Origin of the sequence: Streptomyces sp. NPDC018031 (assembly GCF_044327625.1) — a bacterium.
Taxonomy (GTDB): Bacteria; Actinomycetota; Actinomycetes; order Streptomycetales; family Streptomycetaceae; genus Streptomyces.
Genome location: NZ_JBIRFT010000019.1, coordinates 54,566 through 109,472, shown reverse-complemented (window position 1 = coordinate 109,472; position 54,907 = coordinate 54,566). Strand labels below are relative to the sequence as shown.

The following is a 54,907-nucleotide window of genomic DNA, read 5'->3' as shown; positions in this document are numbered from 1 at the left end:
GGCCCGCAGGCCGGGGCCCAGCGCGCCGTCCGGGCCGGCTCGCCGGGGCGCCAGGCCGGTCACCGGGAGGTCGGCGGCACCGACCGCCGGACGGCGGCGGCGTCCGGGCCCGCTCCCGGAGCCGGGGTCAGCCCACGACGGAGAAGCTCCGCCACGGCTGGTCGCGGAAGGCGGGATTGTCCGTCAGGGTGGTGGGGAGATAGGTCCGCTCGATGTTCGTCCGCCCCTGGCAGTCCGGGCTGAAGTAGAGCCACAGGTCGGCGGTGGTGTTGTTCTCCACCTCCTCGGCGCCCTCGCCTCTGAGCCGGTGGCAGCCGCTCGAACCGGGGTTGGTGAGCTGGTGCCGCTCCTCGTCCGGGGTGGTGTAACTGACCGTCCCGACCGCGCTGTCGGTGGCGTCGGTGCACCCCGTGGCGGCGTACGCCACCAGCAGCAGGGCTGCCGCGCCCAGGGCGCGGCGTGGAGCTGTGTTCATGGCGGCGACCCTCGTCTGTGCGTGGCGATAGCGATGGCTCCGTCGGTCCGGTGCCCGCCGGGGCGGTCCGGACGCCACCACCATGCCGCGGACCGGCGCGGCGGGCATCCGCGGTGCGGCCGGTTGGAGCAACCGCCGCCGGAGCCTGACCGGGCCGCGGGGAGCGGCCCCGAGCGGCGCCCGGGAGCGTTGTCGGTACCCCTCGCTACCGTCCCCGCATGGCGAATTTCGTACTGGTGGCAGGGGCGTGGCTCGGTGCGTGGGCATGGGACGAGGTGGTGCCGGAGCTGCGTGCCGCCGGGCACGGCACCCACCCGTTGACGCTGTCCGGCCTCGCCGAGAAGCGGGGTGTGCCCGCCGGGCAGCAGACCCATGTCGGGGACATCGTGGACGAGGTGGAACGGCTTGATCTGCGGCAGGTGGTGCTGGTCGGGCACAGCTACTCCGGCATTCCGGTCGGACAGGCGGCCGCGCGGATCGGTGACCGGCTGGCCCGCGTGGTCTTCGTGGACTCCGACGTCCCGGTCGCCGGCGAGTCCTTCGCCTCCGGCTGGTGGGAGGGTCGGGAGCGGTTCGAGGCCGGACTGGCCGAGAACGGCGGCTGCTGGCCACCGCTGACCGCCCGCGACTGCGCCGGGCAGGGGCTCGGAGCCGAGCAGACCGCCCGCCTCGTGGGCGGCGCGACGCCTCACCCGGGGCCCGCGCTGACCGAGCCGGCCGTGCTGACCCGCCCGCTGGACGAGCTTCCGGCGACCTATGTCAAGTGCCTGCTCGACGGCGAGAAGCCCCCCGGCGAGGCGGCCCGGCTCCTGACCGGCGAGCGGTGGCGGCTGGTCCGGATGGACACCGGCCACTGGCCGATGTTCTCCCGGCCGCGGGAACTGGCACGCGTCCTGCTGGCGGCGGCCGCGGAGTGACCGGGGCCGGGGCCCGGCACGCGACGGCCGGAGCCGTCCGGACACCGCGCCGCCGGCCGGGCCCGTCGCCCGGGTGCCGGGGCGGCGCGTCCCCTCGGCGGCCGCACTCCGGTGCCGCTGCCGGCCGCCGGTCCCGGCGGCCGCCGGGACCTGTCGCGGCCCGGACCGGTGCTCTCCCGGGCCGTAGGATCGGCGCATGTCCAAACACCCGGGAAACTCCTCCTTGTCCCGCTGCTCGCGGGACTCCGTGCTGTCGATCGGCTCCGTGGGTTCGGTGCTCTCGATCGGCTCGGTCGGGTCGGTCCTGTCCATCGGGTCGGTCGGCAGTGCGCTGTCGGTCGGCTCGATCGGTTCCGCCCTCTCCGTCATCTCCGCCGGCTCCTGGCTGAGCACCGGGTCCGTGCTGTCCGCCCAGTCGAAGTGGTCCGTGCTGTCGTGGCGGTCCGGCGGGGGCCTCCTGGCGGCCGGGGTGGTCGCGGCGGTGGCCTGTGCGGCGCTCGGCGGTGACCGGCGACGCAACGCCTGCTGACGGCCGGGCGGTGCCCTGCGGGTGCCGGCCACCGGCGCCCGGCTGGACCGGTAGGCAGGGGCACGGACGGGGCCGGCGGAACGCACCGAGCGGCTCGCGGGCCGCGCGTTGACGCGGGGCGGCCGCAGTGGCGCCCGACCGTGGCCGGCCGGCGGTCACCGGCGCGGCTCGGCCTCCAGGAACCACTGGCGCCGCGGGCCCCGGTACCGCAGGGCCGGCCATCCCATGGCCCCGAGCGCTTCGGCGCAGCGGCGCAGTGCGTCCTGCTGCTGGTGGACGGCGCCACTGCCGGCGGGCCCCAGCCACTCCACCCGTACCACCGGCGGCCGTTCGGCCGCGGTGACGCGGTACCCGGTCGCCACCCGGCGGCCCTGGGCGTCGACTGCCGAGGGCGGGATGCCGGCGGCCTCCAGGACCAGGGCGACGGCCCGGACCGGCTGCAGCCGCTCCCAATCGGCGGGCACCGCCAGCGGGTCGGCGGCCCCGGTGTTCATCACGCGCCGGATCTGGCGGAGCCCGTCGAGTGCCGCCCGGACGGCCGCCTCGCGCTCCCCGGTGCCCGCTTCGGGGAGGTGTTCGGCCCCGGTGGCGGCGCGGAATCCCCTGGCGTCGTCCGCCACGCGGCCCCCTCCCGTCGACTGGTCCGGTCCAGGTGGTCGAGTATGTCGTGTCACGGCGATCCGGACACCCGGCCGCCGGGGCCGTCACCGCGGCCGTGCGGCCTCCCGGCCGCCGTTCGGGGTTCGGGACGGGCGCGCACGGTCGCCAGGCCCGCGGGGGGACGCGCAGCCGGTCCGGCGCGCCCCCGGCAGCCGGGCCAGGGCGTCCCGGCCGCGGCTCAGGGGTGTGCCGCGCCGGCCGCGAAGGCGAGTATGCCGGGGACGGCCTCGGCCAGAGTGCCGAAGTGCCGGTGCACACCGTCCACCGCGACGGACGAGTTGACCCCCCACACCGTCATGCCGGCCCGCAGTCCGGCCTCGACGCCGGTGGGCGCGTCCTCGACGACCAGGCAGTCCCGCGGGTCGGCGCCGAGCCGCTCGGCGGCCAGCAGGTACGGGACCGGCGACGGCTTGCCCTCCGCGACCGAGGCGGCGTCCACCAGCACGCCCGGGACCGGCAGTCCGGTGCGGGCGAACCGGCCGCGCACCCGGTGCTCGTAGTTGGAGGTCACCAGCGCCCAGCGCTCCGCGGGCAGCTCGGCCAGCAGCCGCGAGGCACCCTCGAAGGCGCCGTAGACACCGGACCGGACGTCCTCGTCCTCCAGTTCGTGCAACGCGGCCAGGCAGTCCCGCGGGTCCCGGTCCGGGACGAGCGCCGCGAAGGTCTCCACCGGCCGGGTCCGCAGCGCCACCCGGTAGGTCTCGTCGGGATCCTGTCCGTACCGGACGGCCCAGCTCCGCCAGACCCGGCGCTGGTTGTCCACCGCGTCGATCAATGTGCCGTCGACGTCGAACAGGACGTATTTCCGGGTACCGGGCCGGGTGGGTTCACTGGTCATGGCTTGATCATGTCATCGGCGCCGCGGGGTGCGCGCTGGTGCCTGCCGCTTCACCGGGGCAGACGCTGGTCCAGGACCGTCCACTCGTCGCCCAGTTCGCGGCGGAGCGAGGCCAGGGCCGCGTCCGCCTGCCGGTCGAACCGTTCCCGCTGCTCTCCGCTCCACGGTGAGGGCCCCGGCGGGTACGTCCAGTCCACGGAGCTCTGGAACCATGCGCACAGCCGGGCCGGTTCCTCCCGGAGGGCCGGACCGATCGGCAGTCGGGTCAGTTCGCAGGGGTAGCCGTACGGGCTGTCGACGCCGGTGGGCCACAACGGGGTGTCGCGGATGCCGGGCTCGGAGAAGAAGCGGAGGCGGTCGGGCACACCGCGGCTTCCCACAGGGGCGAGCGGCGAACGGCCACCCCCCGGGAGATGGCAGCCCCCTTCCGGGTACGGAGTTGGTCCACACCATTGACAGGTCCATACCAATCCGGTGGAGTGAGGAGCACACGCCCCCGTCACCTGGAGTGAAGGAGCACGACGTGCCACGACGCCTCGGTTCCGTACTGGTCGCGCTTGCCATGGCGGCCGGACTCAGCGCACTGCTGCCCGCCGCCCCTGCGGCCGCCGCCGAGTGCGCCGCCCCGTGGACCGGCTCCGCGGTCTACCAGGGCGGCAACATCGCCTCGCACAACGGACACAACTGGCGGGCGCAGTGGTGGACGCAGGGCGAGGCGCCCGGCGCCGCGGCCGTCTGGACCGACCAGGGCGGCTGCGGCACCGGGACACCGCCGGACCCGTCCCCGTCCGGGTTCGTCGTGTCGGAGGCGCAGTTCCGGCAGATGTTCCCGAACCGGAACCCCTTCTACACCTACAGCGGCCTCAAGGCGGCGCTCGGCGCCTACCCCGCGTTCGCCAACACCGGGAGCGACACGGTGAAGAAGCAGGAGGCGGCGGCCTTCCTGGCGAACGTCAACCACGAGACGGGCGGCCTGGTGCACATCGTGGAACAGAACACCGCCAACTACCCGCACTACTGCGACCGGAACCAGCCCTACGGCTGCCCGGCCGGCCAGGCGGCGTACTACGGCCGGGGTCCGATCCAGCTCAGCTGGAACTTCAACTACAAGGCGGCGGGCGACGCCCTGGGCATCGACCTGCTCAACGACCCGTGGCGCGTCGAGCGGGACGCGGCGGTCGCCTGGAAGACGGCCCTGTGGTACTGGAACACCCAGCGCGGCCCGGGCACCATGACCCCGCACCACGCGATGGTCACCGGCGCGGGCTTCGGCCAGACGATCCGGTCGATCAACGGCGCCCTGGAGTGCGACGGGAAGAACCCGGCGCAGGTCCAGAGCCGGGTCACCGCGTACCAGCAGTTCACCCGGATCCTCGGCGTCCCGGTCGGCGGCGCCCTGTACTGCTGAACCGGAGAGCGCGGGGGCGGGGGTGGTCCACGACGGTGGGCCGCCCCCGCTCCCGTCCCACACACCGTCCCGCGCCGCATCCGCCCCGCCCCGCACCACCTCCGCACCGTCCCGCGCAGCCCCGCCTCGCACCACCTCCGCACCGTCCCGCGCCGCCCCGCCTCGCCTCCACCCGGGGGCAGGGTCCGGCGGACAACCCTGGGGACCGTGCGCCGGCCGGTCATGCGTCGCCGGGCGCCCGCCGTCCCCACCGCCGCCCCCCGAGGGCCCGCACGCCCCCACCACCGGCGGCCCGGCACGGCGGGCGGTCCTTTACGGCCACCACCGCCGGGAGTAACCTATAACCAAATGGTTGTACATCGTTTGCCGGACGAGGCGTCCGTGGACCGCCTGTTCCACGCGCTGGCCGACGCCACGCGCCGTGACATCCTCCGCCGCTGCCTCCGGGAGAGACTGTCGGTGTCGCGGCTGGCCGAGCTGTATCCGATGAGCTTCGCCGCGGTGCACAAACACGTCGCGGTGCTGGCACGGGCCGGTCTGGTCACCAAGCAGCGCCAGGGCCGGGAGCAGCTCGTGGGCACCGACCCGGACGCCGTGGACCGGGCGCGCCGGGCGCTCGACGCGTTGGAGACGACCTGGCGCGGACGGGTGGACCGGATGTCCGGGCTGCTCACGCGGGAACCCGGCGCCGCGCGGAACGATCCGATGGAAGGACAGGACGAATGAGCGTCACCAGTGTCGACAAGAACCTCGACGAGCTGACCCTGACCCTGACCGCCGACTTCGCCGCCCCGGTCGAACGGGTGTGGCAGCTGTGGGCCGACCCGCGCCGGCTGGAGCGCTGGTGGGGGCCGCCGACCTACCCGGCCACCGTAGAGCGACACGACCTGACCCCCGGCGGTGAGGTCACCTACTTCATGACCGGCCCGGAGGGCGACCGGCACCGCGGCTGGTGGCGCGTCACCTCGGTCGAGCCGCCGACGTCCCTGGAGTTCACCGACGGGTTCGCCGACCAGGACGGGAAGCCGGACCCCGACCTGCCGTCCAGCACGGTACGGATGCGGCTCACCGAGCACGACGGCGGCACCCGGATGGAGGTGCGCTCGGTCTTCGAGTCCCGGGAGCAGATGGAGCAGCTGGTGAAGATGGGCATGGTGGAGGGCCTGACGGAGGCGGTCGGCCAGATGGACGCCCTGCTGGCCGGCTGACCGGCCACCGCGCCGGCGCGGGCCGGGGACGGCACCTGCCCCCCGGCCCCCGCCCCGCCCGGCGGCGCGCCGCCGCCCCGCACCCGCTGGTGAGCGGGTTGCGGGACGGTGGCGGGGTGCTCGGATGCGTCGGACGCGGAGGAAACGGGTCGCTGGGCGGTGGGGGTCAGGCGTGGAGGAAGCGGTCCAGTGCGGTGACCGCGAGCTGCCGTCCGACGTCGGTGGCGTGGCAGCGGCGCAGACTGTCGAGCATGAGGAAGTCGTGGACGATGCCGAGCACCCGCACCGCGGTGACCGTCACTCCCGCCTCCCGCAGCCGGGCGGCGTACGCCTCGCCCTCGTCGCGCAGCACGTCCGCCTCGCCGGTGACGACCAGGGCCGGCGGCAGCCCCCTGAGCTGGTCGACGGCCGCCCGCAGCGGGGCGGCGTGGGGTTCGGCACGCTGAGCCGGGTCGGTCGTGTACTGGTCCCAGAACCACATCATGCCGTCCCGGGTGAGGTAGTGGCCCTCGGCGAACTGGCGGTAGGAGGCGGTATCGAAGTCCGCGTCCGTCACCGGGTACAGCAGGACCTGGCCCCGCAGGGTCACGTCGCCGCGTTCCTTCGCCATCAGCGCCAGGACGGCCGACATGTTGCCGCCGACCGAGTCACCGCAGACCGCGATCCGGGAGGTGTCCAGCCCGTACGCGGCGCCGTGCTCCGTGATCCATCTGGCGACCGCGTAGTTCTGCTCGATCTGGGTGGGGTACTTCGCCTCCGGCGCCCGGTCGTAGAGCGGGAACACGACGGCCGCCCGGGCCCCGACGGCGAGTTCCCGCACCAGCCGGTCGTGGGTGTGCTCGTCGCCGAAGACCCAGCCGGCGCCGTGGATGTAGTACACGACGGGCAACGGCCCGGTCGTCTCCTGGGGTGTGACGATCCGGGTGCGCACCCGGCCGTACGCGCCGGCGTCGACCGTCACCCACCTCTCGTCGGTCTCCGGCCTGGCCACTCCCTCGACGGTCTGCAGCCCGCGGAGGATGTCCCGCCCCTGCTCCGGGGGGACCTCGTAGATCCGCGGATGCCCGGCGGTGGCCGCCGCGAGTTCCCCGGCGGCGGGCTCCAGGACCGGTGCGGGCGGAGCGGGGAGGTCGGCCATGGGGACGTCTCCTGTCGTGCGTGCGGCCCGGTCCGGTGGGCGCCCGGCTGTGCGGGGGCGCGGGGCGGCGGGCGGCTCCGGGCGTCCCGCGGCCGGAAACGCCCCGTTCCATGCTCGACCGGCGCCACGGGTCCCGCAATGCGAACGGCGCACCCGAGACGACGGGGCAGGTGCCGGGGCGGTCGGACCTCGGCCCGGGCGGTGCGGCCGAGGCGCGGGGCCGCGCGGCCGGCCGTGTCGCGGGCGCCGGGCGGCGTGGCACACCGGGCACCGGTACGCCGCGGGCCGCGCCACGCGCCGGCCCTCCCGGGCGGGGTGGGTGCGCCTGCGGCCGGGTCGGGATCCGCCCGGCACGACCCACCGGCCCGGACGTCCGTCGGCACGGGTCTACTCCGGCCCCACCACGCCGTGTTCCCAGGCCCACGCCGCGATCCCCACCCGGTTCCGCGCCCCGAGTTTCGCCTGGACGTTCGCGATGTGGGTCTTCGCCGTCCCCGCGCTGATGAAAAGCTCCGCCCCGATCTCCGCGTTGGTGTGGCCGCGCGCCACCAGCCGCACGATCTCGACCTCCCTTCCGGTCAGGACCCGTGCGGCCGTCGTGGGCGCCTTCACCGCCGGATCCGACAGCCGGCTCAGCAGCCGCACCGTGATCTGCGGGCTGATGAGTGTGTCACCGGCCATCGCCGCCCGGACCCCTTCGATCAGCAGCGCCGGGCCGGACCGCTTGAGCAGGAAGCCGCAGGCACCGGCCCGCAACGCGGTGTGCACGTACTCGTCCAGGTCGAAGGTGGTCACCACCACGACCCGGGTCTGCGGGGCCAGCAGCCGGGTCACCTCCAGCCCGTCCAGGCGGGGCATGCGGATGTCGGTCAGCACGACGTCCGGGCGCAGTTCCCGGGCCAGCGACAGCGCTCTCTCTCCGTCCGCGGCCTCGCCCACCACCGTCATGTCCGGCTGCGAGTCGAGGATCAGCCGGAATCCGCTGCGGATGTCGTCCTGGTCGTCGGCTATCAGGATGCTCGTGGTCACCGCATCATGATCGCCCCTGGGCGGGGGTCCGCCGGGAAGACCGCCGAGACACGCCAGCCGCCACCGTCGGCCGGGCCCGCCTCGAGCGTGCCTCCGGCAGCGTCCACCCGCTCCCGCAGCCCGGCGAGCCCCGTGCCGCCGGTGTGCCGGCGGCGGGTGAGACGGTTCCGGGCGCCGCGCGGGGGCGCGGTGTTGGCCACGGCCAGCTCGATCCCGCCCGAGGCCAGGCGCAGGGTCACCCGTACCGTCCGTGCGCCGGGCGCATGCCGCGTGACGTTCGTCAGGGCCTCCACCGCCACCCGGTAGGCGGCGGTGTCGGCCTCCCGGGGCAGCGCTGCCAGCGCCGCCTCCTCGGCCTCCAGGGCACCGCCCTCGAACCGCTCCACGAGTTCACCCAGTGCGGCGAGCCCGGGGGCAGGAGCCGCGGGACCCCCGCCCGCTTCCCGGAGGGCGTGCACCGTCCGGTCCATCGACGCCAGCGCGCTCAGTCCCGCTGCCTCGATCCGCTCCAGGGCGCGTACGGCCTGGAGCGGATCGGTGCCGGCGACGAACCGGGCCGCCTGCGCCTGCACCACGATGGCGCTCACGTCGTGCGCGACGAAGTCGTGGAGATCCTGCGCCAGTTCCAGCTGCTGGTCGCGCCGCGCCTCCCGGACGGCCCGCCGGGTCCGGGAGGCCTGCCTGCGCAGCTGGGCTCCGATCGCGACCGCCCCCAGCGCGGGCAGCGCCCAGAAGGCCGCCGCCCCGCAGATCTCCAGCCACGACCCGCCCTCGTCCCACACCAGCGGGGCCGGCCACAGTGCCACCGCCGCGACCCCCAGGGCACCCGCGAGGTACCCGGACCGGACCGGCGACCACCGTGCCGCCAGCCCGAGCAGCGGCAGCAGCAGCGCCACGCCGGCCATGGACCAGGCGGCGGGCACACGGGCCAGCGAGCCGGCGCCGGAGAGCAGGGCGGCGCCCGCCAGCACCGGGGCGTGAAGAGGGCGCGGAAGCACGGTCATGGGGTGACCCTACGAGTCCGTCCCGCCACGATGGCATCCGCCGTTCGGCAGAGCCCGCCCGCCGCCACGGCCGAACGGTCCGCCGAACGGCGAATGGTCAGCGGCGGGTGCGCGGGCGGAGCCTTGGGGACATCACCAGCCGTCTCCCGGACAGGACTTCGACGATGCCCACCACCGCGCCCGCGAGGGCCGCCGCCCCGCTCCCCGCGCCCACCCGCCGCCCCTCGCTCGCCACCGTGCCCGGTGTCTCGCGGACCGCCCGGTGGGCCGCGCGGGGGGCCGCCCTCACCCTCGTGCCGACCGGTCTGTGGCGCACCGCCATCGCCTTCGGAGCGCCCTCGGGGTTCAAGGAGGGCGACATGCTGCACGTCGCCAACTACCCGAGCAGGTACTCCCTCTACCTGATCGGGCTCAGTGTCTTCGCCGAGCTGGTCGGCCTGCTCGCCCTCGGCCTCGTCCAGCGCTGGGGGGAGGTGATGCCGCCGTGGGTGCCGTGGCTCGGCGGCCGCCGGATCCCGCCTCTCGCCGCCGTCGTACCCGCCGCCACGGGCGCCCTGCTGGTCACGCTGGTCTCGGTCGCGGGGGCGTCGCACTGGAACTCTCCCGACAACATGGGCGGCGATCTCGCCCCCACGGGCGTCGCCTGGTGGGTGATGACCGCCTGCTACGCGCCCCTGCTGCTGTGGGGGCCGCTGCTGGCGGTGGCCACGGTGGCGTACTGGCGCCGCCGCCGGAGCCACGGCTGACCACCGGAGACCGACCGGTACGGGCGGAGCGTCCGGTCCCGGCCCGTCGGTCGTCCCGCGGGCCCCGCACGGGCGGACGGCCACCCGCCTACCGGAGCCGGTGGGTGCCCGGGGTGTACCCGAAGGCTCGGCGGAAGACGTCGATGAACGCGCTGGCGGACGACCAGCCGCACCGGTGTGCCACGGTGGTCACCGGGGCGTGCTCGGCCAGCAGCACCAGCGCGTGGTAGAGCCGCAGTTGGGTGCGCCACTGCGGAAAGGTCATCCCGAGATCGCTCCGGAACAGGCGGGACAGGGTGCGGTCGCTCGCGCCGACCTGTCTGCCGAGTGCGGCCAGGGTGCGGTTGTCGGCCGGATCCGCGTGCAGGATCGCGCACAGTTCCCGCAGCCGCGGGGCGGTGGGGGCCGGCAGGTGCAGCGGCTGCTGGGGGGAGGCCCGCAACTGGTCGAGCAGCACGGCCCGCAGCCGCCGCCGTTCGGGGCTGTGGTCGTCCGGGGTGCGCGTGTAGGCGATGATCAGCTCACGCAGCAGCGGGCTGACGCTCAGCACGGTCGGCCCGGCGAGGCCGAGCGGGTTGTCACCGGCGTCCAGGCCGATCAGGTGCAGTTCCAGCTCGCCGTGGGCCTGGTGGGCGTGGACCGTGCCGGCCGGCACCCAGATGGCACGGGTGGCCGGGGCGATCCAGGTGCCCGCGCCGGTCGTGACGGCCAGCACGCCGCGCCCGGCGTAGGCGATCTGGTGGGTGTCGTGGCGGTGGGCGTCGATGGCGGCCCCGGGCGCCATCGCCTGGGTGCGCGTCGGCGCGACGGGCTCATGGCGGATCTGCGTCATCGGTTGGCAGTTTATCGAAAGCGCGACACGCGGCCCGGCCCCGACCATGGCGGGGTGCGAAAGAACAAGTCCGTCATCCTGCTGTCCGTCGGGCACGCCTGCGTGGACGTCTACCAGGGAGCCGTCGCGTCGCTCGTCCCGTTCTTCGTCGCCGAACGCGCCTACACCTACGCCGCCGCCTCGGGCATCGTGCTCGCCGCCTCGCTGCTGTCCTCGGTGGCGCAACCGGTGTTCGGGGCCCTCACCGACCGCTGGGCGATGCCCTGGCTGCTGCCGGTGAGCACGGTCCTCAGCGGGGTGGGGATCGCGCTGAGCGGCCTCAGCGGCTCGTACCCGCTGACCCTGGTGTGCGTGGCGGTGTCCGGGATCGGGGTCGCCGCCTACCATCCCGAATCCGCCCGGGTCGCCCGCCTCGCCGGCGACGGCAGCCACACCGCGATGAGCTGGTTCTCCCTCGGTGGGAACATCGGCTTCGCCGCCGCGCCGCTGCTGGTCGGTGCCGTCGTCGCCACCGGCGGCCTGCGGCTGTCCCCGCTGCTCGTGCTCCCGGCACTCGTCGGGAGTGTTCTGTGCCTGCCCGTCCTGCACGCGTTGCGGAAGGCGTCGGGTGCCGCGTCCGGCGGTACCGTCCCCGCCGGTGCGGACGACACGGCGTCGTTCGTGAAGCTGTCCCTCGCCGTGGTGTGCCGGTCGATCGCGTTCGTCGGCCTGAGCACCTTCGTCTCGCTCTACGCCCAGCAGCGCACCGGTGGTGGCACGGCCGCGGGTACCGCCGCGCTCTTCGTCCTCTACCTCGGGGGCGCGGTGGGCAGTGTGCTGGGCGGCCGGCTGGCCGACCGCCGGGACCGGGTCACCGTGGTCCGCGCCTCCTACCTGCTCACCACCGCGGCGGTCGCGGGTGTGGTGTTCGTTCCCGGCCCGGCGTTCTATGTGTTCCTGGCGCTGACCTCGGCCGGGCTCTACGTCCCCTTCTCGTTGCAGGTGACGCTCGGTCAGGACTACCTCCCGACCCGGGTCGGCACCGCAAGCGGGATCACCCTCGGGCTCACCGTCAGCGTCGGCGGTGCCGTCAGCCCGGTCATCGGCGCGGTCGCCGACGCCACCTCGCTCCGCACCGCGCTGGCCCCGTTGATCGTGATGCCCGCCCTGAGCTGGCTGCTGTTCCGCACCCTTCCCGAACCCCCCGCGCCGAAGGCCCTGGCGGCGCCTGCCGACGGCGCCTCGGATGCCGAACCGTCCGCCGCCCGGTGAGGCGACCGCGGGCCGGTGCGCGACGAAGCCTGCCGGCCCGGTACCGGGGGCCGGGACCGCGGGGGCCCCGTCCGGCCCGCCGCCGCGGGACGGTTGTCCGCTGACCGGCTGGGGGTGTCCGGACGCCTGGCCGCGGCCGACCTGGCACCTGGTCTCCGGTCACCCGACCTCCGAGGGTGAGGTCGAGTACTGCCGGTGCTCCTGCGGCGCGCTGGCCGTCCTCGTCGACGGGGAGCTGACGGCGTACGCCGGTGCCCGCCGGCCCGGCTGAGCGGCCACCGCCGACGGCGTCCGGCGGGATGGGCCCCGCGGGGGACCCGGCCGGCGACGCGTCCGGCCCGCCCCGTCGGAGCGCGGCTCAGCCCGGCTAGGGTGGCGTACGGCCGGGTGCCGACGTTCCGGAGGGTCCGGCGGTCACGGTGCTCGGCGGAGACCGGGGGGATGCCGTGCGGCCGACCGCGCGTTCCGGGCACACCGGCCACCGGCTCACCACGCGGTGGGCCGGGGAGCCGACGGCGGGCGGTGCCGGGCCCGGGCCCGTGCCCCACCCCGGCCACCGACACGCCGGCCGTCCCGTCACCGCGCCCGCCCCGGCCGACGAGCGGACCACCACATGACGACGCTGCTCGGCGGTCTCGCCGTGAACCCGGCCGCCCCGGCGGACCTGCTGCTGCGGCTGCTCGAACCGGGGTACCCGGAGTACGAGGATGTCTGGCCCGCGCTGGCCGCCCGGCGGGCCCGGTTCCCCGAGGAGGTGGCCGCGGCGATCGTCGCGCACCCGGACCGCCGGGTCCGCGGTGCCCTGGCCCGCAACCCGTTCGTCGACCCCGAGGTGCGCGGGCTGCTCGTGAACGACCCCGACTGGCTGGTCCGGGCCCGGCTCGCCGGGTGGCCCGACCGGACCCGGCCGGTGCGCCCGCTCCCCGACTGGGTCATCGACCGGATGCTCACCACGTACGACAACGACTGCCTCCAGGAGTTGCTCTTCTCCCGCCAGGTCCCCTTCCGCGTCCAGCGCTCCTACGGCAGCCATCCCCTGGCCTCGATCCGGCAGATGGCCACCAACATGTGGGGGCTGCTGTCCGGGGACGAACGGGAGGCGCTGCTGCGGGACCCGCACCCGCGGGTGCGGGCGAGCGCGCGGCGCATGCGGGAGACCGACGACGCGGAGGCGATGGAACGCCTGCTCGGGCCGCTACCGGTGCCGCGCAACCACGGGACCACGCAGATCCTGGTGAACCACCGGCTCTCCCGGACGGTCGTCGACTGGCTGCTGAGCGACCCCCACCCCGACAACCCGTGGGTGCTCGCGCACAACCACAGCACCCCGCCGGACGTCGTCGCCCGGCTCGCCGAGCACCCCGACCCGGAGGTCAGACGGGAAGTCGCCGGCCGCCGCGAACTCGCCCCGGCGCTGGTGGCGGCCCTGGCACGCGACGTCGACCCACGGGTGCGCACCACGGTCTCGCTGCGGCCCGAGCTGAGCGAGGACCAGCGGGCGGCCATCGACTACGTGGTGGACACCGACGAGGAGTTCGGGCCGGTGGAACACCACGCCCGTGCGGCCCCCGACCCGGCCGGGTCCGCCGCGTACGCGCGCTCGCGCCATCCGCTGCTGCGTCGCCGGGCCGCCCGGGACCCCGCCCTGCCCGCCGCGCTCGTCGCCGCACTCGCCCGTGACGAGGACCGGGGCGTGCGGACGCTGCTGGCGCACAACCATCCGGCGCCGCCGGCGGAGCTGCTGCTGCGCACCTATCTGGAGCAGCGCGGCCCGGCCCGCGAGCTGCTCACCGAGCACCCGTGCTTCCCGGTGGCGGGCCTGGGCGCGCGCTTCGCGGGGGCCGACGCGGCCGACCGGCGCCGGCTGGCCGTCCTCGACCCGCGGCTCGCGCCCGCCACCGCCGACCGGCTCACCCGCGACCCGGACGCCGGGGTCCGCGCGGGGGCGGCCGGTCATCCCCGGCTGCCCGGCGAGCGGCTGCTCGCCCTCCTCGGCGACGAGGAACTCGGTGCGCGCGCGGCGGCCAATCCCGCGCTGCCGGTGACCGTCATGCGCGGACTGTTCACCTGACCGCGACGGGCCCGCCGGGGCACCGGGGCGGGCGCCGGCGCCCGGCCGGTCTCCCGGCCGGTCTCCCGAGGGGATCGCCTCGGCCACGGCGGTCACCCCGGCGCCGGCGGCCCCGGCCGCGCCCGCGCTCCCGTGGGCGGTGCCGGGCCGCGGTGGCTCAGCGGGCGTCACCTTCCCAGTCGAAGCGGTGCGGGTCGCCGGGTCTGGGGCCGTAGAGGGCCTTTCCGTCGGGGCCGTAGCGGCCGATCTCGGTGCGCAGGGCGACGCTCTCGGCACGCTCCCGCGGAGTCCAGCCGGTGACGTCCAGCCAGAGTCCGTCGAGCGGACCACCGACGAGCTCGACGTAGTCGCGGCCCGGCCGGCGACCGGGGTCGGGGTCGTCGTGGTCGACCCCGTACACCCGGCCCCGCATGATCTGCTCGTCCATGTCGCCAGCCTGCCACCCGTCACCGACAACCGGCCGCCGGCCGCGTGCGGAGTGTGCCGCCGCGGCCGACCGGTCCCTGCCGGCATGGCCGCTCCGGTCCGCGAGGGTCACAGGACGGCGTCGAGGAGCTCCCGGGTGTAGGCGGCCCGGGGAGCGGTGAAGATCTCGTCCCGGGACCCCGTCTCGACGACCTCACCGGCGTTGAGCACCGCGATGCGGTCGCAGAAGTGCCGCACCACGGCCAGGTCGTGGGAGATGAACAGCAGCGACAGGCCCAGATCCGCGCGCAGGTCCATGAGCAGGTTCAGGACCTGCGCCTGGACGGAGACGTCCAGCGCGGACACCGGCTCGTCGGCGATGATCAGACGGGGGCGTACGGCCAGCGCACGGGCGATGCCGATCCGCTGCCGCTGCCCCCCGGAGAACTCGTGCGGGTGGCGCGGCAGGTGGGACGGTGACAGGCCGACCTGCTCCAGCAGCTCGGCGGCCCGGTCGCGGCGGGCCGCGGCGTCCAGCCCGGTGTGGATGCGCAGCGGCGTGGTGACGATCTGCTCCACGGTGCGGCGCGGGTTGAGCGACGCGTAGGGGTCCTGGAAGACCAGTTGCACCTCGCGGCTCAGCTCCCGGCGCAGCCGGGTGTCGGTGGCGGCGCGGGTGACGTCCCGGCCCTGGAACCGGACCGCCCCGGCGGTGGGCCGCCGCAGGCCGGCCAGGACGCGGGCCAGGGTGGACTTGCCCGACCCCGACTCGCCGACCAGCCCGAGGGTTTCACCGGGTGCGATGTGCAGGGTCACGCCGCGCACCGCGGGAAGCGGCCGGCCCCGGCGCAGCAGCGACCCCCGCCGCCCGGGGAAGTCCACCCGCACCCGGTCGAGTTCGGCCAGCGCCGCTGCCCCGGTGCGGTCCCGGGCCGCGGAGGCGACGGGCCGGGCCGCGGGGCAGGGCGCGGGGTCCGGTTCGTCCACGGTCGCCAGCCGGGAGCCGGGCGGGGTGCGCAGGGTGGGTGCGGCGCCGACGAGGGCGCGGGTGTACGGGTGGGCGGCGGCGGTGAGGAGCCGCTGTGTGGGCCCCTCCTCGACGGCCCGGCCGGAGCGCAGCACCAGCGTCCGGTGACAGGTCCCGGCGACGACGCCGACATCGTGCGTGATGAGCAGCATGGCCGTCCCGCTCGCTGCCTGGAGGTCCCGCATCAGGTCGAGGACCTGGCGCTGCACCCGGGCGTCCAGCGCGGTCGTCGGCTCGTCCGCGACGAGCACGTCCGGTTCGTTGATCAGCGCCATCGCGATCACGACGCGCTGCCGCATGCCGCCGGACAGCCGGTGCGGGTGGTCGCCCAGGCGCGCGGCGGGGATGCCCACCCGCTCCAGCATGGCGGCGGCGCGTTCCCGGGCCTCCCGGCGGCTCGCGTCCCGGTGGTGGATCCGGTAGGCCTCGGCGAGCTGGGCGCCGACGGTGTGGAAGGGCGACAGGGCGTCGAGCGCGTCCTGGAAGACCATGGCGACCCGCGACCCGCGCACGGTCTTCAGCAGCGTCTCCGGGGCGCCGACGATCTCGGTGCCCGCCGGGTCCGGCGCGCCGTCCGCACCGGGTGCCCGCGGGGCGCGCCGGTTCCGGGGGCCGATCCGGATGCTGCCGCCGACGCGGGTGCGCGCCGGATCGTGCAGGCCCAGTGCGGCCAGTCCGATGGTGGACTTGCCGGAGCCGGACTCCCCCACCAGGCCCAGCACTTCGCCGGGCGCCAGGTCGAAGGAGACACCGGCCACCGCGGGCGCGGAGCCGTGCGCGGTGCTGAAGGAGACCGTCAGATCGCGGACCCGCAGCGCGGGTGCGGGGGTGCCGGCGGTCAGCCGCGCCGCGCGCGCCCTGGTCGTACGCGCCGTCCGGTCCGGGTCCCGGCGCGGGCCGGTTTCGGTGGCCTGGGTCATGTCAGCCTCACACGGGGATCGAGCCAGGCCACCACCAGGTCGGCGACGGCCACGAAGACGACGACGAAGAACGCGGCGAGGAGCACGGTGCCGACGACCGTCGGCAGGTCGTTGCCGGTGACCGCGTCGACGGCGAGGGTGCCGACGCCGCCGAGCCCGAAGACGGTCTCGGTGATGAACGCGCCGCCGAACAGTGCCCCGACCTCCAGCCCGAGCAGTTGCACCAGCGGGGCGGCGGCCCCCCGCGCCGTGTACTTCAGGTGCGCGTGCAGGGTGCCCAGGCCCTTGGCGCGGGCGGTGCGCACATAGCCGTCGTGCATGGTCTCCAGCATCTGCGAGCGGGTGAGGCGGGCGAAGACCGCGGCGTTGACGAAGCCCAGTACCAGCCAGGGCAGCAGCAGGCCGGCGGCCCAGCGGCCGGGATCGTCGGTGAGCGGCACGAAATCCGGCAGCGGCAGCAGCCCGGTGGAGTAGACCAGGAGGTACTGCAGCACGTACCCGAGGAAGTAGATCTGGACGCTGGCGCCGATCAGGCTGAAGCCCGACAGCAGCCGGTCGGTGGCGGTGCCCCGGCGCAGTGCCGCCACCAGGCCCCCGCCGACACCGATCACCAGGATCACCGCGAGGGCGCCGCCGGCGAGCGAGAGGGTCACCGGCAGGCGGTCCCCGATGGCGTCGAGGACGGGCTGGTGGAGGGTGTAGGAGTAGCCGAGGCAGGGTGCGGAGCAGTGGATCGCGCTGCCGTCGACGTCCGCGATGGTGCGGCCGGAGACCAGTCCGCCGAGGTAGTCGAGGAACTGCGCGGCGAGGGGCTGGTCGAGTCCCATGCTCGCCCGGACGGCCTCGACCTGACCGGTGTCGCACTTGGGGCCGCAGGCGATCAGCGCCGGGTCGGTGGGCGCGGCGTGGAACAGCCCGAAGGCTGCGGCGGTGATCGCGAGGAGCACCGCCGCGGCCTGCAGGACGCGTCTGAGGAGGTAGCCGGTCATGTCTGCGGTCAGGGCTTCTTCACGTACAGGTCGACGGCGGCGATGGAGCCGTAGATCGGGTGGATAGCGGCGCCGCCGATGCCGGCGCCGCGGAACTGGGTGGTGCTGCTGTAGAGGAAGGGCACCACCGGCACGTCCTTCATCACCTGCTCCTCCAGGGCGATGAGCGCCTCGGCCTTCCGCTCGGCGTCGCCGATCGCCGCGATGCGCTCCAGTTCCCGGTCGACGGCCGGATTGGCGTAGCGGATGGAGTTGGACAGGGCGTCCAGCTTGCTGTGGAAGCTGTCCGGCAGCAGGGTGGAGGGGGTGGGCCAGTCCACGGAGTTGGTGGACAGCCACATGTCGTAGGGGGCCGGCCCGCGGAAGACCTCGTTGTGGAAGGCGGCCGGTTCGAGCCGCTTGATCACGAGTTTGACGCCCGCTTCGGCGAAGGCGTCGGCGAGGACCTGCGCGAGCCGGTCGGCCTGCGGGCTGTCCGCGGAGTACGCGTAGGTGAGGGTGGTGACCTTCTTCTCCGCCCTGGCCAGGTGCTCCTTCGCCTTGGCGATGTCGCCGGTGGGGGCGACCGGGTACAGGTCGTACTTCTTCCAGCCGACCACGGCGGGCGAGGAGAGGGTGGTGGCGAGGTCACCGACGTGCGGACCGCCGAGCACCTGGCGGGCCTGCTCCCGCGGGAAGAGGTAGTGGATGGCCTTGCGGACCTCGGGGTCGGTGACCCGGCTGTTCTTGATGTACAGGTCGTTGGTGTAGGCGCCCCGGCTGCCGGAGACGATGAGCTTCCGCTTGGCGGGGTCGCGTTCGGCGGTCGCGTACAGCTCCGGGGGAAGCTCGTTCTTGGTGCTGACCGTGGTCCGTCCGGCTCCGCGGCCGTTGAGCACCTCCTGCGCGGTGTTGAGGGTCTGCTTGCCGAAGGTGAACTCGTAGCGGTCCGGGTACTGGTGGCGGATGGGGTCGGTCTCCGGCTTCCAGTGCGGGTTGCGTTCCAGGGTCAGGCTCCGGTTCTGCCGGTGCTCGGCGATCCGGTACGGCCCGGTGGCGAAGGGCTTCACGTCGTATCCGGTCCCGGTGTCCTTGTCCGGGCGGACCGGTGAGGAGGAGGACTGGGCCGCCATGTAGGGCACATCGGCCTGCGGCCGGGGGAAGTGGAAGACGATGGTCTTGTCGTCGGGCGTCTCGATGGCGTCGAGGTGGCCGTCCTCGGGGCCGCCGTACTTCTGCACCGCCGTGGTGCGGTCCTCCGAGCCGGTGAGCCACTCCGGCCAGTAGGTGGGGCCGGCTTCGAAGCCGGGGGCGAAGGTGCGCTCGATCCCGTACTTGACGTGTTCGGCGGTGATCGGCTTGCCGTCCTCCCAGGCGATGCCGTCCTTCAGGTGGTAGGTCCAGGTGCGGCCGCCGTCGGAGGGGGTGCCGGTGTCGGTGGCGAGGTCGCCGACCAGCTTCGGCTTGCCGTCCACGACCTGGTACTGGGTCAGTTGGCGGCCCCACAGCAGCGACGTGCTGTACGTCTCCCCGGAGTAGATCTTCTGCGGGTCCAGGTGGGTGTAGTCGACGAGGTTGGCCACGGTCACGGTGCCGCCGGGCCGGGCACCGGGGACGGCGGGGGCCGGTCCCGCGCTGTCCTTCGCGGTGCCGAGCGTGGCGGTGAGCCGTTTGCCGCTCCTGGCGGCGGTGCTGTTCTTGCTCCCGTCCGCGGCGGCGCCCGCGGAGCAGGAGCACAGCAGCAGGGCGGCGGTGGTGGCGAGGGCCGGCAGGGCTGCGGCGCGCGGGCTGAATTGGGGCATGACGAACTCCGATGTGTGGGTGTGAGTGGGGGTGGGGGTGGGGGTGGGGTGTGAGTGTGGGTGGGGTGTGGGTGGGGACGGGAGGGAGGGGAGGCGGCGGAGAAGGCCGGCGGGCCGTGCCGGGCGCATGACCTGCGGTCGGCCGCAGCGGTCAGCGGTCAGCGGTCAGCGGTCAGCGGAGGGTGCGCGGGTCCAGTGCGTCCCGCACCGCGTCGCCGAGCAGGTTGAAGGCGAGGACGAAGGCGAGGATCGTCACGCCGGGGAACACCAGGTAGCTGGGGTCGTCGTGGAAGACCTCGGAGCCCCGGGAGATCATGCGGCCCCAGTCCGGGATGGGCTCGTTGATGCCGACGCCCAGGAAGGAGAGGGCCGCCTCGGTGGTGACGATGCCGGGCACGGCCAGGGTGATGTGCACCAGCACCGGCGCCCAGACGTTCGGCAGCAGCTCGCGGAAGACGATGTGCCGCCGGCCGGCGCCCACCGCCCGCGCCGCCTCGACGAACTCCCGCTCGCGCAGGGACCGGACGGCGGTGCGCAGCACCATGGCGAGCGGGACCCACCCGAAGGCCGAGAACACCAGGATGAGCACGGTGAACTGCATCCACGCCGGCTCGTTCTCGTCCGGCGCCACGAATCGGGTCTGGATGACCGGGCTCAGCGCCAGGAGCAGCAGCAGGGTGGGGAACGCCAGCAGCACGTTGCACACGAGGGTGAAGGCCCGGTCGACCACGCCGCTCAGATACCCCGCGGTGACGCCGACCACCACCCCGATGACGGCGATGACGGCCGCCGAGGCGAACGCGATCAGCAGTGAGGTGCGCATCCCGTACAGCAGCTGGGCCAGCACGTCCCGGCCGAGCCCGGGCTCGATGCCGAGCCAGTGCTCGCCGGACATCCCGCCGTTGGGCAGCACCGGGAGTCCCTCCGGACTCAGCAGTCCGGGCCGGTTCTGCCCGTAGCGCTCGGTGGGGTTCTTGCCGTAGACGGCGGTGAGCAGGGGTGCGGCGAGCGCCAGGAACGCGAAGAGACAGACGACGCCGAGCGAGACCAGGCCGACGCGGTCACGGCGGAAGGCCCGCAGTGCCGTGGCGAGGGGGCCTCGGTGCCGGACGGCCGATGCGGCGGCCTCCGTCGGCCGGAGTGCCGAGGTTTCAGCCGGCGATGGTGCTGCCATGTCGCTGTGCTCCCAGATCTCTTCGGCCGCTCCCCGGTATGGGGAGCGGCCTCGTTCCGTCCTGGGGCAGGGTCGCCGCCCCGAACAGAAGGCATTAGATATGAAGATCGAAATGCTCGCAATGCCTAGCTTTCAAAGGAAAACTCGCTACATGAGGCCAGGATTGCAGCATTGTTTCGGCTTCATATGGCCGCAACGGATGAATGGGGCATATGCCTATCCAGCGGGCGCCCAGCCGTTGGATTCCCGGCCGTGGCACCGCTTCGGAGACGTGCGTCACAACCGTGGTGTGCCGCCTGCATCCGGCTCCGGTGGGCACCGCGGCCGGGCCGCCGCGGGCCGGGCACGGAACTCATGGCGGTCCGGCGGGTGCCCATGGCAGGCTCTGCGACATGAACGGGAACGGGGAGAGCAATCGGGACGCGGTCCGGCGCAGTTACGACACCGTCGCCGGGGAGTACGCGGCGCGGCTACACGACGAGTTGGCGGGCAAGCCGCTGGACCGGGCGCTGCTGACCGCCCTGCTGGAGCAGACCGAGACGGGTACCGCCATCGCGGACCTGGGCTGCGGCCCGGGGCATGTGGCGGCCTGGCTCGCCGAACGGGGCGCGCGCACGGTCGGGGTGGACCTGTCCCCCGAGATGGTCGCCACCGGGCGCGCCCGGTATCCGGCGGTGGAGTTCCGGGAGGGGGACCTGCTGGCGCTGCCCGCCGAGGACGGCGCGTTCGGCGCCGCCCTCGCGCTCTACACGATCATCCACATCGCACCCGGCGACCTGGGCCGGGTGTTCACCGAGGTGCGGCGGGTACTGCGCCCCGGCGGGCTGTTCCTCGTCTCCTTCCACACCGGCGACGAGGTGCGGCACCTGGACACCTGGTGGGGCCACGAGGTCGACGTCGACTTCCACTTCCTCGACCCGACACGGATCGCCGGACTGCTGGAGGAGGCCGGGTTCACCGTGGAGATGCGGCTGGAGCGCGCCCCCTACCCCCACGAGGCGGAGACCCGGCGCGGCTATCTCCTGGGCCGCCGCACCTGACCGGGGCGCCGGGCCGGGCCGACGGCGGGGTCGTACGGGCCCGCCTGGGGCCCGATGGCGGGCCGGCCCCGCGGCCGGCCCATGAGGCGGCCTGCCTGGGGGCCGGCCGCCCGGCGGGGCCGCGCCGCGCGTCTCAGCGGGGCGCCGGCAGGTCGATCCGGGAGAGGACCTCGGCCACGAACGGGCGCACCCGGGTGGTGAGTTCGTGGCTCCAGTCCTCCTCGGTGTACCGGCGGTGCAGATACAGCTCCCTGACGTGCGCGAGGACCGGGCGGTGCTCCGGCGGCAGGCGCGTGAGCGCCCAGTCCGCCGCGGCGTCCTTCGCCCGGATCTCACCGGTGGCGAGCGTGGACCAGATCCGGACGAGGGTGAGCAGGACGTTCCGGGTGTCGCCGGCCAGGTCGTCGAGGAGCGCCGGGATGCCCGCCGCGCTGGAGCGGACCAGGTCCGCGTGCGGAACGGGATCCAGCACCCGCGCCGGGGGCGGGCCGGTGAGCGGGTGGTCGCCGGCGAGAACCATCGTCAGCAGCAGGGCCAGGTCCGGCATGGGTTCCGGCCGGGGCGGCCCGCCGACCGCCAACTCCTCGCGCAGCCACTCGCCGTAGAGGAAGTCACCGGTCGGCGGGTAGCGCCACGGACGGACGTCGGACTGGACGACCACGGTGAGTTCGACCGGGCGGGCGCCGTCCGTGAAACCGGAGATCCCGGACAGCCCCGTGAGCAGCATCCGTCTCTCCCGGTCGACCATGCTCCGCCGGGAGACGACCAGGACGTCGAGGTCGCTGGCCGGCCGGAGCCCCCCGAGCACCGCGGAGCCGTGCAGATAGCTGCCCACGACTTCGGGGCCCAGTACATCGCCGACCAGTTCCACGACCCGCCGAATCTGCTCCACTGCGCCACTGTCCGCCAGGTGCCGGCGGGGCCGCAACCGGGTTTGCCGGCGGGCCTGTGCGCGTCCGGGGGGCGGCCGTGGCCGGCGCTCGGGCACCGGGCGCCGGCCGGGTCCGTGTCATCGAGTCGGCGGCCGGGCACGACGGGTTCCTCACCGGGACCGACCGGGCCGGGGCGCTGATCGGGAAATCCTCACCCGCCGCCGACGCCTTCCGGCCGCCGCCGCACCGCGCCCTCCGGCCCGGTGGCTCCGGCGCCCCTTCGCACGTCCGCACGCCGCCCGCGGGGCGCGGCCGAGTGCGGCGCCGGGGTCCCCGGCGGCCACCGGGGCCGCGCGGCGGGCGGCGTGCGGTGCGCGGCGAGGGGTCGTGGCGCCCGGCAGGCGGGGCGTGGAGCCCGACGGGGGTCGTGGCGCCCCGGCGCCCCGGGAGCGGACCGCGCGGCGCGGTTCCGCCCCGGCCGCCGGCCCCGAGTGGGCGGTGGGCCGACGGGGTGCCGGCACGGCCGCGGCGTCAGCCGAGCGGCCGGCGGCGCGGCGCCGGGGCTGGTGCGCACGGCCGAGTGGAACCGAGGGGGCCGTGGTGCTCCCGCCGCGGCGGTCCGGGGCAGGCGGCCAGGGCGGCCGGTGGAGCCCGCACCGGCACGAGGCCACCTCATCGACGCCGCTGCCGCGCTGCGGCCGGCGCCCGCCCGCCGGGCCCGCGGAGGCGGCCGAGAGGGGGCAGGCGCCGGCGGCCATCCGGCGGGGCGCAGCGGGTACCCGGGCAACGGCGGGGCGGAACTCGGGGCGACCGCCCCTCGGAATACCCCCGGGGGTACCCCTGTTAAGGTGAGGAGAAATACCCCCCGGGGTACATTGCCGTGGAAGGAGTCGTGACCGTGTTCTTCGTCGACACCCTGGAGACCGAGGGGCTGGGCAATCGCAGCTACCTGGCCGGCGGGCCCGGCGCCGCGGTGGTGGTGGATCCGCCGCGGGACATCGACCGGGTCATCGCCGCGGCGGCCCGGCGCGGCGTCCGCATCGCCTACGTGGCGGAGACCCATGTGCACAACGACTACGTCACCGGCGGCCTGGAGCTGGCCCGGGTCACCGGCGCCCGCTATCTGGTGCCGGCCGAGGCGTCGGTGTCCTTCGCCCGCACCCCGGTCGCCGACGGGGACACCGTCCCGGTCGACCAGGGGCTGGTGCTGCGGGCGATAGCCACCCCCGGCCACACCCCGCACCACACCTCCTACGCCCTGGAGGCCGACGGCCGGGCGGTGGCGGCCTTCACCGGCGGGTCACTGCTGATCGGCACCGTGGGGCGGCCGGATCTGGTCGAACCGCGGCTGACCGAGCGGCTGGCCCGGGCCCAGCACGCCTCGGCCCACCGCCTGGCCGAGGAGCTGGACGACGAGGTGCGGGTGCTGCCCACACACGGCTTCGGCAGCTTCTGCTCCTCCGCGCAGGCGACCGGGGACGCCACCACCATCGGCGCCGAGCGCCGGAACAACGACGCGTTCACCCTGGACGTGGACGCCTTCGTCACCGAGATGCTCGCCGGACTGGACGATGTGCCCGCCTACTACGCGCACATGGGGCCGGCCAACTCGGCCGGGCCCGCGCCGGTGGACCTCACGCCGCCCGAACCGGCCGACGCCGAGGAGATCGCCGAGCGGCTGGCCGCCGGTGAGTGGGTGGTGGACCTGCGCAGCCGGGTCGCGTTCGCCGAGGGGCATGTGGCCGGGTCCTTCAACTTCGAGGGCGACGGCAGCCTCGCCACCTACCTGGCCTGGCTCATCCCGTGGGGCAAGCCCGTCACCCTGCTCGCCGAGAGCCCGGACCGGTTCGCCGACGCCCAGCGGGAGCTGGCGCGGGTGGGCATCGACCGCCCGGGCGGGGCCGCCACCGGCGACCCGGAGCGCTGGGTCCGCGCGGGCCAGGCGCTCGCCTCGTTCCCGCGCGCCGCCTTCGCCGACCTGGCCGCCGCCCGCGCGCGCGGCGAGCAGGTGGTGGTGCTGGACGTGCGCCGCGACTCCGAGCGCGCGCAAGGGTACGTCGAGGGCTCGGTGCACATCCCCGTCCACCGGTTGCCCGGCCGGCTGGCGGACGTACCGGAGGGCACCGTGTGGGTGCACTGCGCCGGCGGGATGCGGGCGGCGATCGCCGCCTCCTTCCTGGACGCCGCCGGACGCGCGGTGGTCGCCGTCGACGACGGCTTCGACGCGGCCACCGAGGCGGGCCTGACCGTGGCCGGTCCGTGAACGCACCGAGGTTCCGGACACCCCCGGCCCCGTCCACCCGCCGACAACGGCACCGAAGGCACGTCATGCACCTCCCCCGCCCCCCGTACCGCCTCGCCCGCGCCCTCTCCGCCACCCCCGCCGCCGACGGCGGGCGCGGCGGCCGCGGCCGGCCCGACCGGGACGGATCGCCGGCGTGAGCACCCTGGTCCTGGCTCTCGTCGCGGGCGCCGCGGTCGGCCTGGCGCTCGGTGCGCTGGGAGGCGGCGGCGGTGTGCTCGCCGTTCCCGCACTGATCCATCTGAACGGCTTCACCCCGGCGGCGGCCACCACCGCGAGCCTGCTCATCGTCGCCGCCACCTCGCTCACCGCCCTGTACGCGCACGCCCGCGCCGGGAACGTGCGCTGGCGGGCGGGGGCGCTGTTCGCCGCGGCCGGACTGCTGCCGGCCGCGGCCGCCGGAGCCGCCGCGGCCCGGCTGCCCCAACCCCTCCTCACCGCCGCCTTCGCGGGGGTCGCGGCCCTCGCGGCCGTCCGGATGCTCCGCCCCGCCCCCGCCACCCCGGCGCCGCGGGCGGTTCGACCGGCCACCGCGGCCGGTTCCGGCGCGGGGCTGGGCGCCCTGACCGGACTGCTCGGTGTGGGCGGGGGCTTCCTCACCGTCCCGGTCCTGACCACCGTGCTGGCCTTCGAGACGCAGGCCGCGATCGGCACCAGCCTGCTGGTCGTCTCGGCGAACGCGCTCGCCTCCCTGGCGACCCGCGGCGCCACCACGACCGGCATCGACTGGGCCGCGGTCGCGCCGTTCGTCGCGGCCGCGGTGCTGGGCGCCTGGGACGGCAGAAGACTGGCGGCCCGGGTCTCCGGTTCGGCGCTGCGGCGCGCCTTCGCCCTGGTACTGCTGGGGGTGGCCGTCTTCATGCTCGTCGACGCCCTGACCTGACCGGCCCTGTCGTGTCCCTCCTGGGGAGCCGGCTCAGGCCAGTGACAGGAACAGCTTCTCCAGGCGGGCCCGCATCTGCTCACGGTCGCCCGAGGCGGCCATGTCCGAGTCGGTCAGGCAGTGCTGCAGGCCGGTGGCGATGATCGCGAAGCCCGCCTTGTCCAGCGCCCGGGACGCCGCCGCCAGCTGCGTCACCACGTCCTCGCAGTCCCGTCCCTCCTCGATCATCTTGATCACTCCGGCGATCTGGCCCTGGGCCCGCCGCAGCCGGTTGACCACCGTCTTCAGTTCCTCGGCCGCCATCGCCAGTTCCACGATCCCACTCCCGTCGAATATGTCTCATATACCCCTCCGGGTATCGTACCCGGAGCGGTGCCCCCGGAAGGAAAAGGAAACCCACGTGACCGCCACCCCCGCCCTCTCCCCCGAGCAGGCCCGTACCCGCCTCACCGAGCTGACCGTCATCGACGTCCGCACCCCCGGCGAATACGCCACCGGCCATCTGCCCGGTGCCCACAACGTCCCGCTGGACCACCTCGACACCGCGCTGCCGGCCCTGCGGGCCGCAGCCGACCGCGGTGACCTGCTGTTCGTGTGCGCCTCCGGCGCCCGGTCCGACCAGGCCTGCCGGCGCCTGGCGGCCCAGGGCGTCAGCGCCGCCACCCTCGCCGGGGGCACCGGCGCCTGGATCCGGCTCGGCCATGACGTCCACCGCCCCGCCGGGGCCCGCGCGACCTGGGCCATGGAGCGCCAGGTCCGCCTCGCCGCCGGTTCGCTGGTCCTGACCGGACTGCTCGCCGGCCGGCGTCTGCCCGCCGCGCGCTGGCTGTCCGCGGGCGTCGCCGGCGGACTGGTCTTCTCCGCCCTCACCGACACCTGCGGCATGGCCCGGGTGCTCGGCAAGCTCCCGCACAACCGCCCCCACCCCACCGACCTGGCCGCCACCCTGGCCGCGCTCACCGGCTGACCGGCGGCGGGACGGAGCGTGCGCGCGGCGGCCCCGATGCCGGGCATCGGGGCCGCCGCCGTGCCGGCGCCGGCGCGGGACACCGCGGCCGGACCGGTTCCGCCCGCCCGGCCCGCCGGCCCTCGGCGAGCCGGCCCGGGGCCTCGGCGAGGGTCGCTCAGCGCCGGCCGAGCGCCTTGGCGCGCAGGTGACCGCGGCCCGCGAGCACCGCTCCGGCAACGGTGAGTGCCCCGTACACCAGCAGGGCCGGCGCGAATCCGCCGGGGAGCCAGTCGAGCAGTCCGCGGTGTTCGTGATCGAGCAGCAGCCGCACCAGCCCCTGGCCGAATATCGCCAGTACGACCATGCCGAAGACCTGCAGGACGTCGTACTTCATCGCCATCCTTTCCGGGAGATTGACGTTACGAGCGTATCAATCACTTTTCCTGAATTCGGCCTTGGAAAGGCAGAGATTCCTCTTTTCGTCACACTTCTTTCGGCGCTACGGTGAGAGATGTGCGTGACGAAAACAGAACCGCCAGGGCGTGCCCGGTGTGCGGTGCGCCGACGGTCCGGCCCGAGCGGGGCCGCCCGCCCGTCTACTGCTCCCGGAGCTGCCGGGCCCGGGCGTACCGCCGGCGCAAGCAGCCACTGCCCGCGCCGGGTGCTCCGACCGCGCCGCCCGTGGCGCAGCCCCCGGACACCCGGTCACACAGGCGGCAGCGGATCGCCGAGGCGGTGTGGCGGATCGCCGCCGAGCGGGGCCTGGACGCGGCGAGCATGCGCAACATCGCCGCCGAGGCCCAGGTGTCGCTGCGGATGGTCCAGTACCACTTCGACAGCAAACACAGCCTGCTGGTCGACGCGCTGCGCCTGCTGCACGAGGAGAACGAACGACGCGCCCGGGCGCGCATCCGGTACGACATGACGGATCCCCCCGAGCTGCTGCGGGCGCTGCTGGACGAGTTCCTGCCGATCGACGAGCAACGCGCGTTCGCGCTGCGGGTGTTCGCCGCCTACTACGCCCGCAGCCTGACCGATCAAGCGCTCGCGGCGGTGTTCCTGGACGCCGAGCAGCCACTGGAGCGGCTCGTCGCGGACATCATCGGGGCGGGTCAGGAGGCCGGCCGCGCGGCCCGGGGCCTGGACCGGCGGCACGAGGCCGACCTGCTGGTCTCCGGCGCCACCGGCCTGGGCCTGGACGTCCTGCACGGGCGCCGTCGCCTGGCGGACGTGCGGGCGGTGCTCGACTACCACCTGGCCCGGATCTTCCCCTCTCAGGCCACTGCCGGGCCCGGAGACTGAGCGTGGGCCACGGCCGCCCCGCTCCGGGACGAATCCGAGGCGGACCTCATCCGCCGGATGCCGGGCGGCCCGGTGGGTTGTCGGCGGTGCCCGCTAGGGTCCCCGCACATGAGTGACGGGATCGACTGGATATCCGACGACCTCGGCGACCTGGGTTTCGCCCTGACCATGGTGCGCGGGATCGGCCACGAGGAACTGGCCGTACTCCTGGGTGCCCAGGCGGGCACCGTCATGGACCCGGTCACCACGCACGCCGTGCTGGAGGCGTCGCGGGGAGCGGGACAGCCACCGGACTGCGCGATGCTGGGGGAGACCGGAGACGGCTGGGCCTTCGCCATCGAACCGCCATGGGCCCCGTACCGCGCCGACCGCCTCGCCCCCGGACGGGAGATGTGGTCCCGGTACTCGGTGGTGGGCATCGAGGACACCGGCCAGGACCCGCCCACCGTCTTCGCCACCGTGGACGGCGCGGCCGACTTCCACTACTTCTGGGGTGAGGTGCACGGTGAGGGGACCGAGAACCACCCGCTCACCCGGCGCATGGCGGCCGAGATCGGGCTCGGCGGTCGGGAGCCCGACCCGGACTTCCCCGACGACCCGGAGGAATGGGGTCTGTTCATCCCGGAGATGCGGGACGTCTACCGCCTGCTCGGGGAGCACTACGGGCTGACTCTCCCGCGGCAGGCCATCGCCGAGCGCCGGCTCGCGCACGCGTTCACCGAACCCCGCGTCCGGGTGCGTCCGCTGAAGCCCTGCCCGGTCTGCGGCGAGCAGCTGGTGCCGTGGGGCGGCGGGGCATGGGGGCCGGGCGACTACCGGCTGGTGTGCGTCCACCACAACCTCCCCGGCAAACCCGGCCATCCGGCGGGCTGCCCGGGAGAGCTCAGCGGGCCCGCGCTGGCCGGCGCGGTGCAGGAGGAGCCCAATCCGAGGTACGACAACGTCCGGACGCCCTGAACCGCTCGGCCCGTCCTCGCTCGGCCCGTCCGTCACGTCACCGCCTGGTCCGGGCGGGGGCGCGGCCGGCCCGGCCGGCCGGGTCGCCCGGCAACCCACCGCCGCCGGACGGGCCGTGGCGCCGCGTCGTCGGAGCAGAACCTCCCTGGCGCCCTCGGGCAGCGGCGGAGGCCGGTACCCGACGGCGGCCCCGGGACGGACCGCGCCCGACCGTGCCCGTCCCGGGGCTGGGCAACGGGACACGGCGGGCCCATACTCGGGCCGATGGAGCTGGAGGTGCGGCACCTGCGGTGCCTGGACGCGGTGGACACGGCAGGCAGCGTCACCAAGGCGGCGCGGGCGGTGGGGCTGTCCCAGCCCGCGCTCACCGCCCAACTGCGCCGGGTCGAACAGGCGGTGGGCGGCGCGGTCTTCCACCGCGGCCGGTACGGCACCCGGGCCACCCCGCTGGGCGAGGTGCTGCTGCCGCACGTCCGGGAGGTCCTCGGCGCGCTGGACGACCTGGCCCGGGCGGTCCGCGCGCAGCGGACGGCGCCGGCCGGCCGCGGCCTGCGGATGGGAGCCCGGGCGACGCCGCTCGCCGCCCGGCTGTACGACGTGGCGGCCGAGGTCTTCCCCGGCAGCGTCGCCGACCTGTCGGTGACCGACCGGCACGCGGTGGCGGTCGACGCGCTGGCCCGTGGTGAGCTGGACCTGGTGCTGCACGTGGACTTCCCCGGCCGGGAGGCGGCACCGCCGCCGGGGGTGCGGATGACGGTGGTGGGCACCGAGCCGGTCTTCGTCTCCCTGCCCGAAGGCCATCCGGCGGCCGGGCGCCCCGAGGTCGGCCTCGCCGAACTCGAAGGGCTCGGCTGGCTGCTGGCGGGCAACGGCGACGACGAGTTCGACCGGCACCTGCTCGAGCAGTGCCGGCTGGCCGGGACCGGAGCGATCGTGATCCGCTCCGTCAACCCGCTCCTGCTGGCCCAGATGCTGCGCCGGGGCGATCCGGTGGTCACCGCACTGCAGGCGCTGGACACCGGGCTGCGGCTGACCGGGCCGGTGGCGGAACTCCGCGGCGCTCCGCTCCGCACCCGTCATCTGCTGCTGTGGGCCGAGGACGGGCCGGTGGACGACGAACTCGCCGCACGGCTGCGCACCGGCCTGGTCGAGGCGTACCGCGCCATGATCCCGGATCTCGGCCGGATCCCGGGGTGGTGGCAGCGGAACCCGGGGTGGCTCGGGTCACCGGATGACCCGCGGTGACCGGAGCGGGCGGGGTGCGGGTGCCGCACCGGTGCGGTAGCCGCGCCCGTCCCGCTCAGCGGTAGGGACGGTACGTGGCGGCCATGTCCGGTGGTGTGGTGCGCCAGTCCGGATGACGGTCCAGCCAGGCGCGGTACGCCGGGGGCCGTTCCACGATCTCGTGCTGCGCGCACACCAGTTGCGCCCACAGCTCCCGCAGCCGGCCGGTCGACAGCGGGCCGTCCCGGTGCCAGTACAGCGTGGTGGTGGTGCGCAGCGGGGCGCCCCGCAGCGGCAGGAACACCAGCCCGTCGCGGGGCCGGATGCCCGGAAGCACCGGCAGCACCGCCCGGCCGAGTTCCGCGAGCTGGAGAGCGGCGGTGTGGTCGGCGGTGCGCCGGACCGGTTCGTGGCCCGCGGCCCGGCAGGCCCGGGCGAGGTGACCGCCGAGTTCGGACGGCGGCCCCGGGGGCAGGCACCACGGCTCGCCGGCCAGCTCGGCGAGGTCCACCTCCTGCCGCCGGGCGAGCCGGTGGGCCGCTGCCACGGCGACGAAGAGCGGTTCCACCGCCACCACGGCGCGCTCGATCCGGCTTCCCTCCGGAGCCCGCCCGGCCACACCGGCAGCCGTCTCCTCCGGCCCGGGGAAATGGGTGAGCAGCGCCGCCTCGACGCGGAGGTCGGCCAGCAGTTCCAGTTGCCGTGCGGCGTCCGCGCCGGTGCTGACCTCCACGTCGCTCCCGGTGACCTGGGGAACGGCCACCGACAGGTGGGCCACCAGCATGCCCGGGGTGCAGCCGACCCGGACCAGCGCCGGCAGCGTGCCCGACCGGTGCCGGGCGGCCGCCGCGGTCATCCGGTCCAGTGCGTCCAGCACCGTACCCGCGTGCGCCACCACCGTCTCCCCCAGCGCGGTGGGCTGCGCGCCGTGCACCCCGCGGTGGAACAGTGCGCCGCCGACGGTGCGTTCGGCGCGCCCCAGGGACTCGCTCACCGACGGCTGGGTCATGCCCAGTTCCCGCGCCGCCGCGGTCAGCGTCCCCCGGTCGGCGACGGCCTTGATCACCCGCAGCTGACGGAAGTCCAGCTCCATAGGCGGACTTTATACGAGGCTGGGATTGGTCGGCGGATCATCGTCTTTCCATAGTGGGTGCACGGCCGGATGCTCCCCCGCCCGGCCCGAGGGGACCGTTCCCTCTCACCTCTCCACGGAGGAAACCACACCATGAGATCGCGTATTTCGCTGCGCGGCGCGTTCAGCGCGCTGCTGCTCGCCGCGGCCGCCGTGCTGACGGTCCCGCCCGCGACGCACGCCGCGCCACCCCCCACCGCGAGCGGACCCCGGCCCATCGTCGGCGGCGGTCAGGCCACCGAGACGTACTCGTTCATGGCGTCCCTGCAGGTCCAGGGCCGGCACGGATGCGGCGGTTCGCTGATCGACCAGCAGTGGGTGGTCACCGCCGCGCACTGCGTCACCGGTCAGGGCGGCGGGACCAAGCCGCCTTCCGAGTACCAGCTGCGCATCGGCTCGGTGGACCGGACCCAGGGCGGTACCACGGCGAGCGTGTCCCAGATCATCCGCCACCCCTCGTACCACGGGCTGCCGGGCAACCACGACATCGCCTTGATGAGGCTCAGCCGGCCGGTGTCCAACCAGCCGGTCGCCATCGCCGGTTCCTCCCCGGCGCCGCAGGCCGGGACCCGGCTGCTGGGCTGGGGGCAGACCTGTCCGGAGCGCGGTTGCGAGCAGAACCCGCCGCGCATCCTCAAGCAGCTCGACACCCGGATCAACCCGGACCGGATGTGTTCGCAGGGCTTCAACCCGTCCGGTGAACTGTGCGTCTACGGCACCACCCGGGCCACCGCCTGCTACGGCGACTCCGGGGGGCCCGCGCTGATACGCGGGGGCAGCGGCTGGGAGCTGGTCGGTGCGACCAGCCGGGCCGGCGGGGGCGGTTCGGTGTGCGGCACCGGCGATTCCACCATCTACACCGATGTGACCGCCTACCAGCAGTGGATCGGTCAGTACGTGGGCGGCTGAGCGCCCGGTAGGTGAGGAAGCGGGCCGGGTGGCGGGCGTGGGGTTCCGTCCACCCGGTCTCGCGCCGGGCGGGTCCGGGTCTTCGGCCAGGGGGGTCCGAGCCCCGGGATACCGAGCCGCCCGGCGCGGCGGCAAGGGGCGGCGGCGGTTCGTCGGTTCCCCGCCACCGCCCCGTGGCGGGGTCCTCCGCCTCCGCCCGTGATGGGCGGGCACCCGGTGCCCGCCCATCACGGGTTCCACGCCCGTGGTGCGGGACCGGCCCCGGAGCCGCTCCGGGGCTCCTGCGTACCGTCTCCCCCGGGGGCGGAGGTGCCGGGGGACGGCCCGGAGCCGTCATCGCCGGCGGGACCGGTCCGGGGTGTGTGGCAGGGTCGTCGCCGGTCCGGGGCGGCACGACGACGCGTCCGGGAGCAGTGGTCCGGGCGCGGGCTGAATCCTTTCGGGCGGCCCGCGCCTCTTATCACCGTACCGACGGACGTCGGGCCCACACCTGGAGGTTTTCATGATCATCGGTATCGGTATCGCCGTCGGCGCAGTACTGCTGTGCACCTGCGTGCTCGCCCTCAAGCGCAAGCGCGGTGCGCGTGGCTGACTCGGCCTGGCCCAGCGAACAGCTCGTCGTCGCCGCGCAGCACGGCGACGTCGATTCGATCGCCGCGCTGGTGTCGGGCTCCCACCCGAACGTGCGGCGCTTCGCCCGCTCCCTCTGCGCGACCCCGGAGGACGCCGAGGACGCGGCGCAGGAAGCCCTGATCATCCTGTACCGCAAGATCGGGATGCTGCGGGCGTCCGGCGCTCTGGCGTCGTGGATGTTCCGGATCGTCCGCAACGAGTGTCTGCGGCGCGCGCGGACGATGGTGCGGGACCACCCGACGGTGCCGGACAGCACCGCCGTGGACTCGGCCGAGGACGAGGCACTGCGACGCCTGGAGACGGACCGGGTGGTGGCGGCGGTCGCGGCTCTGCCACCCGACCAGCGCCGGGTGCTGATCATGCGAGACGTCCAGGGCCTCAGCGGACGGGCGGTCGCCGACGCGCTGGGCCTCAGTACGGCGGCGATGAAGTCGCGTCTGCACCGGGCCCGCGCGGCGGTCCGGGACACCCTTCGGGCCACGCCCGACCCTGTTCCAGGAGGAGACGATGACCGGAACGAAGACTGACGGCCCCGACTTCGCGAGCGCCTCGCTGGCCCGGCACCTGGCGCGCGGCGCGGTGGGATTCGGCGCGCTGGTCGGCTCGGTCGCACTCATACCGGCCGTCGGGCCGGTCAGCCTGGTGCTCCTGCCGGCCGGCCTGGTCGCGTTGCGCGGCTGCCCGACCTGCTGGGCGGTCGGGCTGGCGCAGACCGTTTCCAGGGGACGCCTGCGGCGCTCCTGCGAGGACGGCCGGTGCACGCTGACCGTCGCGGACCGCGGGAAGCAGCACGCGGAATCGGTCGCCTCCTAGTCCCGCGCCGGGCGGCGTACGCCCTCCGGTGTGCCGGCGCGCCGCCCCGGCGGTCGCCGGGGCGGCGCCGGGGCCGTCGGGCCGTGCGGGCGGACACGGGTGCGCGGGATCGGTGGCGGTGGGGGCCGGCGGCTGCCGCGGGCCCTCCGCGGCGGACCGGCCGGTGGGGACCCGGGGGCGTCCGCGGATGGTGCGCCGCCCGCGCGGCGGGGGCCCGGGCGAGCGTCGTCCGAGCTGCCGGTCGGGGCGGCGGCCGCGCAGCCACCGGATCGCCCGGCGGCGCCCGCCGAGTGCGGTGCGGTCCGCGGAACCCGGGGGCCGGACTCGGGCCCGTGCCCGGGCCCGCCGTCCCTCCGGTCGGAAAACCGGTTGTGCGCACCGTGGTCCGTCCGCAGGATCGGCCCATGACCGCGACCACCGCCTGCCTGCTGCCGACCACCGCCGACCGATCGGCGCGCGGCCGACAGCAGCCCGGCCACCGGCGGAGGCCGACGCCCCCGCCCCGGTGACCGCCGCCCTGGTCGCCGGTCTCCTCGCGGGCTACGGCATCGCCGTGCCCGTGGGGGCGGTCGCGACCCATCTGGTGGCGCTCACCGCCCGGACGTCGTTGCGGATCGGTGCCTGCGCGGCCCTGGGCGTGGCGACCGCCGACGGTCTCTACGCGCTTCTCGCCGCGTTCGGGGGCTCCGCGCTGACCCGGCTGATCGAGCCGGTGATGCTGCCGCTGCGCTGCCTCTCGGCGCTGGTGCTCGTCGCACTGGCGGTCCGCGGCGGCGTCGCCGCGGTCCGCCGCCACCGCTCGCCCAGGGCAGCGGGCCGGCCCGACGGGGCCGCTCCCGGCCCGTTGCGGGCCTATCTGAGTCTGCTGGGGATCACTCTGATGAACCCCACCACCCTGGTCTACTTCGGGGCGCTGGTGCTGGGGAGCCGCACCACCGAGGACTTCGGCCCCCTGGAGCACGGCGTGTTCGTGCTCGCTGCCTTCGTCGCCTCCGCCAGCTGGCAGCTGTTGCTGGCCGGCGGTGGGGCGCTGCTCGGCCGGGCGCTCACCGGCAGCCGGGGGCGGCTGGTGACGGCGCTGGCCTCCAGCGCCCTGATCACCGCACTCGCCGTCCACTTGCTGGTCTCGGCGTTCTGATCCCGCGGGGCGCCGGCGCGGCCGGCGCCCCGCCGCCGGGCCCGGCCGCCCTGCCCCGGCGGGGTGCGGACCGGGCCCGCTCGCGGTTCACCCGCACAAGGCGGTGTCCACGGCGGCTTCCAGATGCCGTCGGCCCGTCTCGGTCGGGATGGCGGTCACCGTGACGTTGGCGGACCGGCCGTCCTCGGTGACACCGCCCAGGGTCTCGTAGCCCGGGATGGTGCCGCCGTGCCCCCAGTACACGCCGCCGCACGACAGCGGTCTGCTCATCACGCCCAGCCCGTAGCGGAGTCCGGGGCGCGCCTGGTCGGCCGGGACGGTGGTGCGCATCTCGGCGAGCTGGGCCGCCGGGAGCAGCCGGCCGGCGAACAGCGCGGTGTAGAACCGGTTGAGGTCGCCGTCGGTGGACACCATCGCCCCCGCCGCCCACGCCCAGGAGGGGTCCAGTTCGGTGAAGTCGCGCAGGGGCCCCTCGGGCGTCGGCCGGTGGTAGCCCCTGGGGTGGCGGCCGGGCAGGGTCATGTCGCCGGGTGCGGGGAACGAGGTGTGGCGCAGCCCGATCCGGTCGATGACGCGGCGGGTGATCTCCTCGCCCAGCGGCCGGCCGGTGACCTTCTGCACGATCAGGCCCGCGACCAGGTAGTTGGTGTTGCTGTACTGCCACCGCGCGCCCGGGGGGAACTCGGCCTCGCGGGCGAGGGCGGTGTCCAGCAGGGCCCGGGGTTCGAGGTACCGGCGCGGATGCGCGATGACCTCGCCCTGGTCCAGGTAGTCGGGCAGTCCGCTGGTGTGCTGGAGGAGCCGGCGCACCGTGATGCGGCGCCCGTCGGTCCCGTCGCCGCGCAGCAGCCCGGGCAGGTAGGTGTCGACGGACGCGTCCAGGCGGATCCTTCCCTCACCGGCGAGTTGCAGGACGACCACGGCGGTGAACGCCTTGGTGTTGCTGCCGATCCGCACCCGGCCGTCCCGCGGCACCTGCCGTCCGGTGGTCAGGTCGGCCACACCCGCGGTGTAGTGGCGGGTCCGTCCGCCGCGGTCGGTGACACCGGCCAGCGCGGCGGGCATCCCGTCCTGGCGCACCAGCGCGTCCAGACGCTGCTGGACGGCGTCCGGCCGGGCGGCGGGGACGGTGGGCACGGCGGCCGCGCCCGCCGTCATCGCGGCGACCGCCACCGTGGCGGCGAGCACGGCCCGGCGCCGGCCGCGCGGACGGCGCGGCGAACGGGCGGTGGGTGCCGCCGTGGCCGTCGCGGGGGTCGGGGGCGCTGCGGGTGCTGCGGATGCCATGGGGCCCATCCTGTCGGTTCGTCGGGGAGACCGGTGCGGCACCCCGGTGGTACGGGCGGAACGCACGGCCGGATCACGGCCGGGTGAGGCGGGCGGCGGCGCCGGTCGGTCGCCGTTCAGTGGGCACCGACCCGGTCGTGGTGCGGCCGGGGGGCCGGCGGGTCGGTGTGCCGGCGGCGGCCCCGGCCGGGCCGGACCGGCCACCAGGTGGCCCGCCCCAGGATCGCGGCGAGCGCCGGCACCAGCACGATGGACAGGAGGAAGGCGGAGAGCATGATGCCCAGCGCCGTGGCGAAGCCGATCTGCTGGGTGGACGGGGCCGCGTTGACCGCGAGGCTGCCGAAGGACGCGGCGAGGACGACACCCGCCGTGGCGATGGCGGGCGCGGTGTGGCGCACCGCCCGGGCGACGGCGGCGCGGGCCGGGCCGGGGCGTTCCATCTCCTCCCGGATGCGGTCGCTGATCAGGATGTTGTAGTCGGTGCCGAGCGCCACCACGAAGAGGAACAGGACCAGCGGCAGGACGAAGTTGACGCCCGGCTTGTCGAGCAGGTGCTGGAAGACGAGGGCCGAGGCACCGAGGGTGGCGGCGAAGCCCAGGCCCACGGCGAGCATCAGCACCACCGGGGCGAGCAGGCTGCGCAGCAGGACGAGCAGAATGAGCGCGATCAGCGCGGCGGCGACCGGGAACACGATCCGCAGGTCGTGGTCGACGGCGGTGGAGATGTCCGCGAAGATCGCGGCGGTGCCGCCGACATGGGCTTCCAGCCCGGGCGGGGTGTGCCGGGCGACGGTGTCGCGGACGGGCCCCGTGACCAGGTCGCGCGCCTGCCGGGTCTGCGAGTCGGCGGTCAGGTAGAGGTCGATACGGGCGGCGGTGCGCTTGTCGTCGAGGACCGTCGGGCCGGCCCGGCCGACCCCCTCGGCCTTGGTCAGGGCCGCGCGCAGCGCGCCCAGCCGGGCGGTGGTGAGGGCGCGCCCGTCGGTGGCGGTGACGTAGACGGTGGCCGGGTCGGACACCCCGGCGGGCAGGGCACGGGAGATCTCGGCCGAGGTGGCGGCGGCCGGGGTGTCCTGGGCCCCGGAGGTCTGGCCGAAGTCCATCCGGATGCCGACCAGTCCGGCCGCCAGCGCGCCGAGCAGCGCGACGGAGGCCAGCACCAGGGTGAACGGGCGGCGGGCGACCAGGTCGCCGACGCGCGCGGCGGTGCCGGGCCGCGGCTCGCGCTTGAGGGACCGGGACGGCCAGAACATCCGGCGTCCGGTGACCGCGAGCAGCGCGGGCATCAGGGTGAGGCTGGACAGCAGCATGACGAGCACCGAGACGGCGATGGCGGGGCCGAGGACGCGGAACTGCCCGAAGGACGCGATGCCGAGCGTGGCGAAGGCGGCCACGATGGTGAGCGCGGCCGAGGTGATCGCGGTGCCGACCCGGGCGCTCACCTCGGCCGACACGGTGCGCGCGGGCAGGTCCGGGCGGGCCCTGAGCCGTTCCCGGAAGCGGAAGAGGAGGAAGAGGAAGTAGTCGACGCCGATGCCGATCAGCACCACGCTGATCATGCTCGGGGTGGACGTGTCGAGCTTGATGCCGGTGAGCATGGCGGCGCCGACCACCGCGCCGGCCGCCGCACCGCCGGTGACGACCACCGCGAGCAGCGGCACGAAGGCGGCCGCCACACTGCGGAAGACCAGGATGTTGACGAGCACGATCAGGCCCATCATGAGGGCGCCGACGACCTTCTCGGTCGTCTCCTGGGCGTCGGCGGTGTCGACGAGGTCGGCCAGCCCGCCGGTGAAGCCGGTCCGCAGTCCCGCCTCGGCGAACTCGTCCCGCGTCCGGTCCCGGAACGCGCGGTACACGTCCTGCAGGCCGGGGTCGGCGGAGTTGCCGGTCAGCCGGACCGAGAGCAGTTCGAAACTGCGGTCGGGCGCGACCATCGCCGGGCTGACCGCCGGGGTCTGCGAGTGGTCCCGGCCGAACCAGGCGGGCGGGCCCTCCTCGGGCTCGGGCATCGGCACGCGCCGTTGGCCCAGTTCCGCGGCGACGGCGGCGACCCGGCGGTGGTCGGGGCCGGTGAGGGGCCCGCCGTCGGTGCGGGCGACGAGCACGGTGACCGTGTTGGCGTCGGGCCGCACCCCGAACCGCTCCTCGGCGATCCTCAGGGCGGCGGCCGAGTCGTACTTCGCGGGCAGGAAGTCGCCGCTCTGGGCCTGGGTGACGCGGTGCACCAGCGCCTGGCTGAGCAGGGTCAGGGAGATGCCCAGCACCGCCCAGAGGGCGATGACCTTCCAGGGGTTGCGGGTGGCGAACCCGGTCAGGGCGCGGATCACGTCTTCCTCCGGCGATGGGGTGGGGGCGCCGGGTCCTCCCGGGCCGGTGCCCAGCTCATCAGCGCGGACGGCCGGAATCGTCCGAGTGCGGGAGGAGAAGGAGGCTGGGAGCCAGGGCCGGGCCGGGCCGCCGGACCAGGACCGTGGTCCTGGTCGGGGTCCGTCCCGCGGGCCCGGGGCGGGGCCGGTTCCCGGTGCCAGAATGGATCAGGAGACGACGGGTCGTGGCCTGCGGGGAGAGCCCGCGGGACGGCCGGGGAGGGGACGGGATGGCGACGACGACACGACCGGTGTCCGGGGCCGCCGTGGTTCAGGAAGCCGGGCCGGGCGGTGACGCGCTGCCGTGGACGCGCAACGACGGCCTGGTCGCGGTCGGCGCGGCGGTCGTGGACCTGATCGGCTTCACCCTCACCAGCCAGGTCGAGCGGGGGTACGCGCCGCCCGTCGGATTCGTCCTGCTGGCGGTGTCCGCGCTGCCGCTGCTGGCCCGGCGCCGGGCCCCGGTGCCGACGCTCGCGGCGGTCCTGCTGGCGGGCCTGGCGCTGAACCTGAGCGTGCCGGTGTCGCAGCACTTCAACGCCACGGTCGTGGTCGCGCTCTACACGGTCCTGCGGTCCCGCGGCCCGGCGGTGGCGGTGCCGGCGGTCCTGGTGTCGGTGACGCTGCCGCTGGTGGGGCAGACGTCGTGGCCCCGGCCGCCCCTGGTGGACGTGCTGGGCAACGGGTCCGCCGGGCTGCTCGTGGTCGTCGCCGCCACCGTGATGAACCACTGGCAGCGCGACATCGAGGCCAACCGCCGGCTGCTCGCCGACCGGGCGGTGGCCGACGAACGGCGGCGCATCGCCCGCGAGTTGCACGACATCGTGGCCCACCACATCACCACCATGCAGCTGATGGCCGGGGGTGCCCGGGCCCATCTGGCCCGGGACCCGGAGGTGGCCAGGGAGGCGCTGATCACCCTGGAGGGGTCCGGGCGGATGGCGCTGCGCGAGATGCGGCAGCTGCTGGACGTCCTGCGCGCCGGGGAGGAGCCGGAGGAGGTACCGGCCGCGCCGCAGCCGGGCGTCGGCGACCTGGAGCGGATCGTCGCCGAGTCGTGCCGGGTCGGGCTGCCCACCACGCTGGAGCTGCGGGGCGCGGAGCGCCCGCTGCCACCGAGCGTGGGCCTGACCGTGTTCCGGATCGTGCAGGAGGCGCTGACCAACGCGCGCAAGTACGCGGGCGAGGCACGCGCCTCGGTCCGGCTGACCTACCGGCCGGACGGGGTGGAAGTGGCGGTGACCGACGACGGCGCCGGCACCGGCCCCGGCACCGGCTCGGGTTACGGCCTGGTCGGGATGCGGGAGCGGGTCGTGCTGCACGGTGGGACACTGCGGGCCGGCCCGCTGGACGAGGGCGGGTTCCGGGTGTCGGCCCGGCTGCCGCTGGCGCCCGGCGAGGAGGGACCGCGATGACCGACCCCGTCGACGGGCCCGCCATCAGGGTGCTGATCGCGGACGACCAGCCGCTGGTGCGGCGCGGCCTGGCACTGATCCTCTCCCCCGACCCCGCCTTCGAGGTGGTCGGGGAGGCCGGGGACGGCGCCGAGGCGGTGGACCTGGCGCACCGGCTGCGGCCCGCCGTGGTCGTGATGGACATCCGGATGCCGGTGCTGGACGGCGTCGCCGCGACCGCCCGGCTGACCCGGGAACTGCCCGGCTGCCGGGTGCTGGCGCTGAGCACCTTCGACATGGACGAGTACGTGGTGGCCGCGCTGCGCGCGGGGGCCTGCGGGTTCCTGCCCAAGGACATCTCGCCGGAGGAACTGGTCACCGCGGTGCGGGTGGTGCACACCGGGGAGGCCGCCGTCGCGCCCCGGCTGCTCACCCGGCTGATCGCCGCGTACGTCAGGGCCCCGCACCGGCCGGAACCGCCCGCCGTGGACCCGGGTGGGCTCACCCCGCGTGAGCGGGAGGTGTGGCGGCTGATGGCCACCGGGCTGGACAACGCGGAGATCGCGGCGGTGATGGCCATCAGCGTGTCGACCGTGAAGAACCACATCACCAGCGTCTTCGGGAAGCTCGGCGTCCGGGACCGGGCGCAGGCGGTGATCGCCGCGTACGAGACGGGGCTGGTCGAGGCGGGCGCCCGCGGCTGAGCGGGGCGGACGGCGGCACCGCGCGGCGGCGGGCGGCCGCCGGTGGCCCGGGCCGCCGCGGACCTGCGCCGCTCGGACGTGCGCCGCTCGGACGTGCGCGGTGGCGCACCGCCCGGACCGCGGCCCGCGACGACCGGGGGCCCGGCCGCCCGGCCCGCGGCGTCCCGTCCGGGGAGCCACCGCGCCACGGCCCCCGGGGCACCGCGCCGCGGCCGCTCCGGCCGCCGTGCGCGGCGGCGCACGGCGGTCTGCGCGACCGTTCCGGGGCTACGGCGTTCCGGTCCGGTCCACCGGCTGCTCGGCCGGGAACCGTACCGGCAGCGCGGTCAGCGCGCGGACGAACGGGCCCGGCCGCCACCGCAGTTCGCTCTCCGGGACGGCCAGCCTGACCTCCGGCAGCCGGTCCAGCACCCGTTCCAGCGCCACCGCCGCGATCAGATGCGCCGGCTGCTTGGCCGCGCAGGCGTGCGGGCCGGCGCTCCAGGCGAGATGCGCCCGGTTTCCCATCCGGTGCGGGGAGGCCAGCGCAGGGTCGTTGTTGGCGGCGGCCAGACTGACCACCACCGGCTCCCCCTCGCGCAGCCGCACCCCGGCCAGTACCACGTCCCGGACCGGGTAGTGCACCGCGAAGTTGGCCAGCGGCGGGTCGGTCCACAGGATCTCGTCCAGCGCGTCCACCACGGACAGGGTGCCGCCGGAGAGGCTGCCGGCGAAGCGGGGGTCGGAGAGCAGCAGCCGCAGCCCGGTGCCGATCAGGTTCTGCAGCGGCTCGGTGCCCGCGCCCAGCAGTACCAGCAGGTTCTGCACCAGTTCCTCGTCGGTCAGCGCGGACGGGTGCGTCGCCAGCCAGGACGTCACATCGGCCGCCGGACGCCGCCGCTTGAGCGCGACCAGCTCCCGCAGGCACTCCAGGAGATCCGCCTCGGCGCTCTCCGGGTCGGCCCCGTCGAAGATGTCGTACATGGCGGTGATGAGCCGCTCCCGGGACTCCGGCGGGCAGCCGAAGAGCCGGGTGGAGACCAGCGTGGGAAGCAGCCGGGCGTACTCGCCCACCAGGTCGGCCTCACCCGCCGGAGCGAACCGGTCGATGAGCACGTCCGCGCTGTGCTCCACATAGGCCCGCAGTGCGTGCGGGTCCACCCGGTCGTAGACGTCCGACACGGCCTGCCGCAGCCGGGCGTGCTGCGACCCGTCGTTGAACAGGCAGTTGGGCCGGTATCCGAGCACCGGCACGACGGGGCTGTCGGCGGGCACCCGCCCGTCGGCGAGCGCGTGCCAGCGGCGGGGGTCCTTGGCGAACGTCTCGGGGCTGCGCAGCACCTGCAGCGCGGTGTCGTAGCCGGTGACGAGCATCGCCCCGACGCCGGGAGCGAGCTCGACCGGCGCGACGCTCCCGTACTCGCCGCGCAGCCGCTCGTAGACGCGGGCCGGATCGGCGGCGAACTCCTCGCCGTAGAGCGGGACTCCGGTGGCTCCGTGGCGGACGGGGCAGCCGGTGGGTGGGGTCACGGACACTCCTGAGGGGTGGGTGCGGAGGAAGCCGGTGCGCGCCCGGCCGAGGCTAGGCGAGGGCCGGTGCCCGCCGAAGGGGAAGATTGCACAGCGAATCCGCGGATCGGTTGCGGAGTGCTGGGTGAAGCACCGGCCCCGCGGACCCCGGCGAACGGACCCGCGGGCCCACGCCCCCGCCCCCGCCCTGGCCCTGGCTCACACTCTCGCCCTCGCCCTCGCCCTCGCTCTCGTTCACACTCTCGCCCCCGCTCTCGCTCTCGCGGCCGAACGGCCCGCCACGGCGGCCGGTGTGCTCGACTGGTGCCGTGGAAGCCTTCTGGACGAGCGTCGTAGCGGTGGCGGGCACCCTGCTGGGGTGCGTGGTCACGCATGCGTCCCAGCGTCGCGCGACCGAACGCGGGGAGCTGTTCGCCCGGGCCGAGGCGCTCCGGCAGGAACGCGTCACCACCTACAGCGCGTTCGCCGCGGCGATGGAGGACTACCGCCACGGCCAGGCGAGCCGCTGGTACCGCCAAGCGGAGGGGCCGGACGGGGAGGCGTACCGCACGGCCCGGGACGAGGCACACCACCTCCGTACCGCCGCCCGGCAGGCGCTCTACCGGGTGGAACTGCTCACCGGGGACCGGGACGTGGTCCAGGCTGCCGAACGGGCCTACCGGTGCACCTGGGACGTGTCGAACGCGCGGGACCAGGCGGACCGGGACGCCCGGGACGCCCGGGCGCGGCAGGCCATCGAGGCGTTCATAGCCTGTGCCGCGCCACTGGTCCGCTGAGCCGTCGGACTTCGGGGTGGTGCGGCTCAGCCGGACGCCGTGAGCAGGGATTCGGCGACGGCGGTGCGGGCGTAGAGGACCGAGCGGCCCGCGCGGTGGGCGCTGACCAGGCCGGCGGCGCGCAGCGCGGTCAGGTGCTGGGAGACGCCGGCCGCGGAGATCCCCGTCCGGCCGGCCAGGTCGGTCGTGGAGGCGGGGGCCGCCAGCTCGGTGAGCAGCATGGCGCGCGACCGGCCCAGGACGGCGGCGATCGCCTCGGCGTGCGGTACCGGCCGGGGTTCCCACAGGGTGCCGGTGGCCCGGGCGGGGTAGGCGAGCTGCGGCGGCTCCGGTGCCCGGGACCAGGTCAGCACGCCCTTGGCGAACACCGAGGGCACCAGCAGCAGACCGGGGCCGGACGTCTCGCGGGAGACGGTGCTGCAGCGCCGGACCACCCGGAGGGTGTGGCGGTCCCACCTCACCGACGGGTGCAGGTCGTTGAAGAGGTGGCCGGTGCCGTGCTCGGCCACCTGCCGTGCGCGGTGGAAGACCTCGGCGTCCAGCACCGCGCGGATCTTGGCCCAGTAGGGGGCGAGGGCCAGTTCCCAGTAGGCCTCGATCTCGTCGGTGACCCGGCCGAGTCCGGCCGGAGGGTCGGCGCGCAGCGCCCGGCGGCGCGGGGTCGCGCCGCCGAGGGTGTCGAGGTCCTGCCGCACCCGGCTGGCCGGGGTGGCGCGGATCGCGGCGAGTTCCGCTTCGAGCGTCGGGGCCGGCACGCGGGGGAACGGGGTCAGGAAGTCGCAGACGTAACCGCGCGCCGGGACCAGTTCCGCGAGCCGGCCGCGGTCCAGTCCGGCCGCCGCCACCCGCGGCCGGACCTGTTCGACCCACCGCCGGTGCACCGGGTGCGGGGCGGCGGACGCGAGCAGCCCGAAGCTGGTGACGACTTCCCACATCGGTGACACCGCGAAGCGGGTGTGCGCCAGGTCGTCGGTGGAAAAGGCCAGTTCGGAGACCACGCCCGGGCCCGCCCTTCGATTGGATTCGGTCAGAGCTTAATCAGTGGCCGCCGGGCGCACGGAACGCACAGGATTCGGCCACCGGTCGTGGGACCGAACAACCTGAGGAGATTCCGGATGAACCGACACATCCCCTTCGCGCGTCTGCACAACTTCCGCGACGTGGGCGGCTACCGGACCGTGGACGGCCGGACCGTGCGGTGGGGGCGGCTGTACCGGTCCGACTCGCTCGGCAAGCTCCACGGCGAGGACTGGGAACGGTTCCTGGGCCTGGGCATCGGGGCGGTGATCGACCTGCGCTATCCGTGGGAGATCGAGGCCAAGGGCCGGGTCCCCGGGCACCCGTCGTTCGCCTACCACAACCTCAGCATCGAACACCGCCCGTACGACCAGGCGGCCCTCGGCGCCGATGTGGACACCGGGCCGTTCCTGGCGGAGCGGTACCTGGAGGTGGCGCACGACGGGGTCAAGGAGATCCGCGAGGCGCTGGAGGTGATCGCGGCCGCCGGGGACACGCCCGTGGTGTTCCACTGCGCGTCCGGCAAGGACCGGACGGGGCTGCTGGCCGCCGTGGTGCTGGACCTGGTGGGCGTGCCGGAGGCGGACGTCGTCGAGGACTTCACACTCACCGGGCTCGCCACCGCGCGCCTGCTCGCCGACTGGCGTGCCGACCATCCGGGCCAGGAGCCGACCTGGCCCGGGTACGGCCGCGCGCCCGCCGACGTCATGCGGCTGTTCCTCGCAGCCCTGCGGGCGGAGCACGGCTCGGTGCGCGGTTACGTCACCGGGCTGCTGGGGGTCGGCGAGGACACGATCGCCGGTCTGCGGCGGAACCTCCTCACCCCGGGCCGGGAGGGGTAGCCGACCGGCCGCCGGGGCCGGCGCCGGGCGGCACGGCAGCCGTGGTCCGGGTGGTTCGGGCGGCGCCGCCGGATCGGATCCGGTACGCCGCGCCGCCTGCCGTACTACCGCGGCCCGCCGCCCGTCCCGCCGGTCGTACCGGGGCGGCCGGGGGCGGCCCCGGTGGCTCAGCCGCCGGGAAGCAGCCGCCGTTCGGCGGCCGGCAGCCCCTTGTCCCACCAGTGGCCGTAGCGCCGGTAGACGTCCGGGTCGCGGTCGGCGAGGAACGCCCCGAGCGCCCGGGCCTCCGCCGCCAGTGCCTCCCAGACGTCCTCGGGGAGAGGGTGGAAGGCGGTGGCCTCGATGCCGCCGCCGACCGCGCGCCAGACGCCCGCGACGTAGCCGTCCACCAGCAGGGCGGGCAGGACGTCGCCGTTCACCCGGATGAGGTGTTTGCGGTAGGCGGGCGGTATGACCCGGCTGCGGTCGGCGTAGACCAGCAGGATGCTGTCCCACATCGGCAGCAGCCTGGGCGGGGCGGGGGTGTCCTCGGCCGGGCGCGGCGCACCGGGGACGTCGTACACCGCCGTGCCGTCCGGGCCTGCCAGCTGTTCGAGTTCACCGGCGAGCCGCTGCACCGCCGCTCGCACCCGGGCCCGCTGCACCATCGCGAACTGCGCCATGTCCGCGACCGAAGCCGGCCCGAAGCCCTCCAGGTAGCGGCGGATGAGGGCCCGCAGACCGGTGTCGGCGTCCGGCTCGGCCGGCGCCGGCCGGGTGCCGGCCGCGAGGTAGGACGGCCGGCTGTCGAACGACCAGGGCGGACCGGCGGGCACGTGCCACAGCGGCGCGTACTGCCGCAGCAGCCGCCAGGCCGTCGGTTCCACCGGGGCGCCCAGCCGCTCGGTGAGCCGGTCGCGCAGCTCGGCGGCGGTCCGTGGCCGGTCGGCGTACGTCAGCAGGTCCGGCAGGAGTGCGTCGGCGTCGGCCGCGGTGAGCCCGGACGCCCTGAAGCGGGCGTCACCCAGTCGGGAGGCGCGCAGCGTCGGCTCCATGGCCGCCCGGAACGCCGGGTAGTCCTCGGCGTGGACCAGGTGCAGGGTGACGCGCATCAGCGTCGACCTGACCGTCTGGAAGCCGGCCGCGGCCGCGTCGAGGGCGGCCGGGTCGAACCCGCCGATCCGGTTCCACAGCGCCAGATACGGCGAGGCGGGCTCCTGTGCCTGCAGGGCGACCACCCGTCGCACCGCGTCGGCGACGTCGATGGACTCGCGGTGCAGCAGCAGCTGGCGGGCGAGGGTGGCGCGGTTGAGCGCACGCGCGGTGATCGTCATGGCGGGATTCTCTCGTCTCCCGGGACACCGGGCCCGGCCGCCTCCCCGGAGATGGCGCCGGGCGCTGGCGGACCGAGGCGAACGGGGCTCCACCGGGCCCGGGGCGCGCCGGCCGGCGATCGCCCCGCTGGTGCCCCGGCGGTATCGCGGCGCCGCCCGGCCGGACATCCGCGAGGGCCCGGGCGGCCGGGAGCGAACCGGCCGGCTCGGGGACCGCGGCGGCCGCGCCGGGCCCCGCCGTTCCGGGGGCCGGTCACGCCGGCGAACCGCCGGTGTCCGCCATACGGACGCCATCTGCCGGCGCCCGATGGACGGGCCCGCGGCAGTCCCCCGGGGCGCCGCTCGTCCGGCGCCCGACGCCAAGTGACCGGCTGGTAGGGGGAGATACCCACCGTGTCCGCCTTTGATGCGACCCGGCGCGACGGGACACGCCTCCACCACCGGCCGGGCCCGGCGTCAACCCCCCACGGCCGGTGGACACTTCGCGTCCGCAACGTCACGCATATACTTTCGATCAGACCAAGGAGCAGCTGCACGGGGGGTGTCCGGGTCCTGCGGGATCCGCGACCAGGTGCTCCGCTCGCGCGCCGACGCCTCCTGACCTGCCCCACCCGACAGGAGTGACATCATGCCCACTGCACTTGTCACGGGAGCGACCGCCGGCCTTGGCAAGGCGTTCACCCGAGCGCTGGCGGAACAGGGTTACGACCTGGTTCTCGTCGCACGTTCCGAACGCGATCTGAAGGAGCACGCCGACCTCCTGCAGACCGACCACGGCATCAAGACCGAGATCCTGCCCGCCGACCTCACCACCGATGAGGGCTGTGCCGCCGTCGGCGCGCGGGTGGCGGCCGAACCCGTCGTCGACCTGCTCGTCAACAACGCCGGCATCGGCCACGACAAGCCGTTCCTCGAAACGGGCATCCAGGCCCAGGAACGCCTGCTCAACCTGAACGTCCGGTCCGTGCTGCGCCTCACCGACGCGGCGCTGCGGGAGATGACGCGCAGGCGCTCCGGCACCATCGTCAACGTCGCCAGTGTCGCCGGACTCGGCCCCACCTGGCTCAGCTCGACCTACCCCGCCAGCAAAGCGTGGATCATCTCGTTCACCGAGGCGCTCGCGGCCTCGCAGGAGGTCCGCAGCGCCGGGGTCCGGATGATGGCCCTGCTGCCCGGTTACACCAAGACCGAGTTCCACCAGCGGGCGGGAATCTCCACCTCCTTCCCGCCGCCGTGGCTGTGGCTCGAGGCGGACGACGTCGTCCGCACCGCGCTGCGCGACCTCCGCAGGGGCAAGGTGCTCAGCATCCCGAGCTTCCGCTACAAGGCCACCGCGTGGGGGCTGCGGCACTTCCCGCGCTCGCTGTCCTGCCGGTTCGCCTGGGACGTCAGCAAGCCCGGGCACTGACCGGAGCGGCTGCCCCGGTGAAGGGGCACCGCCAGGGCTCCGGCGAGCACCCGGCCGTTCCGGAAGGCGAGTCGGCCGCGCCGGTCGCCCTTCCGGAAGGCGCCCGCGCCGGGCCCGGTTCGCCGCCGCGCGCGGTACGACCCGCCCACCGGCCCGCCCGCGGGCCGGTGGGTCCCTCGCCCGCGCCCCGGGCTTCGCACCCTCGGCTGCCGTCTTCGCCGGGTCGGTCCGGCCCGGCGACGGTCGCTGAGGGCACACGGCGCGGCCGGAGGTGACACGACGTCAGTCGCCCTGAGCGTTCCGGACGCGGCGCCGACGCCGCACGTCATCGGCGACCCTGGCCGGGCACGGACGAGGCACCCGGGCACCTGATACAACGTCAGTGAAGTGAGGCGGCCGGCGCCGCCCCGGCGCCGGCCGCGGGCGTCCGCGGGAACCCGCCCGAGAGCGCGGTCCGCCCCCGGGTGCGATGACCGACGCAACGTCAGGAACGGTGACACACCGCGGCCCCACGTCCGGCCGCGCACGCCATCGACCGTGCCGAACGGCCCGGCCGGGCACTGGAGGCGAACCCGACGCAACGTCAGGCCGGCGCCGGATCACGGAATCCGCATACCCGCCCCCGAAGTCATCCACGGCGGGCCGACGGTTCCGCGCGTGCGCCGTCCGGCGTCGGGAGCCCGCCGCCGGGGCGGAGTGGTTCCGGTGGCACGGCTCGCCCGCTGCTGGGAGCGCAGCCGGCTCGGACGTCCTCACCGGCCTGCCGGCCGGACTTCCCGCAGCGCCGCCGCCAGCCGGCGGACGCCCTCGTCCAGTTCGGCGAGGTCGGCGGTGGCGGCGAAGCCGAGCCGGAGGTGGGCCGCGGGCGGCTCGGCGGCGAAGTAGCGGCTGCCTGCGCTGACCGTCACACCGTGCTGCCGGGCGGCGCCGGCCACTGCCGTGTCGTCCGCCCCGGCGGGCAGCCGGACCCACAGATGGAGTCCGCCGCCGGGGAGGCCGGCGAGTGTGGCGTCCGGGATCTCGCGGGTGACCGCGGCGGCCAGGGCGCCGCTGCGGTCCCGCAACGCCGCGGCGAGGGACCGCAGATGGCGGGGGTACGCGGGCGAGCTGAGCAGTTCCAGCGCCGCCTCCTGCAGCGGGCGGCTGACGAAGAAGTCGTCGACCAGCCGGACCGCGCGCATCCGCTCCATCACCGGGCCACGGGCGATCAGGGCCCCGATCCGCAGGCTGGGCGCGGTGGACTTGGTCAGCGAGGTCACATGGACCACGGTGCCGTCCCGGTCGTCGGCCACGAGCGGGCCGGGCACCGGCCCGCCGTGTCCGAGGTGCCGGGCGAAGTCGTCCTCGACCACGAACGCGCCCGACGCCCGCGCCACGTCGAGGATCTGCCCGCGGCGGCCGGGCGCCAGTACCGCGCCGGTGGGGTTCTGGAAGGCCGGCTGGCAGTAGAGCACCCGGGCGCCGGTCATCGCGAACGCGTCGGCCAGCAGGTCCGGTCGCAGCCCGTCGGCGTCGAGCGGCACCGGAACCGGGCGCAGCCCCGCCGCCCGGGCCGCGGCCAGCGCGCCGGGGTAGCCGGGGGACTCCACCAGGACCGGACTGCCGGGTGCGGCGATGGCCCGGAACGCGATGGACAGGGCGCTCTGCCCGCCCGCCGTGATCAGCACGTCGTCCGCGGTGACCGCGCCCCCGGCCTGCTCGGCGAAGACGGTGCGCAGGGTGCTCAGGCCGTTGGCGGGGGCACGGTCCCAGGCGTCCGGGCGCCGTGCCGCCCGGGCCAGCGCCGCGCTCAGGGCCCGGGTGGGCTGCAGTGACCGGTGCACATAGCCACCGTCCAGGGTGATGGTGCCGGGCGGTGCGGGGGCGGGCGGGTCGGCGACCAGTCGGGTGTCCACGGCCCGGTCGGTGAGTGCGACCGTCTGCCACGCGGTGTCGGCGGCCTGCCGGTCGCGCCGGGCGCGCAGGGCGACGTAGGTGCCGCTGCCCGGGCGGGTGACCACCGCGCCCTCGGCGGCCAGTACCGCGATGGCCCGCGCCACCGTCACCGGGCTGACCCGGTACTGCTGGACCAACTCCCGGCTGCTGGGCAGCCGGTCGCCGGGCGAGAGCCGGGTGACCAGCCCGCGGAGGCTGTCCGCCAACTCCACAGAAGTGCTACTGTCTGACATGAGAAACAAGGATAGTGCTACTGAGTCGGTCCGGGAAGCGCTTCAGCTGGACGTCGCCGCACTGCGTGCCGAGACCCCCGGTTGCCGCCAGGTGATCCACTTCAACAACGCCGGATGCGGTCTGCTGCCCGCTCCGGTGCTCACCGCGATGACCGGCCACCTCAACCTGGAGGCCCGGACCGGCGGTTACGAGGCGGCGGCCGCCCGGGCGGCCGAGGTACGCGAGTTCTACACCGAGCTCGCCGCGCTGCTCGGCACCACACCCGACAACATCGCCTTCGCCGGCAGCGCCACACACGCCTACGCCACCGCGCTGTCCTCGATCCCGTTCGAACCCGGCGACACCATCCTCACCACCCGCGACGACTTCATCTCCAACCAGATCGCCTTCCTCTCCCTGCGGAAGCGGTTCGGGGTGCGCATCGTGCACGCGCCCGACGCCCCGGAAGGCGGCGCGGACGTACCGGCCATGGCCGCACTGATGCGGACCCACCGCCCCCGCCTGGTGTCCGCCACCCACGTCCCCACCAACTCCGGTCTGGTCTCGCCGGTCGCCGAGATCGGCCGTCACTGCCGCGAGCTGGATCTGCTCTACCTGGTCGACGCCTGCCAGTCGGTGGGCCAGTACCCCCTGGACGTGCGGGAGATCGGCTGCGACCTGCTCACCGGAACCTGCCGGAAGTTCCTCCGCGGGCCCCGGGGCTCGGGCTTCCTCTACGTGTCCGACCGGGTGCTCCGCGCCGGGTACGAGCCGCTGTTCATCGACATGCACGGCGCCCGGTGGACCGAGCCGGGCGCCTACCGGCCGGTGGCGACCGCGGCCCGGTTCGAGGAGTGGGAGTTCCCCTACGCGACGGTGCTCGGCTGCGCCGCCGCCACCCGCTACGCGCGCGACGTCGGCATGGAGGCCATCGCGCGGCGCACTCCGGCGCTCGCGGCCCGGCTGCGCGCCGCGCTGGAACCGGTCCCCGGGGTGCGGGTGCTGGACCGCGGCCCGCAGCTGGCCGCCCTCGTCACGTTCGCCATCGACGGCTGGGAACCGCAGCCCTTCAAGGCCGCGGTGGACGCGCTCGGCATCAACTCGGCGCTCAGTTACCGCGAGTTCGCCCAGTTCGACTTCGGCGACAAGGACGTCGACTGGTGTCTGCGCCTGTCGCCGCACTACTACAACACCGAGGAGGAGGTCGACCACGTGGCCGAGGCGGTCGCCGACCTCGCCCGCCGGGCCGGGGGCAGGCGGCGGGGAGGCCGGTGACGGCGACCGGAGCACCGGCCGGGCGGGCGGTGGCGCCGGCGGCCGCCGGCGCCACCGGTCTTCCGGACCCTCCGGTGCGGTGAACCCCGAGCGCCGGCGGCTGCCCGGGCAGCCGCCGGCCAGGAGAGGGCCGGCGCGCCGGAGGCCGGCCGGGGCGGCGCGCGGCCCGGCGGCCGTGCCGCGCTGGTGCCGCACGGCCGGCGAACGCCCGCACCACCGCGGCGCCGCGCCCGGCGGCACCCGCCGGAGCAGGCGCCCGGGTGCCCCGTCACCTCGCCGGACGGCGGCCGCCGTGCTGCCGGGCCCGACCGCGTGCCCGCCCGCCGGCGCTCCGCCACTCGCGTGGACCTGCCGGTCCGCGCCGCACGGCCGGGCACCCCCGGGGTAGGTAGCTCGGCATGGCCGGCATCGAACTCACCAGCACCGCTTTCACCGACGGCGCCTTCGTCCCCCGCCGTCACGCGAAGGAGGGCGAGGACCTCTCGCCCGACCTGACCTGGACGGGCGTTCCGGACGACGCCGCCGAGCTGCTCCTGCTGTGCGAGGACCCGGACGCCCCGGTGGGAACGTTCGTCCACTGGCTCGTCACCGGCATCGACCCGGGCGGCGGCGGGGTGCCCGCCGGCGGCACACCGCCCGGCGGGCAGCAGCGACGCAACGGCTACGGGGACATCGGCTGGGGAGGACCCCACCCGCCCGCCGGAGACGGGCCCCACCGGTACTTCTTCCGGCTCTACGCGCTCGTCGAGCCGGTCGCCCTGCCCGACGAGGCGACGGCGCAGGACGTGCACGCGGCGGTGGATCGGCACCGGTCGGCCACCGGGGTGCTCATGGGCCGCTATCAGCGCTGACCCGCCCGGTGGTACCGGGCGGGTCAGCGCTGATAGCGGCCACGTCCCACGAGCCGGGGCCGCCGACGCGCCCGGCCGTGCGCCGCCGTGCGGGGCGGCTCGGGCCGGCGCGAAGCTCTCAGGCGTCGGCCAGCATGCCGCTGCGGAGCCGGGCGAGGATGCGGGTGAGGAGCCGGGAGACGTGCATCTGCGAGACCCCGATGTGCTCACCGATCTGCGCCTGGGTCAGCTCCTCGACGAACCGCAGGTGGAGGATGCGGCGGTCGCGTTCCTCCAGTTCGGCGATGAGCGGCGCGAGCGCGTCGAAGTCCTCGATCAGCTCCATGGCCGGTTCCTCGACGCCGATGAAGTCGGCCAGGGCGGTGTCCCGGTCCTTCTCGTCGCTGCTGATGGCCGCGTCCAGGGAGGCGCTGTTGTAGCCGTTGGCGGCGATCTGCGCCTCGACCACCTCTTCCTCACCGAGGTTCATCAGCTGGGCGAGCTCGGCCACCGTGGGCGACCGGCCCAGGCGGGAGGACAGCTCCTCGGTCGCCTTCGCCAGCTCGACCCGGGCCTCCTGAAGACGGCGGGGCACATGGACCGACCAGCTGGTGTCCCGGAAGAACCGCTTGATCTCACCCACGATGTAGGGCACGGCGAAGGTGGCGAACTCCACCTCGCGGGACAGCTCGAACCGGTCGATCGCCTTGATCAGGCCGATCATGCCGACCTGGACGATGTCCTCCATCTCCTCCGCGCCGCGGTGCCGGAAGCGCCCGGCGGCGTAGCGGACCAGGGACATGTTCATCTCGACCAGGGTGTTGCGAACGTACTGGTATTCGGCGGTGCCCTCTTCCAGGGCCGCCAGCCGGTTGAAGAACAGCTTCGACAGTGCACGGGCGTCGCTCGGGGCGATCTTGGCCGGCTCCTCGATCTCCGGCAGCGCCGCGGTACCCGGGGCCGCCTTCGCTTCCACTGTCAACGCCATGGTCCCTCCCGATTCCGTGAGCGCACGCAGGTCTTCCGCGAACGGTGTGTCCCGCCTACCCAGACGCACACCCGCCATGCCTGCCGATCCGCCGACGCTTCGGCAGGTCCGGTGGCCGCGGCGGGCGTTCACCGGTCGCCGGGCCCGGTCCGGCGTTCCGCGCGGCCGGAGCGGCTGCGGAGCCACAGCGGCAGGACGTACCAGCACAGGGCGAACCAGAGCACCACCGTGCCGGCGAGCAACTCGGCGAGCAGGCTCTCCACCGCCACGTGCAGGATGAGCAGCAGCGTGCAGCCGATGGTGACGGCGAGCAGCACCATGCCGCACATCACCAGACGGCCGGCCACCGCCACCACGTCGTCCTTCATCCGCTGGCCGGACAGGAACCGGTGGATGGACACCGGCGCTATCAGCGCGCCGGTGGCCGACGCCCCGAGGACCACCGTCATCACGTACACGGTGCGGTCGAACGTCCCCAGGTCCCGGAAGCCCGGTGTGAAGGCCACACTGAGCAGGAACCCGAAGAGGATCTGCACACCGGTCTGCGCGACCCGCGTCTCCTGCAGGATCTCGTTCCATCTCCGGTTGACGCGTTCGCGCGCCGTCTCCGGCCGGTCGTCGGCGCCGGGCGGGGCACCCTCCGCCGTGCAGCCGCATCCGTGGCCGTCGGTCCGCGGGCCGTCCGTGTGCTGGGTGACGGTCATGACACTCCTCCCGAATGGTTGATCCCGCGACTGCCCGGTGGGGGGCGGTCCATGCCGGGGCCCGTCGCCCGCTCCGTGGCTTCCGGCACCGGGTCCGGCGAGGTGACGTACCGTCAGGCACGCGCTGGACGGCTGTCGGCGGCACCCGGCGGGACGGCCGCGGCCCACCGCTGCCGCGAGAGCCGCGGAGCGGGGCCGGACCGGAGCCCGGGCGGAGTGCCGCACGCCCCGGGGGGCGTGCCGGAGCGGCCGGCGGGGATGCGAGGATGGTTGGCATGGACATCCGGCGCAGGAACAACGTCACGGTCACCGGTGCCCCGGACGGGCGGCCGGTGCTGCTCGCCCACGGCTTCGGCTGTGACCAGAACATGTGGCGGCTGACGGTTCCCGCGCTCGCCGGGACCCATCGGGTGGTGCTGTTCGACTACGTGGGGTCCGGCCGCTCCGACCCGGCGGCGTTCGACGAGCGGCGCTACGCCTCCCTGGACGGTTACGCCCAGGACGTGGTGGAGGTGTGCGAGGCCCTCGACCTGCGCGACGCGGTGTTCGTGGGGCACTCGGTGAGCGCCATGGTCGGGGTGCTGGCCGCCCGGCTGGTCCCGGAGCGCATCGGTGCCCTGGCGATGGTCGCCCCCTCCCCCTGCTACCTCGACGACGAGGGGTACCGCGGCGGGTTCAGCCGCGCGGACATCGAGGAGCTGCTGGCCGCGCTGGAGTCGAACTACCTGGGATGGTCGGCCGAGATGGCCCCGGCGATCATGGCGAACCCGGAGCGGCCCGAGCTCGGCGAGGAACTGACCAACAGCTTCTGCGCCACCGACCCGGACATGGCCCGCGTCTTCGCCCGCACCACCTTCCTGTCCGACTCCCGCGACGATCTCGAGACGGTTCGGGTGCCCACCCTCGTGCTGGAGTGCACACAGGACATGATCGCGCCGCGGGAGGTCGGCGCCTTCGTCCATGCGCGGATCCCCGGCTCGACGCTGGTCACCCTCGACGCGACCGGCCACTGCCCGCACCTGTCCGCGCCCGAGGCGACCAACCGCGCGCTCACCGACTTCCTCGACGGGCTGCGATGATGTGCCCGGCCCGGCAGGAGCCGGAGCCACCCGGGACGGGGGACGGGAGCACCGCGGACGCCGCGTTCGCGGCCCTGCTCGAGGACAGCGCCGAGGAGCTCTACGAGACCGCCCCGTGCGGGTACCTCTCCACGCTGATGGACGGTACCGTCGCGAAGATCAACGCCACCCTCGTGGACTGGCTCGGTCTCGACCGGGACGCGGTGGTGGGGCGGATGCGGTTCACCGACCTGCTGACGGTGGGCGGCCGGCTGTACCACGAGACGCACTTCCAGCCGCTGCTGCGCATGCAGGGCCGACTCAGCGGCATCGCGATGGACCTCCGGCACACCGACGGCTCACGGATCCCGGTGCTGGTCTCCTCGTCGCTCAAGTACGGCACCGAGGGCGAGCCGCTGCTGATCCGCACCACCGTCTTCGACGCCCGTGACCGCCGCGCCTACGAGGAGGAACTCCTGCGGCGCCGGCAGGAGGCCGAAGCGGCCCGGCAGCGGGCGGAAGCCGACCGGGCACGGCTGCAGGAGGCGCTCGCGGCGCTCCAGCAGAGCCTGCTGCCCAGCGTGCTGCCCACCGTGCCCGGGCTGGCGGCGGCCTCGTACTACCACACCGCCTCCCCGGACCGGCTCGGCGGCGACTTCTACGACCTGTTCGCCCTGGACGGCAAACACTGGGCCTTCTTCCTCGGCGACGTGAGCGGAAAGGGCCCCC

At 75.1% G+C, this 54,907-nt stretch carries 53 protein-coding genes (1 of these 53 only partly in view); 28 read left to right on the top strand and 25 right to left on the bottom strand.

Features of this window, described 5'->3' with window-relative positions:
* Window positions 1-127 precede the first annotated feature (127 nt).
* Window positions 128-475, bottom strand: a complete 348-nt coding sequence (locus tag ACH4B3_RS29725; protein WP_398468022.1) for a hypothetical protein — start codon at window positions 473-475, stop codon at window positions 128-130.
* 218 nt (window positions 476-693) lie between these two features.
* Here ACH4B3_RS29725 and ACH4B3_RS29720 point away from each other — a divergent pair, with 218 nt between their 5' ends.
* Both ACH4B3_RS29720 and ACH4B3_RS29715 read left to right on the top strand, forming a co-directional pair.
* Complete coding sequence (locus tag ACH4B3_RS29720; protein ID WP_398468020.1) at window positions 694-1,392, top strand: alpha/beta fold hydrolase; 699 nt, start codon at window positions 694-696, stop codon at window positions 1,390-1,392.
* 196 nt (window positions 1,393-1,588) lie between these two features.
* Complete coding sequence (locus ACH4B3_RS29715; protein ID WP_398468018.1) at window positions 1,589-1,921, top strand: hypothetical protein; 333 nt, start codon at window positions 1,589-1,591, stop codon at window positions 1,919-1,921.
* A gap of 155 nt (window positions 1,922-2,076) precedes the next feature.
* On the opposite strand, the gene ACH4B3_RS29710 is transcribed toward ACH4B3_RS29715, so the two are convergent.
* The 3 genes from ACH4B3_RS29710 to ACH4B3_RS29700 all read right to left on the bottom strand — a co-directional run bounded on the left by ACH4B3_RS29710 (window position 2,077) and on the right by ACH4B3_RS29700 (window position 3,784).
* Complete coding sequence (locus tag ACH4B3_RS29710; RefSeq protein WP_398468016.1) at window positions 2,077-2,541, bottom strand: hypothetical protein; 465 nt, start codon at window positions 2,539-2,541, stop codon at window positions 2,077-2,079.
* A 218-nt stretch (window positions 2,542-2,759) separates the two neighbouring features.
* Entirely contained in the window at window positions 2,760-3,419 is a 660-nt protein-coding gene (locus ACH4B3_RS29705) for an HAD family hydrolase (RefSeq protein ID WP_398468014.1), read from the bottom strand.
* A 50-nt stretch (window positions 3,420-3,469) separates the two neighbouring features.
* Entirely contained in the window at window positions 3,470-3,784 is a 315-nt protein-coding gene (locus tag ACH4B3_RS29700) for a hypothetical protein (protein WP_398468012.1), read from the bottom strand.
* 158 nt (window positions 3,785-3,942) lie between these two features.
* Between ACH4B3_RS29700 and ACH4B3_RS29695 the strand changes: the two genes are divergently transcribed.
* The 3 genes from ACH4B3_RS29695 (at window position 3,943) to ACH4B3_RS29685 (ending at window position 6,035) form a co-directional block, all read left to right on the top strand.
* The gene (locus tag ACH4B3_RS29695; protein ID WP_398468010.1) at window positions 3,943-4,827 is read left to right on the top strand and encodes a glycoside hydrolase family 19 protein; all 885 of its coding nucleotides are present in this window, start codon (window positions 3,943-3,945) and stop codon (window positions 4,825-4,827) included.
* A gap of 348 nt (window positions 4,828-5,175) precedes the next feature.
* Entirely contained in the window at window positions 5,176-5,553 is a 378-nt protein-coding gene (locus tag ACH4B3_RS29690) for an ArsR/SmtB family transcription factor (RefSeq protein ID WP_398468008.1), read from the top strand.
* Window positions 5,550-6,035 carry an SRPBCC domain-containing protein gene (locus tag ACH4B3_RS29685; RefSeq protein WP_398468006.1) on the top strand — a complete coding sequence of 162 codons (486 nt, stop codon included), beginning with the start codon at window positions 5,550-5,552 and terminating at the stop codon, window positions 6,033-6,035. The genes ACH4B3_RS29690 and ACH4B3_RS29685 overlap by 4 nt, the downstream gene beginning before the upstream one ends.
* A 166-nt stretch (window positions 6,036-6,201) precedes the next feature.
* Here ACH4B3_RS29685 and ACH4B3_RS29680 read toward each other — a convergent pair whose 3' ends face one another.
* From ACH4B3_RS29680 to ACH4B3_RS29670, 3 genes are all read right to left on the bottom strand, one after another.
* On the bottom strand, window positions 6,202-7,173 hold the full coding sequence (locus tag ACH4B3_RS29680; RefSeq protein ID WP_398468004.1) for an alpha/beta hydrolase: 972 nt from the start codon (window positions 7,171-7,173) through the stop codon (window positions 6,202-6,204).
* A gap of 387 nt (window positions 7,174-7,560) precedes the next feature.
* Window positions 7,561-8,202 (bottom strand): response regulator, encoded by a 642-nt coding sequence (locus ACH4B3_RS29675; RefSeq protein WP_398468002.1) that lies wholly within the window; start codon window positions 8,200-8,202, stop codon window positions 7,561-7,563.
* Window positions 8,199-9,206 (bottom strand): sensor histidine kinase, encoded by a 1,008-nt coding sequence (locus tag ACH4B3_RS29670; protein WP_398468000.1) that lies wholly within the window; start codon window positions 9,204-9,206, stop codon window positions 8,199-8,201. Before ACH4B3_RS29670 ends, ACH4B3_RS29675 begins: the two co-directional genes overlap by 4 nt.
* Window positions 9,207-9,370: 164 nt before the next feature.
* On the opposite strand from ACH4B3_RS29670, the gene ACH4B3_RS29665 reads away from it, so the two are divergent.
* Entirely contained in the window at window positions 9,371-9,952 is a 582-nt protein-coding gene (locus ACH4B3_RS29665) for a hypothetical protein (RefSeq protein ID WP_398467998.1), read from the top strand.
* A gap of 88 nt (window positions 9,953-10,040) precedes the next feature.
* Here ACH4B3_RS29665 and ACH4B3_RS29660 read toward each other — a convergent pair whose 3' ends face one another.
* The gene (locus tag ACH4B3_RS29660; RefSeq protein WP_398467996.1) at window positions 10,041-10,784 is read right to left on the bottom strand and encodes an AraC family transcriptional regulator; all 744 of its coding nucleotides are present in this window, start codon (window positions 10,782-10,784) and stop codon (window positions 10,041-10,043) included.
* 54 nt (window positions 10,785-10,838) lie between these two features.
* Between ACH4B3_RS29660 and ACH4B3_RS29655 the strand changes: the two genes are divergently transcribed.
* A complete protein-coding gene (locus tag ACH4B3_RS29655) occupies window positions 10,839-12,035 on the top strand; it encodes an MFS transporter (protein ID WP_398467994.1) in 1,197 nt (398 codons plus the stop codon).
* 613 nt (window positions 12,036-12,648) lie between these two features.
* Entirely contained in the window at window positions 12,649-14,106 is a 1,458-nt protein-coding gene (locus tag ACH4B3_RS29650) for a translation initiation factor 2 (protein WP_398467992.1), read from the top strand.
* A gap of 157 nt (window positions 14,107-14,263) precedes the next feature.
* Here ACH4B3_RS29650 and ACH4B3_RS29645 read toward each other — a convergent pair whose 3' ends face one another.
* The 5 genes from ACH4B3_RS29645 to ACH4B3_RS29625 form a co-directional block, all read right to left on the bottom strand.
* Window positions 14,264-14,533 (bottom strand): hypothetical protein, encoded by a 270-nt coding sequence (locus ACH4B3_RS29645; RefSeq protein ID WP_398467990.1) that lies wholly within the window; start codon window positions 14,531-14,533, stop codon window positions 14,264-14,266.
* Window positions 14,534-14,640: 107 nt separating this feature from the next.
* Entirely contained in the window at window positions 14,641-16,458 is a 1,818-nt protein-coding gene (locus tag ACH4B3_RS29640) for a dipeptide ABC transporter ATP-binding protein (RefSeq protein ID WP_398467988.1), read from the bottom strand.
* The gene (locus ACH4B3_RS29635) at window positions 16,455-17,447 is read right to left on the bottom strand and encodes an ABC transporter permease (RefSeq protein WP_398467986.1); all 993 of its coding nucleotides are present in this window, start codon (window positions 17,445-17,447) and stop codon (window positions 16,455-16,457) included. Before ACH4B3_RS29635 ends, ACH4B3_RS29640 begins: the two co-directional genes overlap by 4 nt.
* A gap of 8 nt (window positions 17,448-17,455) precedes the next feature.
* Entirely contained in the window at window positions 17,456-19,228 is a 1,773-nt protein-coding gene (locus ACH4B3_RS29630; protein WP_398467984.1) for an ABC transporter substrate-binding protein, read from the bottom strand.
* Window positions 19,229-19,400: 172 nt separating this feature from the next.
* The gene (locus tag ACH4B3_RS29625; RefSeq protein WP_398467982.1) at window positions 19,401-20,402 is read right to left on the bottom strand and encodes an ABC transporter permease; all 1,002 of its coding nucleotides are present in this window, start codon (window positions 20,400-20,402) and stop codon (window positions 19,401-19,403) included.
* 392 nt (window positions 20,403-20,794) lie between these two features.
* On the opposite strand from ACH4B3_RS29625, the gene ACH4B3_RS29620 reads away from it, so the two are divergent.
* Window positions 20,795-21,442 carry a class I SAM-dependent methyltransferase gene (locus ACH4B3_RS29620; RefSeq protein WP_398467980.1) on the top strand — a complete coding sequence of 216 codons (648 nt, stop codon included), beginning with the start codon at window positions 20,795-20,797 and terminating at the stop codon, window positions 21,440-21,442.
* A gap of 133 nt (window positions 21,443-21,575) precedes the next feature.
* Here the strand turns inward: ACH4B3_RS29620 and ACH4B3_RS29615 are convergent, their stop codons facing one another.
* Complete coding sequence (locus ACH4B3_RS29615; protein ID WP_398467979.1) at window positions 21,576-22,334, bottom strand: aminoglycoside adenylyltransferase family protein; 759 nt, start codon at window positions 22,332-22,334, stop codon at window positions 21,576-21,578.
* Window positions 22,335-23,212: 878 nt separating this feature from the next.
* Here ACH4B3_RS29615 and ACH4B3_RS29610 point away from each other — a divergent pair.
* Window positions 23,213-24,577, top strand: a complete 1,365-nt coding sequence (locus tag ACH4B3_RS29610; protein WP_398468052.1) for a rhodanese-like domain-containing protein — start codon at window positions 23,213-23,215, stop codon at window positions 24,575-24,577.
* A gap of 175 nt (window positions 24,578-24,752) precedes the next feature.
* The gene (locus ACH4B3_RS29605) at window positions 24,753-25,499 is read left to right on the top strand and encodes a sulfite exporter TauE/SafE family protein (RefSeq protein WP_398467977.1); all 747 of its coding nucleotides are present in this window, start codon (window positions 24,753-24,755) and stop codon (window positions 25,497-25,499) included.
* Between the two features lie 33 nt (window positions 25,500-25,532).
* On the opposite strand, the gene ACH4B3_RS29600 is transcribed toward ACH4B3_RS29605, so the two are convergent.
* Entirely contained in the window at window positions 25,533-25,814 is a 282-nt protein-coding gene (locus ACH4B3_RS29600) for a metal-sensitive transcriptional regulator (RefSeq protein WP_085573762.1), read from the bottom strand.
* An 85-nt stretch (window positions 25,815-25,899) separates the two neighbouring features.
* Between ACH4B3_RS29600 and ACH4B3_RS29595 the strand changes: the two genes are divergently transcribed.
* A complete protein-coding gene (locus tag ACH4B3_RS29595) occupies window positions 25,900-26,466 on the top strand; it encodes a rhodanese-like domain-containing protein (protein WP_398467975.1) in 567 nt (188 codons plus the stop codon).
* Between the two features lie 157 nt (window positions 26,467-26,623).
* Here ACH4B3_RS29595 and ACH4B3_RS29590 read toward each other — a convergent pair whose 3' ends face one another.
* Complete coding sequence (locus ACH4B3_RS29590; protein WP_398467973.1) at window positions 26,624-26,842, bottom strand: hypothetical protein; 219 nt, start codon at window positions 26,840-26,842, stop codon at window positions 26,624-26,626.
* Between the two features lie 287 nt (window positions 26,843-27,129).
* Between ACH4B3_RS29590 and ACH4B3_RS29585 the strand changes: the two genes are divergently transcribed.
* The 3 genes from ACH4B3_RS29585 to ACH4B3_RS29575 all read left to right on the top strand — a co-directional run bounded on the left by ACH4B3_RS29585 (window position 27,130) and on the right by ACH4B3_RS29575 (window position 29,952).
* A complete protein-coding gene (locus ACH4B3_RS29585; RefSeq protein ID WP_398467971.1) occupies window positions 27,130-27,750 on the top strand; it encodes a TetR/AcrR family transcriptional regulator in 621 nt (206 codons plus the stop codon).
* 108 nt (window positions 27,751-27,858) lie between these two features.
* Window positions 27,859-28,707 (top strand): hypothetical protein, encoded by an 849-nt coding sequence (locus tag ACH4B3_RS29580; RefSeq protein WP_398467969.1) that lies wholly within the window; start codon window positions 27,859-27,861, stop codon window positions 28,705-28,707.
* A 264-nt stretch (window positions 28,708-28,971) separates the two neighbouring features.
* Window positions 28,972-29,952, top strand: a complete 981-nt coding sequence (locus tag ACH4B3_RS29575; RefSeq protein ID WP_398467967.1) for a LysR family transcriptional regulator — start codon at window positions 28,972-28,974, stop codon at window positions 29,950-29,952.
* Between the two features lie 55 nt (window positions 29,953-30,007).
* Here ACH4B3_RS29575 and ACH4B3_RS29570 read toward each other — a convergent pair whose 3' ends face one another.
* The gene (locus ACH4B3_RS29570) at window positions 30,008-31,024 is read right to left on the bottom strand and encodes a LysR family transcriptional regulator (RefSeq protein WP_398467965.1); all 1,017 of its coding nucleotides are present in this window, start codon (window positions 31,022-31,024) and stop codon (window positions 30,008-30,010) included.
* A gap of 132 nt (window positions 31,025-31,156) precedes the next feature.
* Between ACH4B3_RS29570 and ACH4B3_RS29565 the strand changes: the two genes are divergently transcribed.
* From ACH4B3_RS29565 to ACH4B3_RS29550, 4 genes are all read left to right on the top strand, one after another.
* Complete coding sequence (locus tag ACH4B3_RS29565) at window positions 31,157-31,972, top strand: S1 family peptidase (protein ID WP_398467963.1); 816 nt, start codon at window positions 31,157-31,159, stop codon at window positions 31,970-31,972.
* Between the two features lie 584 nt (window positions 31,973-32,556).
* Complete coding sequence (locus tag ACH4B3_RS29560) at window positions 32,557-33,132, top strand: RNA polymerase sigma factor (RefSeq protein WP_398467961.1); 576 nt, start codon at window positions 32,557-32,559, stop codon at window positions 33,130-33,132.
* Entirely contained in the window at window positions 33,113-33,418 is a 306-nt protein-coding gene (locus ACH4B3_RS29555; RefSeq protein ID WP_398467959.1) for a hypothetical protein, read from the top strand. Before ACH4B3_RS29560 ends, ACH4B3_RS29555 begins: the two co-directional genes overlap by 20 nt.
* Before the next feature lie 505 nt (window positions 33,419-33,923).
* Entirely contained in the window at window positions 33,924-34,556 is a 633-nt protein-coding gene (locus tag ACH4B3_RS29550) for a LysE family transporter (protein WP_398467957.1), read from the top strand.
* A gap of 87 nt (window positions 34,557-34,643) precedes the next feature.
* On the opposite strand, the gene ACH4B3_RS29545 is transcribed toward ACH4B3_RS29550, so the two are convergent.
* Together ACH4B3_RS29545 and ACH4B3_RS29540 are read right to left on the bottom strand one after the other, a co-directional pair.
* Entirely contained in the window at window positions 34,644-35,843 is a 1,200-nt protein-coding gene (locus tag ACH4B3_RS29545; RefSeq protein WP_398467955.1) for a serine hydrolase domain-containing protein, read from the bottom strand.
* Window positions 35,844-35,959: 116 nt separating this feature from the next.
* Entirely contained in the window at window positions 35,960-38,173 is a 2,214-nt protein-coding gene (locus ACH4B3_RS29540; RefSeq protein ID WP_398467953.1) for an MMPL family transporter, read from the bottom strand.
* 269 nt (window positions 38,174-38,442) lie between these two features.
* Here ACH4B3_RS29540 and ACH4B3_RS29535 point away from each other — a divergent pair, with 269 nt between their 5' ends.
* Both ACH4B3_RS29535 and ACH4B3_RS29530 read left to right on the top strand, forming a co-directional pair.
* Window positions 38,443-39,627 carry a sensor histidine kinase gene (locus tag ACH4B3_RS29535; RefSeq protein ID WP_398467951.1) on the top strand — a complete coding sequence of 395 codons (1,185 nt, stop codon included), beginning with the start codon at window positions 38,443-38,445 and terminating at the stop codon, window positions 39,625-39,627.
* Window positions 39,624-40,310, top strand: coding sequence for a response regulator (locus tag ACH4B3_RS29530; RefSeq protein WP_398467949.1), 687 nt, complete (start codon window positions 39,624-39,626; stop codon window positions 40,308-40,310). Before ACH4B3_RS29535 ends, ACH4B3_RS29530 begins: the two co-directional genes overlap by 4 nt.
* 267 nt (window positions 40,311-40,577) lie before the next feature.
* Here the strand turns inward: ACH4B3_RS29530 and ACH4B3_RS29525 are convergent, their stop codons facing one another.
* Window positions 40,578-41,819 carry a cytochrome P450 gene (locus ACH4B3_RS29525; protein WP_398467947.1) on the bottom strand — a complete coding sequence of 414 codons (1,242 nt, stop codon included), beginning with the start codon at window positions 41,817-41,819 and terminating at the stop codon, window positions 40,578-40,580.
* A 308-nt stretch (window positions 41,820-42,127) separates the two neighbouring features.
* Between ACH4B3_RS29525 and ACH4B3_RS29520 the strand changes: the two genes are divergently transcribed.
* Window positions 42,128-42,595 (top strand): hypothetical protein, encoded by a 468-nt coding sequence (locus ACH4B3_RS29520; RefSeq protein ID WP_398467945.1) that lies wholly within the window; start codon window positions 42,128-42,130, stop codon window positions 42,593-42,595.
* A gap of 26 nt (window positions 42,596-42,621) precedes the next feature.
* On the opposite strand, the gene ACH4B3_RS29515 is transcribed toward ACH4B3_RS29520, so the two are convergent.
* A complete protein-coding gene (locus ACH4B3_RS29515) occupies window positions 42,622-43,593 on the bottom strand; it encodes a helix-turn-helix domain-containing protein (protein WP_398467943.1) in 972 nt (323 codons plus the stop codon).
* Window positions 43,594-43,710: 117 nt separating this feature from the next.
* Between ACH4B3_RS29515 and ACH4B3_RS29510 the strand changes: the two genes are divergently transcribed.
* Window positions 43,711-44,454, top strand: a complete 744-nt coding sequence (locus ACH4B3_RS29510; RefSeq protein WP_398467941.1) for a tyrosine-protein phosphatase — start codon at window positions 43,711-43,713, stop codon at window positions 44,452-44,454.
* A 167-nt stretch (window positions 44,455-44,621) separates the two neighbouring features.
* Here the strand turns inward: ACH4B3_RS29510 and ACH4B3_RS29505 are convergent, their stop codons facing one another.
* The gene (locus tag ACH4B3_RS29505; RefSeq protein WP_398467939.1) at window positions 44,622-45,767 is read right to left on the bottom strand and encodes a winged helix DNA-binding domain-containing protein; all 1,146 of its coding nucleotides are present in this window, start codon (window positions 45,765-45,767) and stop codon (window positions 44,622-44,624) included.
* Between the two features lie 628 nt (window positions 45,768-46,395).
* Between ACH4B3_RS29505 and ACH4B3_RS29500 the strand changes: the two genes are divergently transcribed.
* Window positions 46,396-47,175 (top strand): SDR family NAD(P)-dependent oxidoreductase, encoded by a 780-nt coding sequence (locus ACH4B3_RS29500; RefSeq protein ID WP_398467937.1) that lies wholly within the window; start codon window positions 46,396-46,398, stop codon window positions 47,173-47,175.
* 752 nt (window positions 47,176-47,927) lie between these two features.
* Here the strand turns inward: ACH4B3_RS29500 and ACH4B3_RS29495 are convergent.
* The gene (locus ACH4B3_RS29495; protein WP_398467935.1) at window positions 47,928-49,343 is read right to left on the bottom strand and encodes a PLP-dependent aminotransferase family protein; all 1,416 of its coding nucleotides are present in this window, start codon (window positions 49,341-49,343) and stop codon (window positions 47,928-47,930) included.
* Here ACH4B3_RS29495 and ACH4B3_RS29490 point away from each other — a divergent pair.
* Window positions 49,342-50,598 (top strand): aminotransferase class V-fold PLP-dependent enzyme, encoded by a 1,257-nt coding sequence (locus ACH4B3_RS29490; protein ID WP_398467933.1) that lies wholly within the window; start codon window positions 49,342-49,344, stop codon window positions 50,596-50,598. The two genes, ACH4B3_RS29495 and ACH4B3_RS29490, sit on opposite strands and share 2 nt — an antisense overlap.
* A gap of 398 nt (window positions 50,599-50,996) precedes the next feature.
* Window positions 50,997-51,449, top strand: a complete 453-nt coding sequence (locus ACH4B3_RS29485; RefSeq protein WP_398467931.1) for a YbhB/YbcL family Raf kinase inhibitor-like protein — start codon at window positions 50,997-50,999, stop codon at window positions 51,447-51,449.
* Between the two features lie 118 nt (window positions 51,450-51,567).
* On the opposite strand, the gene ACH4B3_RS29480 is transcribed toward ACH4B3_RS29485, so the two are convergent.
* The gene (locus ACH4B3_RS29480; RefSeq protein WP_398467929.1) at window positions 51,568-52,416 is read right to left on the bottom strand and encodes an RNA polymerase sigma factor SigF; all 849 of its coding nucleotides are present in this window, start codon (window positions 52,414-52,416) and stop codon (window positions 51,568-51,570) included.
* Window positions 52,417-52,544: 128 nt separating this feature from the next.
* Window positions 52,545-53,120, bottom strand: coding sequence for a DUF6328 family protein (locus tag ACH4B3_RS29475; protein ID WP_398467927.1), 576 nt, complete (start codon window positions 53,118-53,120; stop codon window positions 52,545-52,547).
* A 275-nt stretch (window positions 53,121-53,395) separates the two neighbouring features.
* Between ACH4B3_RS29475 and ACH4B3_RS29470 the strand changes: the two genes are divergently transcribed.
* Together ACH4B3_RS29470 and ACH4B3_RS29465 are read left to right on the top strand one after the other, a co-directional pair.
* Window positions 53,396-54,199 carry an alpha/beta fold hydrolase gene (locus ACH4B3_RS29470; RefSeq protein ID WP_398467925.1) on the top strand — a complete coding sequence of 268 codons (804 nt, stop codon included), beginning with the start codon at window positions 53,396-53,398 and terminating at the stop codon, window positions 54,197-54,199.
* Window positions 54,196-54,907, top strand: the 5' portion of a protein-coding gene (locus ACH4B3_RS29465; protein ID WP_398467923.1) for a PP2C family protein-serine/threonine phosphatase. 590 nt of this gene lie beyond the right edge of the window; 712 of the gene's 1,302 nt are visible here — the first part of the coding sequence; the start codon lies at window positions 54,196-54,198; the stop codon falls past the right edge of the window. The genes ACH4B3_RS29470 and ACH4B3_RS29465 overlap by 4 nt, the downstream gene beginning before the upstream one ends.

What these genes read in the sequence shown, in the direction of transcription:
- ACH4B3_RS29725 (WP_398468022.1), bottom strand. Translation starts at nt 475, where the DNA reads ATGAACACAGCTCCACGCCGCGCCCTGGGCGCGGCAGCCCTGCTGCTG.
- ACH4B3_RS29720 (WP_398468020.1), top strand. Translation starts at nt 694, where the DNA reads ATGGCGAATTTCGTACTGGTGGCAGGGGCGTGGCTCGGTGCGTGGGCA.
- ACH4B3_RS29715 (WP_398468018.1), top strand. Translation starts at nt 1,589, where the DNA reads ATGTCCAAACACCCGGGAAACTCCTCCTTGTCCCGCTGCTCGCGGGAC.
- ACH4B3_RS29705 (WP_398468014.1), bottom strand. Translation starts at nt 3,419, where the DNA reads ATGACCAGTGAACCCACCCGGCCCGGTACCCGGAAATACGTCCTGTTC.
- ACH4B3_RS29690 (WP_398468008.1), top strand. Translation starts at nt 5,176, where the DNA reads ATGGTTGTACATCGTTTGCCGGACGAGGCGTCCGTGGACCGCCTGTTC.
- ACH4B3_RS29685 (WP_398468006.1), top strand. Translation starts at nt 5,550, where the DNA reads ATGAGCGTCACCAGTGTCGACAAGAACCTCGACGAGCTGACCCTGACC.
- ACH4B3_RS29680 (WP_398468004.1), bottom strand. Translation starts at nt 7,173, where the DNA reads ATGGCCGACCTCCCCGCTCCGCCCGCACCGGTCCTGGAGCCCGCCGCC.
- ACH4B3_RS29670 (WP_398468000.1), bottom strand. Translation starts at nt 9,206, where the DNA reads ATGACCGTGCTTCCGCGCCCTCTTCACGCCCCGGTGCTGGCGGGCGCC.
- ACH4B3_RS29665 (WP_398467998.1), top strand. Translation starts at nt 9,371, where the DNA reads ATGCCCACCACCGCGCCCGCGAGGGCCGCCGCCCCGCTCCCCGCGCCC.
- ACH4B3_RS29660 (WP_398467996.1), bottom strand. Translation starts at nt 10,784, where the DNA reads ATGACGCAGATCCGCCATGAGCCCGTCGCGCCGACGCGCACCCAGGCG.
- ACH4B3_RS29650 (WP_398467992.1), top strand. Translation starts at nt 12,649, where the DNA reads ATGACGACGCTGCTCGGCGGTCTCGCCGTGAACCCGGCCGCCCCGGCG.
- ACH4B3_RS29645 (WP_398467990.1), bottom strand. Translation starts at nt 14,533, where the DNA reads ATGGACGAGCAGATCATGCGGGGCCGGGTGTACGGGGTCGACCACGAC.
- ACH4B3_RS29640 (WP_398467988.1), bottom strand. Translation starts at nt 16,458, where the DNA reads ATGACCCAGGCCACCGAAACCGGCCCGCGCCGGGACCCGGACCGGACG.
- ACH4B3_RS29635 (WP_398467986.1), bottom strand. Translation starts at nt 17,447, where the DNA reads ATGACCGGCTACCTCCTCAGACGCGTCCTGCAGGCCGCGGCGGTGCTC.
- ACH4B3_RS29630 (WP_398467984.1), bottom strand. Translation starts at nt 19,228, where the DNA reads ATGCCCCAATTCAGCCCGCGCGCCGCAGCCCTGCCGGCCCTCGCCACC.
- ACH4B3_RS29625 (WP_398467982.1), bottom strand. Translation starts at nt 20,402, where the DNA reads ATGGCAGCACCATCGCCGGCTGAAACCTCGGCACTCCGGCCGACGGAG.
- ACH4B3_RS29620 (WP_398467980.1), top strand. Translation starts at nt 20,795, where the DNA reads ATGAACGGGAACGGGGAGAGCAATCGGGACGCGGTCCGGCGCAGTTAC.
- ACH4B3_RS29590 (WP_398467973.1), bottom strand. Translation starts at nt 26,842, where the DNA reads ATGAAGTACGACGTCCTGCAGGTCTTCGGCATGGTCGTACTGGCGATA.
- ACH4B3_RS29580 (WP_398467969.1), top strand. Translation starts at nt 27,859, where the DNA reads ATGAGTGACGGGATCGACTGGATATCCGACGACCTCGGCGACCTGGGT.
- ACH4B3_RS29575 (WP_398467967.1), top strand. Translation starts at nt 28,972, where the DNA reads ATGGAGCTGGAGGTGCGGCACCTGCGGTGCCTGGACGCGGTGGACACG.
- ACH4B3_RS29570 (WP_398467965.1), bottom strand. Translation starts at nt 31,024, where the DNA reads ATGGAGCTGGACTTCCGTCAGCTGCGGGTGATCAAGGCCGTCGCCGAC.
- ACH4B3_RS29565 (WP_398467963.1), top strand. Translation starts at nt 31,157, where the DNA reads ATGAGATCGCGTATTTCGCTGCGCGGCGCGTTCAGCGCGCTGCTGCTC.
- ACH4B3_RS29555 (WP_398467959.1), top strand. Translation starts at nt 33,113, where the DNA reads ATGACCGGAACGAAGACTGACGGCCCCGACTTCGCGAGCGCCTCGCTG.
- ACH4B3_RS29545 (WP_398467955.1), bottom strand. Translation starts at nt 35,843, where the DNA reads ATGGCATCCGCAGCACCCGCAGCGCCCCCGACCCCCGCGACGGCCACG.
- ACH4B3_RS29535 (WP_398467951.1), top strand. Translation starts at nt 38,443, where the DNA reads ATGGCGACGACGACACGACCGGTGTCCGGGGCCGCCGTGGTTCAGGAA.
- ACH4B3_RS29530 (WP_398467949.1), top strand. Translation starts at nt 39,624, where the DNA reads ATGACCGACCCCGTCGACGGGCCCGCCATCAGGGTGCTGATCGCGGAC.
- ACH4B3_RS29510 (WP_398467941.1), top strand. Translation starts at nt 43,711, where the DNA reads ATGAACCGACACATCCCCTTCGCGCGTCTGCACAACTTCCGCGACGTG.
- ACH4B3_RS29505 (WP_398467939.1), bottom strand. Translation starts at nt 45,767, where the DNA reads ATGACGATCACCGCGCGTGCGCTCAACCGCGCCACCCTCGCCCGCCAG.
- ACH4B3_RS29500 (WP_398467937.1), top strand. Translation starts at nt 46,396, where the DNA reads ATGCCCACTGCACTTGTCACGGGAGCGACCGCCGGCCTTGGCAAGGCG.
- ACH4B3_RS29490 (WP_398467933.1), top strand. Translation starts at nt 49,342, where the DNA reads ATGAGAAACAAGGATAGTGCTACTGAGTCGGTCCGGGAAGCGCTTCAG.
- ACH4B3_RS29495 (WP_398467935.1), bottom strand. Translation starts at nt 49,343, where the DNA reads ATGTCAGACAGTAGCACTTCTGTGGAGTTGGCGGACAGCCTCCGCGGG.
- ACH4B3_RS29485 (WP_398467931.1), top strand. Translation starts at nt 50,997, where the DNA reads ATGGCCGGCATCGAACTCACCAGCACCGCTTTCACCGACGGCGCCTTC.
- ACH4B3_RS29480 (WP_398467929.1), bottom strand. Translation starts at nt 52,416, where the DNA reads ATGGCGTTGACAGTGGAAGCGAAGGCGGCCCCGGGTACCGCGGCGCTG.
- ACH4B3_RS29475 (WP_398467927.1), bottom strand. Translation starts at nt 53,120, where the DNA reads ATGACCGTCACCCAGCACACGGACGGCCCGCGGACCGACGGCCACGGA.
- ACH4B3_RS29470 (WP_398467925.1), top strand. Translation starts at nt 53,396, where the DNA reads ATGGACATCCGGCGCAGGAACAACGTCACGGTCACCGGTGCCCCGGAC.